Source organism: Streptomyces narbonensis (assembly GCF_014649015.1).
In the GTDB taxonomy this organism is placed as follows: domain Bacteria; phylum Actinomycetota; class Actinomycetes; order Streptomycetales; family Streptomycetaceae; genus Streptomyces; species Streptomyces narbonensis.
This window is the reverse complement of sequence record NZ_BMSF01000011.1, coordinates 225,923-270,905: the sequence shown is the minus strand read 5'-3', so window position 1 is coordinate 270,905 and position 44,983 is coordinate 225,923. Positions and strand designations below refer to the sequence as shown.

Annotated in this window: 41 protein-coding genes (1 of these 41 only partly in view); 13 read left to right on the top strand and 28 right to left on the bottom strand. The window is 73.1% G+C overall.

Translation table 11 applies throughout. The annotated features are described in order from the left end of the window. The first annotated feature begins 72 nt into the window (after positions 1-72). Positions 73-474 carry a VOC family protein gene (locus IE124_RS22695; protein WP_189509718.1) on the top strand — a complete coding sequence of 134 codons (402 nt, stop codon included), beginning with the start codon at positions 73-75 and terminating at the stop codon, positions 472-474. Between the two features lie 4 nt (positions 475-478). Here the strand turns inward: IE124_RS22695 and IE124_RS22690 are convergent, their stop codons facing one another. The 4 genes from IE124_RS22690 to IE124_RS22675 all read right to left on the bottom strand — a co-directional run bounded on the left by IE124_RS22690 (position 479) and on the right by IE124_RS22675 (position 4,469). Continuing rightward, the gene (locus tag IE124_RS22690; protein ID WP_189509717.1) at positions 479-1,660 is read right to left on the bottom strand and encodes a methyltransferase; all 1,182 of its coding nucleotides are present in this window, start codon (positions 1,658-1,660) and stop codon (positions 479-481) included. Between the two features lie 164 nt (positions 1,661-1,824). Further along, positions 1,825-2,400: a histidine phosphatase family protein gene (locus tag IE124_RS22685; protein ID WP_150271983.1), complete on the bottom strand. Its 576-nt coding sequence runs from the start codon at positions 2,398-2,400 to the stop codon at positions 1,825-1,827. Positions 2,401-2,469: 69 nt separating this feature from the next. Then, a complete protein-coding gene (locus IE124_RS22680) occupies positions 2,470-2,931 on the bottom strand; it encodes a GNAT family N-acetyltransferase (RefSeq protein WP_229832699.1) in 462 nt (153 codons plus the stop codon). A gap of 104 nt (positions 2,932-3,035) precedes the next feature. Then, positions 3,036-4,469, bottom strand: coding sequence for an aminotransferase-like domain-containing protein (locus IE124_RS22675; protein ID WP_189509716.1), 1,434 nt, complete (start codon positions 4,467-4,469; stop codon positions 3,036-3,038). On the opposite strand from IE124_RS22675, the gene IE124_RS22670 reads away from it, so the two are divergent. Further along, complete coding sequence (locus IE124_RS22670) at positions 4,468-5,556, top strand: DMT family transporter (protein ID WP_229832697.1); 1,089 nt, start codon at positions 4,468-4,470, stop codon at positions 5,554-5,556. The two genes, IE124_RS22675 and IE124_RS22670, sit on opposite strands and share 2 nt — an antisense overlap. A gap of 83 nt (positions 5,557-5,639) precedes the next feature. After that, entirely contained in the window at positions 5,640-5,843 is a 204-nt protein-coding gene (locus IE124_RS22665; RefSeq protein ID WP_189509715.1) for a DUF1918 domain-containing protein, read from the top strand. Here the strand turns inward: IE124_RS22665 and IE124_RS22660 are convergent. Next, entirely contained in the window at positions 5,819-7,123 is a 1,305-nt protein-coding gene (locus IE124_RS22660; RefSeq protein ID WP_440862313.1) for a glycoside hydrolase family 10-like protein, read from the bottom strand. The genes IE124_RS22665 and IE124_RS22660 overlap by 25 nt on opposite strands. A gap of 170 nt (positions 7,124-7,293) precedes the next feature. Between IE124_RS22660 and IE124_RS22655 the strand changes: the two genes are divergently transcribed. Further along, on the top strand, positions 7,294-8,154 hold the full coding sequence (locus IE124_RS22655; RefSeq protein WP_055644494.1) for a 3-hydroxybutyryl-CoA dehydrogenase: 861 nt from the start codon (positions 7,294-7,296) through the stop codon (positions 8,152-8,154). A gap of 76 nt (positions 8,155-8,230) precedes the next feature. Here the strand turns inward: IE124_RS22655 and IE124_RS22650 are convergent, their stop codons facing one another. The 10 genes from IE124_RS22650 to infC all read right to left on the bottom strand — a co-directional run bounded on the left by IE124_RS22650 (position 8,231) and on the right by infC (position 19,318). Next, positions 8,231-8,761 (bottom strand): NUDIX hydrolase, encoded by a 531-nt coding sequence (locus IE124_RS22650; RefSeq protein ID WP_024760676.1) that lies wholly within the window; start codon positions 8,759-8,761, stop codon positions 8,231-8,233. 62 nt (positions 8,762-8,823) lie between these two features. Further along, positions 8,824-10,167, bottom strand: coding sequence for an NsdA family TPR-like regulatory protein (locus IE124_RS22645; protein WP_189509713.1), 1,344 nt, complete (start codon positions 10,165-10,167; stop codon positions 8,824-8,826). A 290-nt stretch (positions 10,168-10,457) separates the two neighbouring features. Then, the gene (locus IE124_RS22640) at positions 10,458-11,525 is read right to left on the bottom strand and encodes a PP2C family protein-serine/threonine phosphatase (protein ID WP_189509712.1); all 1,068 of its coding nucleotides are present in this window, start codon (positions 11,523-11,525) and stop codon (positions 10,458-10,460) included. A gap of 288 nt (positions 11,526-11,813) precedes the next feature. Then, the gene (gene pheT / locus IE124_RS22635) at positions 11,814-14,342 is read right to left on the bottom strand and encodes a phenylalanine--tRNA ligase subunit beta (protein WP_189509711.1); all 2,529 of its coding nucleotides are present in this window, start codon (positions 14,340-14,342) and stop codon (positions 11,814-11,816) included. Next, the gene (gene pheS / locus IE124_RS22630; RefSeq protein WP_189509710.1) at positions 14,342-15,469 is read right to left on the bottom strand and encodes a phenylalanine--tRNA ligase subunit alpha; all 1,128 of its coding nucleotides are present in this window, start codon (positions 15,467-15,469) and stop codon (positions 14,342-14,344) included. The genes pheT and pheS overlap by 1 nt, the downstream gene beginning before the upstream one ends. Positions 15,470-15,606: 137 nt before the next feature. After that, on the bottom strand, positions 15,607-16,776 hold the full coding sequence (locus IE124_RS22625; protein WP_189509709.1) for a sensor histidine kinase: 1,170 nt from the start codon (positions 16,774-16,776) through the stop codon (positions 15,607-15,609). 81 nt (positions 16,777-16,857) lie between these two features. Continuing rightward, positions 16,858-17,697 carry a TrmH family RNA methyltransferase gene (locus IE124_RS22620; RefSeq protein ID WP_024760683.1) on the bottom strand — a complete coding sequence of 280 codons (840 nt, stop codon included), beginning with the start codon at positions 17,695-17,697 and terminating at the stop codon, positions 16,858-16,860. Between the two features lie 113 nt (positions 17,698-17,810). Further along, positions 17,811-18,197, bottom strand: coding sequence for a 50S ribosomal protein L20 (rplT, locus tag IE124_RS22615; RefSeq protein ID WP_189509708.1), 387 nt, complete (start codon positions 18,195-18,197; stop codon positions 17,811-17,813). Between the two features lie 108 nt (positions 18,198-18,305). Then, complete coding sequence (rpmI, locus tag IE124_RS22610; RefSeq protein ID WP_024760685.1) at positions 18,306-18,500, bottom strand: 50S ribosomal protein L35; 195 nt, start codon at positions 18,498-18,500, stop codon at positions 18,306-18,308. Positions 18,501-18,622: 122 nt separating this feature from the next. Continuing rightward, positions 18,623-19,318, bottom strand: a complete 696-nt coding sequence (gene infC, locus IE124_RS22605; protein WP_229832719.1) for a translation initiation factor IF-3 — start codon at positions 19,316-19,318, stop codon at positions 18,623-18,625. Between the two features lie 355 nt (positions 19,319-19,673). On the opposite strand from infC, the gene IE124_RS22600 reads away from it, so the two are divergent. Continuing rightward, the gene (locus tag IE124_RS22600; RefSeq protein ID WP_055644482.1) at positions 19,674-20,051 is read left to right on the top strand and encodes a DUF1844 domain-containing protein; all 378 of its coding nucleotides are present in this window, start codon (positions 19,674-19,676) and stop codon (positions 20,049-20,051) included. 15 nt (positions 20,052-20,066) lie between these two features. On the opposite strand, the gene IE124_RS22595 is transcribed toward IE124_RS22600, so the two are convergent. The 3 genes from IE124_RS22595 to IE124_RS35010 all read right to left on the bottom strand — a co-directional run bounded on the left by IE124_RS22595 (position 20,067) and on the right by IE124_RS35010 (position 23,952). After that, on the bottom strand, positions 20,067-20,798 hold the full coding sequence (locus tag IE124_RS22595) for an SseB family protein (protein WP_189509706.1): 732 nt from the start codon (positions 20,796-20,798) through the stop codon (positions 20,067-20,069). Positions 20,799-20,974: 176 nt separating this feature from the next. Then, the gene (gene mycP, locus IE124_RS22590) at positions 20,975-22,168 is read right to left on the bottom strand and encodes a type VII secretion-associated serine protease mycosin (protein WP_189509744.1); all 1,194 of its coding nucleotides are present in this window, start codon (positions 22,166-22,168) and stop codon (positions 20,975-20,977) included. A 134-nt stretch (positions 22,169-22,302) separates the two neighbouring features. Continuing rightward, positions 22,303-23,952: a hypothetical protein gene (locus tag IE124_RS35010; RefSeq protein WP_229832695.1), complete on the bottom strand. Its 1,650-nt coding sequence runs from the start codon at positions 23,950-23,952 to the stop codon at positions 22,303-22,305. A 123-nt stretch (positions 23,953-24,075) separates the two neighbouring features. Here IE124_RS35010 and IE124_RS22580 point away from each other — a divergent pair, with 123 nt between their 5' ends. After that, a complete protein-coding gene (locus tag IE124_RS22580; protein ID WP_189509705.1) occupies positions 24,076-25,278 on the top strand; it encodes an amino acid deaminase/aldolase in 1,203 nt (400 codons plus the stop codon). Positions 25,279-25,297: 19 nt separating this feature from the next. Here the strand turns inward: IE124_RS22580 and IE124_RS22575 are convergent, their stop codons facing one another. From IE124_RS22575 to IE124_RS22560, 4 genes are all read right to left on the bottom strand, one after another. Next, on the bottom strand, positions 25,298-26,557 hold the full coding sequence (locus IE124_RS22575; protein WP_189509704.1) for an HAD family hydrolase: 1,260 nt from the start codon (positions 26,555-26,557) through the stop codon (positions 25,298-25,300). Between the two features lie 81 nt (positions 26,558-26,638). Beyond that, entirely contained in the window at positions 26,639-27,427 is a 789-nt protein-coding gene (locus IE124_RS22570) for a 3-oxoacyl-ACP reductase (protein WP_189509703.1), read from the bottom strand. A gap of 6 nt (positions 27,428-27,433) precedes the next feature. After that, complete coding sequence (locus IE124_RS22565) at positions 27,434-28,789, bottom strand: aldehyde dehydrogenase family protein (protein WP_189509702.1); 1,356 nt, start codon at positions 28,787-28,789, stop codon at positions 27,434-27,436. A gap of 99 nt (positions 28,790-28,888) precedes the next feature. Beyond that, positions 28,889-30,253, bottom strand: coding sequence for a glutamine synthetase family protein (locus IE124_RS22560; protein ID WP_189509701.1), 1,365 nt, complete (start codon positions 30,251-30,253; stop codon positions 28,889-28,891). 91 nt (positions 30,254-30,344) lie between these two features. Here IE124_RS22560 and IE124_RS22555 point away from each other — a divergent pair, with 91 nt between their 5' ends. The 3 genes from IE124_RS22555 (at position 30,345) to IE124_RS22545 (ending at position 33,405) form a co-directional block, all read left to right on the top strand. Continuing rightward, positions 30,345-31,073: a FadR/GntR family transcriptional regulator gene (locus tag IE124_RS22555; protein WP_189509700.1), complete on the top strand. Its 729-nt coding sequence runs from the start codon at positions 30,345-30,347 to the stop codon at positions 31,071-31,073. 138 nt (positions 31,074-31,211) lie between these two features. Continuing rightward, positions 31,212-32,666, top strand: a complete 1,455-nt coding sequence (eat, locus tag IE124_RS22550) for an ethanolamine permease (RefSeq protein WP_189509699.1) — start codon at positions 31,212-31,214, stop codon at positions 32,664-32,666. Between the two features lie 46 nt (positions 32,667-32,712). Next, positions 32,713-33,405, top strand: a complete 693-nt coding sequence (locus IE124_RS22545) for a gamma-glutamyl-gamma-aminobutyrate hydrolase family protein (RefSeq protein WP_189509698.1) — start codon at positions 32,713-32,715, stop codon at positions 33,403-33,405. Between the two features lie 22 nt (positions 33,406-33,427). On the opposite strand, the gene IE124_RS22540 is transcribed toward IE124_RS22545, so the two are convergent. Beyond that, the gene (locus IE124_RS22540) at positions 33,428-34,885 is read right to left on the bottom strand and encodes a purine-cytosine permease family protein (protein WP_189509697.1); all 1,458 of its coding nucleotides are present in this window, start codon (positions 34,883-34,885) and stop codon (positions 33,428-33,430) included. Between the two features lie 91 nt (positions 34,886-34,976). On the opposite strand from IE124_RS22540, the gene IE124_RS22535 reads away from it, so the two are divergent. Continuing rightward, complete coding sequence (locus IE124_RS22535; protein WP_189509696.1) at positions 34,977-35,639, top strand: TetR/AcrR family transcriptional regulator; 663 nt, start codon at positions 34,977-34,979, stop codon at positions 35,637-35,639. Between the two features lie 156 nt (positions 35,640-35,795). Next, the gene (locus IE124_RS22530) at positions 35,796-37,430 is read left to right on the top strand and encodes an amidohydrolase (protein ID WP_189509695.1); all 1,635 of its coding nucleotides are present in this window, start codon (positions 35,796-35,798) and stop codon (positions 37,428-37,430) included. A 19-nt stretch (positions 37,431-37,449) separates the two neighbouring features. Here the strand turns inward: IE124_RS22530 and IE124_RS22525 are convergent, their stop codons facing one another. After that, positions 37,450-38,412: a LysR family transcriptional regulator gene (locus IE124_RS22525; RefSeq protein WP_229832693.1), complete on the bottom strand. Its 963-nt coding sequence runs from the start codon at positions 38,410-38,412 to the stop codon at positions 37,450-37,452. A gap of 70 nt (positions 38,413-38,482) precedes the next feature. On the opposite strand from IE124_RS22525, the gene IE124_RS22520 reads away from it, so the two are divergent. Beyond that, positions 38,483-39,739 (top strand): TDT family transporter, encoded by a 1,257-nt coding sequence (locus tag IE124_RS22520; protein WP_189509694.1) that lies wholly within the window; start codon positions 38,483-38,485, stop codon positions 39,737-39,739. Here the strand turns inward: IE124_RS22520 and IE124_RS22515 are convergent. The 4 genes from IE124_RS22515 to IE124_RS22500 all read right to left on the bottom strand — a co-directional run bounded on the left by IE124_RS22515 (position 39,654) and on the right by IE124_RS22500 (position 44,008). Next, complete coding sequence (locus IE124_RS22515; RefSeq protein ID WP_189509693.1) at positions 39,654-40,421, bottom strand: helical backbone metal receptor; 768 nt, start codon at positions 40,419-40,421, stop codon at positions 39,654-39,656. The genes IE124_RS22520 and IE124_RS22515 overlap by 86 nt on opposite strands. Beyond that, a complete protein-coding gene (locus tag IE124_RS22510) occupies positions 40,418-40,969 on the bottom strand; it encodes a helix-turn-helix domain-containing protein (RefSeq protein ID WP_189509692.1) in 552 nt (183 codons plus the stop codon). The genes IE124_RS22515 and IE124_RS22510 overlap by 4 nt, the downstream gene beginning before the upstream one ends. 179 nt (positions 40,970-41,148) lie before the next feature. Further along, entirely contained in the window at positions 41,149-42,963 is a 1,815-nt protein-coding gene (locus tag IE124_RS22505; RefSeq protein WP_189509691.1) for an ABC transporter permease/substrate binding protein, read from the bottom strand. Further along, positions 42,956-44,008 (bottom strand): quaternary amine ABC transporter ATP-binding protein, encoded by a 1,053-nt coding sequence (locus IE124_RS22500; RefSeq protein ID WP_189509690.1) that lies wholly within the window; start codon positions 44,006-44,008, stop codon positions 42,956-42,958. The genes IE124_RS22505 and IE124_RS22500 overlap by 8 nt, the downstream gene beginning before the upstream one ends. Positions 44,009-44,281: 273 nt before the next feature. Here IE124_RS22500 and IE124_RS22495 point away from each other — a divergent pair, with 273 nt between their 5' ends. Then, positions 44,282-44,983 carry the 5' portion of a 5'-3' exonuclease gene (locus IE124_RS22495; protein WP_189509738.1) on the top strand. Its footprint extends 204 nt past the window's final position, so only the first 702 of its 906 coding nucleotides appear in the window; its start codon is at positions 44,282-44,284; its stop codon lies off the right edge, out of view.

Sequence of the window (44,983 nt, the reverse complement as noted above, 5' to 3'; positions counted from 1 at the left end):
GCACCGCAACCGCCGCAGCCCTCACCATCTGGCTCCGAACATGATCGGCCGGACAAGTCCTAGTCTGGCGGCATGATCATCAATGCGCAGACCCACGTACGGATCGCCCGCCCCTCGCGGGACCTCGCCGCCGCGGAGCGGTTCTACGTCGACGGGCTCGGCCTCGACGTGCAGTGGCGCACCCCTGCGCGCGAGCCCGGCAAGCACGACCTGCTCATGGTCGGCCCGGCCGGCGGCGGCTGGCACTTCGAGCTGACGCGCGACCCCGACAACCCGGTGGAGCCCGCGCCGACCGTCGAGGACCTGTTCGTCGTCTACCTCGGCGCGCCCGTCGAGGAGGAGCAGGTCGAGCGGCTCGTCGCGGCGGGCGGTACGCGGATACCCGCGCACAACCCGTACTGGGACGAGTACGGCGTCACCGTCGCCGACCCCGACGGCTACCCGCTCGTCCTCTGTTCCCGCACCTGGGGCTGACGCCTCAGCGGGTGTCTTCCCGGTCGGGCTGACGCACGGCCCGGAGGACCACGAACTTCGCGTCGCTCGCGACGAGTTCGCTGTTCCCGAAGATGCGGCGGAGGGTCACGTGGTAGCCGAGGTGACGGTTGCCGACGATCCACAGTTCGCCGCCGGGTCGCAGCGCGCGCCGCGCGTCGGTGAACATCCGGCGGGCGGTGCGGTCCGTGGTCGCCTGGTGGCTGTGGAACGGCGGGTTGTTGAGGACCAGGTCGACCGAGCCGGCGGGCAGCTCGCCGAGCCCGTCACCGACGAGGAACTCGACCTTGCGGTCGTCGCCCACGTGGGCGCGGAAGTTGTCCCGGGCGGAGGCCACCGCCTGGTACGACTCGTCGGCCAGGACCAGCTCCGCCTCGGGCTCGGCGAGCGCGATGGCGAGGCCGACGACGCCGTTGCCGCAGCCGAGGTCGGCGACCCGGGCCCGGCCGAAACCGCCGGGGAGGTTCGCGAGGAGGAAGCGCGTGCCGATGTCGAGGCGGTCGGCGCAGAACACACCGGCGTGGTTGGTGACGGTGAGCCCGGGGAGGCCGGGCGCGGGGGTGTCGGCCGGGAGGTCGTACCGGTGGGGCCAGGGGTTCCGGCCGGGCGTGAGGGCCGGGTCGGGGGTGGTGTGGATCAGTCGGGCCTTCTTCACCGCGAGTGAGGTGCGGGTGGGGCCGAGGATCCGCTCGAAGAGCTTGAGGGTGGAGGTGTGGATCTCCTTGACCATGCCGGTACCGACGATCACGGTGCCCTCGTGCACGGCGGGCGCGATCCGGTGCAGCTGGTCCTCCAGGAGCGCGAGGCTCTTGGGGACGCGGACGAGGAGCACGTCGATCCGCTCGGGCGGCGCGTCCTGCGTCGTCAGCAGCCGGACGGCCCCGGGGGCGGCGCCGGCGCGCGCGAGGTTGGCGCGGGTGGCCTGGCCGCCGAGGTACGAGTCGGTGATCTGGACGAGTTCGGCGGGACCGGCGGCCTGCAGGGCGGTGGCGAGGGCTCCCCAGCGGTCGCCGAGGACGGCGACGCTGCCGGAGAGGTCGGTGCCGCTCTCGGCCAGGTGGCCCAGGAGGTATTCGTCGGCCGCGTCCCAGGCGCGCAGCTGCTCGCGCGGGTCCTCGGGGAAGCGGGTCAGCGTGAAGGCGCCCCATGACGTGCTCAAACGGTTCATCGTGCTCTCAGGCTAGCCGGTCGTGGCCTGCTTCCCCGCCGGATACCCGCCGTCGTTCCCCGCCGGATGCCCGGGTGATGTCCGCCTGATGCCCGCTGTCACGCCCGCCGACTGCCTGATGGGCACCTCCCGGTGCCCGTCCGTCGCGGAGGTGAGGCCGTCGTTCAGCGGAGGGCCGCGTCGAGCTGGAGGTGCCAGAGGCCGGGGCGGCCGGTGAGGGTGACGGTGGAGAGCGGGCGGACGTCGACGTTCCAGTACGTGGAGGGCGGCGCCTTCAGCGCGTACACGAGGGCGGCCCGGACGACGGAGGGTTCGGCGACGGCGACGATGGAGCAGTCCTCGGCGGGGCGGGTGTCGAGCCAGTTCCCTATCCGGGTGATGAAGGCGAGGAGCGGTTCCCCGCCGTGCGGAGCGGTGCGGGCGTCGGTGAGCCAGGCGTCGACGGCGGACGGTTCGAGGGCGGCGACCTCGGCCAGGGTGAGGCCGCGCCAGCGGCCCATGTCGCACTCACGCAGCGCGGGCTGGGCGAGGGGCGCGTAGCCGAGTGCGGTGCCGGTGGCACGGCTGCGCGGGGTCGGGGAGCAGTAGCGCAGTTCGGCCGCGCCGAGCGGGATGAGCGCGGGCGCGGCGACCTGCACCTCGTACCAGCCGGCCTCGTCGAGCGGCCGGTCGTCGTCGAAGCGTTCGGCGAGCAGGGAGGAGCTGCGTGCCGCCGCGACGAGCGTCACCCGAAGACTCATGGCCGCGATCGTGAGGCCGGTGGCCTCCCAGGTCAAGGGGTCGTTTCCCGGGACCGGAAAGGCGCCGGGTCACTGCTGCCCGAGAGCCATCCACTTGTCCGGATTCTGGAGTGGCGTGAATCCGACCTTCTCGTACACGCCGTGCGCGTCGGCCGTGGCGAGCATGATCCGACGCAGTCCGTACGCCGTGAGGTGGTCGCGGACGGCGGCCACGAGCGCCGTGCCGAGTCCGGTGCCGCGCGCCTGCGGGTCGACGTAGACGTCGCAGAGCCAGGCGAAGGTGGCGTAGTCGGTGACGACGCGCGCGTACGCCGCCATCTCCCCGGTCTCCGCGCGGTAGGCGCCGAAGTTGAGCGATCCCGCGATGGCCGCGTCCTGCTTCTCCCGAGGTCGGCCGAGGGCCCAGTAGGCGTCCGTGGACAGCCAGTGGTGGACGCGGGCCGCGTCGATCCGTGCGGGGTCGGCTGAGATCTCGTACGCCCCGTGCATGACGGTGGCGCCGGAGGGGGCGGGGGCAGGGCCGGAGTTCATGGCCGCAGGGTTCCAGGTGCCCCGGGATCGTGTCAGGTGAATTTGCCCCGCCCGGCCGGCGCGGGCGGCCCCCGGTCCGGGCGCCCGTCCGGACCGGGGGGTGCTCAGGCGGTGAGCTCGTCGGCGGCCGTCCGCAGGCGGCGCACCCCTTCGGCGATCTCGACGGGACCCGCCACACCCGCGAAACTCAGCCGGATGTGGCCCGCGGGGGGTTCGGCGCAGAAGTAGGGGCGGCCGGGGGCCACGGCGACGCCGGTGCGCAGGGCGGTGGCGAGGAGCAGGGCCTCGGGCAGGACGTCGGGGAGGCGCAGCCAGAGGTGGTAGCCGCCGGACGGGACACGGGGCAGGGCGAATTCGGGGAGGTGGAGCCCGACGGCCCCGGTCATCGCCTCCCGGCGGTTCCTGAGCTCCTGGGAGACGGTCCGGAGGTGGCGGTGCCAGGCCGGTGAGCCGACGAGTTCGAGCGCGGCCTCCTGGAGGGGGCGGGGGACGAAGAAGCTGTCGACGACCTGGATGGCGCGCAGGCGTTCCAGGACGGGGCCGCGGGCGGCGAGCGCGCCGACGCGCAGATTGGGCGAGGTGGGTTTGGTCAGCGAGCAGACGTGGACGACGACGCCGTCGGGGTCCTCGGCCGCGAGCGTCGCGGGGAGCGGGCCCGCGTCCTCGTGGACGAGCCGGCGGGCGAAGTCGTCCTCGACGACGAAGGCGCCGGCGGCGCGGGCAATGCGGACGACCTCCCTGCGCCGGTCCGGGGCGAGAGCGGTGCCGGTCGGGTTCTGGAAGAGCGGCTGGCAGACGAAGACCCGGGCCCCGGTGGCGCGGAAGGCGGCTTCGAGGAGGTCGGGGCGGACCCCGTCGGCGTCGCACGGCACGGGGACGGGCCGGAGTCCGGCGGCGCGGGCCACGGCGAGCATGCCCGGGTAGGTGGGCGACTCGACGAGGACGGGAGTTCCGGGCGGGGCGAGGGCGCGCAGGGCGGTGGTGATGGCGGACTGACCGCCCGCGGTGATGAGCACCTCGGCGGCGGTGACGCTGCCGCCGATCTCGCGGGCGAACCACTCGCGCAGCTCGGGCAGGCCGTCCGTGGGCGGGCGGCCCCAGGCGCCGGGGCGGCGTCCGGCGCGGGCGAGGGCGGCGGCAAGGGCCCGCTCGGGCTGGAGGGAGTGGTGGAGGTAGCCGCCGTTGAACTCGATCACGCCGGGCGGCGGCGTGGAGAGGGTGGCGAGGACTCCCGAGGCGTCGACGGCCCGGGGGACGAGTTCGGTGGCGGTGTCGGCGCTGAGCGCGAGCTCCTGCCAGGAGGTGTCCCCGGCGACCGGGGTGGCACGCGGCTCGGCACGGAAGGCGCCGGCGCCGGGGCGGGTGACGACCAGGCCTTCGGCGGCGAGCTGGGCGAGGGCCCGGGTGACGGTGACCGGGGAGACGCGGTAGCGCTCGACGATGGTCCTGCTCGACGGCAGCTTTCCACCTGGTGAGTAGCGGTTGAGCTCCGCTTTCAGGGATTCCGCCAGTTCCGCGACACTGCTACGCTCGTGCATGAGAGCACAGGATAGCGCTACCAAGCCCAGCACGATAGCGGTCAGCACCACCTCGGCCGCGACTGCCACCGCGGGCGCGGGCGTGACCGCCACCGGAGCCACCGTCGCGAACGTCGCCACCACCGGCGCCCCCGCCAGCGACACCAGCGCCCCCGCGACCGCTCGGCCGGCCTCCGGATCGCAGGCTCCCGCCCCCCGGCCCCGTGGCACCCTGCTCGCCCTCCTCGGCGTGGTCTCCTTCTCCCTGACCTTCCCGTCGACCGTCTGGGGTCTGGAGAGCTTCGGACCCTGGTCCCTGGTGGCCTTGCGCTCCACGCTCGCCGCCCTCATCGCGGCCGCCTTCCTCCTGGCGGTGGGGGTCCCCCCGCACGAGCGAGGCCGAGGGTGGGGGAGGTTGCCGCTGCCGGCTCGCCGCCACTGGGCCGGCCTGGCCGTCGTCGCCGGCGGTGTCGTCATCGGCTTCCCGCTCCTGACCACGCTGGCCCTGCAGACCTCCACCACCTCGCACGCCGCCGTCGTCGTGGGACTGCTGCCGCTCACCACGGCCACGCTCGCCGCGATCCGGACCGGGCGCCGCCCGTCCCGTACCTTCTGGTTCGCCGCGGTCTCCGGGGCCGTCGTGGTGCTCGGCTTCACGCTCCAGCAGAGCGGCGGCGCCGTGTCCACGGGCGACGTCTACCTCTTCGGGGCGCTGCTCGTGTGCGCCGCCGGCTACACGGAGGGCGGCCGGCTCGCGTCGCTCATGCCGGGCTGGCAGGTCATCGGCTGGGCCCTGGTCCTCTGCCTGCCGCTGATGGCGGTCGCCTCGGTGGTCACGCTGTCGATCGAGCCGGTCCACCTCAACGCCCACGGCATCATCGGCCTGGCGTGGGTCGCCGCCGGTTCCACCTTCTTCGGCCTGTACGTCTGGTACCGCGGCATGGCGGAGATCGGCATCCCCAAGGCCAGCCAGCTCCAGCTCTCGCAGCCGCTCCTCACCCTGATCTGGTCGGTCTTCCTGCTCGGCGAGTCGCTGCCCCTGGCCGCCCCGCTCGCCGCCGTGGGCGTCCTCGTCTGCATCGCGGTCACCCAGCGGGCGAAGAGCTGACGCGACGAATCGGGGTGGCGCGGGTCACAATGGCAGACAGAGGCCCCGAACAGGACAGGCGCGTTCGCGAGGAGGTCACCCCGATGCAGGCGAGCGTGGGCGACAAGCTGCTGGTACACGGCCACACCGTCGGTCGACACGACCGTACGGCCGAGGTTCTGCAGGTGCTGGGGGAGAACGGCACTCCCCCGTACCGCGTGAAGTTCGACGACGACGGTCACGAGGCCCTGATGTCACCGGGCCCCGACACCGTCGTACGCCATCACCCCGAGGCAGGGACCCGCTGAGCCCTCTCCTTGGGAGGACGGACCCTGGTCGGGTAGTGATCGGCCACCACGGTGGCCATCGCCCCGGCCCGGTCCTCGGCGACCTCCTTCGCCGCGAAGAAGCAGTGCCCGCCGACCGACCCGTGCGTGGCGGCCAGTTCCAGATGGCGTGACAGCTCCTTCGGGTCCTGCCAGGCCGCCGGCTGGGCGGGGTCACCCGCCTTGTAGAGCGCCTCGCCGATGTACAGGCCGACGCCGGTCCCCCGGACGACCGCGTCCCACCATGGCAGCAGCTTCGCGTAGTCGGCGGCGGGGAGCCCGATGTTCCAGTAGAGCTGCGGCACGACGTGGTCGACCCAGCCCTCCCGGACCCACTTGCGGGTGTCGGCGTACAGGTCGTCGTACGTCTGGACTCCGGCGGAGGTGTCGGAGCCCTCCGGGTCGGTGGCGATGTTCCGCCACACGCCGAAGGGGCTCACCCCGAAGGCCACGTGCTTCTTGGCCTCCTTGATCCGCACCGCCATCTCGGAGACCAGCAGGTCGGTGTTGTTCCGCCGCCAGGACGCCTTGTCGGGGAAGCCCCCTCCGTACCTCGCGTACGCCTCGTCGTCGGCGAAGACCTGCCCGGCCACCGGGTACGGGTAGAAGTAGTCGTCCCAGTGCACGGCGTCGATGTCGTAGCGGCGCACCGCGTCCAGCATCGCGTCCTGGACGAAGCGGCGGACCTCGGGCAGACCGGGGTTGTAGTACAGCTTGCCGCCGTAGGGCAGCACCCACTCCGGCCGGAGCCGCGCCGGATGGCCGGCGACGAGCCGGGCGGGATCCGTGTGGTTCGCCACGCGGTACGGGTTGAACCAGGCGTGCAGTTCGATCCCGCGCGCATGGGCCTCCTCGACGGCCGTGCCGAGCGGGTCCCAGCCCGGGTCGCGGCCCTGCGTACCGGTCAGACACTGCGCCCAAGGCTCGTGTGGCGAGGGCCACAGGGCGTCGGCGGTCGGCCGGACCTGGAGGACCACCGCGTTGAGGCGGCGTTCGACCGCCGTGTCGAGGTGGGCGAGGAGTTCGGCGCGCTGCTCCTCGGCGGTGAGGCCGGACCGGGAGGGCCAGTCGCGGTTGGCGACCGTGGCCACCCACACGCCCCGGAACTCACTACGGCGGTGCGGTCCTTTCCCAGCCGGGGACTCGGCGGCGCCGGCGGAAGCCGTCGCGGTCTCGCCCGGCGCCCTGTCGCTCGCTCCCGTCACCGAGAGCGCCGCCCCGGTGGCGCCGGCCACGAACCCTCTTCTGCCGATAGGCCGCACTTGTACCCCTCCGCTGTCGGATACGTCACACCCACCCGGACAGCATGCCCGCCCCGGACGATCGATCATCGGTTAATGAGCGGTAACGTCGTGGGGGTCGAGGCGGACGCACCGGAATCACACGGGGCCCGCCGCCAGAGAAGAGCGAAAGGCACGAGGTGACGGACTCCATGGCCGACATTGAGCGCGTCGGAGTGGTGGGCTGCGGCCAGATGGGCGCGGGCATCGCAGAGGTGTGTGCCCGCAGCGGCCTTGAGGTGAAGGTCGCCGAGACCACCGGCGAGGCGCTGGAGCTCGGCCGCACGCGGCTCTACAACTCGCTGTCGAAGGCCGCCGAACGCGGCAAGATCAGCGAGGAGGAGCGGGACGCGACGCTCGCGCGCCTCAGCTTCACCACCGACCTGGGCGAGTTCGCCGACCGCGACCTCGTGATCGAGGCGGTCGTCGAGAACGAGCAGGTCAAGACCGAGATCTTCCAGGTGCTCGACCAGGTGATGACCCGGCCCGACGCCATCCTGGCCTCGAACACCTCCTCCATCCCGCTCGTGAAGCTGGCCGTGGCGACCTCCCGCCCCGACCAGGTCATCGGCATCCACTTCTTCAACCCGGCCCCGGTGCAGAAGCTGGTGGAGCTGATCCCGGCCCTCACCACCTCCGAGGGCACGATCAGCCGTGCGCAGGCCTTCGCCGAGAAGGCGCTCGGCAAGCACGCGATCCGCGCGCAGGACCGCTCGGGCTTCGTCGTCAACGCCCTGCTCGTGCCGTACCTGCTCTCCGCGATCCGGATGTTCGAGTCGGGCATCGCGAGCCGCGAGGACATCGACAACGGCATGGAGTACGGCTGCGCCCACCCGATGGGCCCGCTGAAGCTCTCCGACCTCATCGGTCTGGACACGATCGCCTCGATCGCCGACTCGATGTACGCCGAGTTCAAGGAGCCGCTGTACGCCGCTCCCCCGCTGCTCCAGCGCATGGTGGACGCGGGCCGGCTCGGCCGGAAGACGGGCTCGGGCTTCTACCCGTACGCCTGACCTCCCGCCTCCCCCCTGAACCCCGGACGGCCCGTACTCACGCACAGGTACGGGCCGTCCGGCATGTCCGCGCTCCTCAGCCGAGGCGCAGATGGTGCAGCATCAGCAGCCCGGCGGCCATGTTGGCCGCCGGGATCTCACCCCGGGCGATCATGTCGGGGACCTGTTTGAGCGGGATCCAGGCCCGCCGTGAGGACTCGAACGCGTCCTCGGGCGGACCGGTGTACGTGGCCCGCTCCGCCCAGTAGAGGTGATGGCGGGCGTCGGTGAGGCCGTTCGACGGCTCGACGGTGAGGAGATGGCGCAGCGGCCCCGGCCGCCAGCCGGTCTCCTCCTCCATCTCGCGGGCGGCGGCGGTCTCGACGTCCTCCCCGTCCTCGACGACGCCTGCGGCCAGCTCCCAGCCCCAGCTGTCGGTGATGAAGCGATGGCGCCAGAGCATCAGGACTTCGTCGGCCTCGTTGACGGCGGTCGCGACGGCGACCGGGCGGAGCCGGATCAGATAGTGGTCGAGGTGGCGGCCGTCCGGGAGTTCGACGTCCGCGAGGTTCACCTGGAACCAGCGATTCTCATAGACAGAGCGTTCGCTCAGTTTCGTCCACTGCACGTTCTTGCCACCTTCCGACTGGTCGGTGCTTGTTTGGTGGCAATATCGCAGCAGTTGACGGTCTACAGGGGAACGCGCAGCGCCCCGTCGATGAGAGCGGCCGCTTCCAGGGCGTCGCCCGCGCCGCTCGCGAGGAGATGCTCCCGCACCTGCCGCAGGCGGTCCCGCAGCCGCCGCGACTCCATGCCCCGGGCCCGCTCGGTCATCTCCACCGCCGTGCGCGCGGCCACGTCGACCTCGCCCTGCCGCAGCTCGATCTGGCACAGCATGGCCAGCCGGTGCACCCGGCCACGGTCGTGCGAGGGCGTCCGGACCGCCAGCGAGGCGTGCTCGTGGGCCGCCGGGAGATCACCCAGACTGAGCAGGGCCTCCGCGACCTGCACATTGACGAGCCCCGGCTGGACGTACCCCGTCTCGGCCGGCTCCGCGCCCGGGCTGATCCGCTCCGCCTCCGCCTCCGCCCGCCGGATGCAGGCCAGCGCTGCCGCCCCGTCGCCCAGATGCGCGTACGCCTTCGCCTGCATCGCCGTCAGGTCGGCGGCGAGCGCCGGAGTGATCTGGCGGCCGGCGGCCCGCAGCGCCGCCTCCGCGAAGGCCACCGCCTGCCGGTACTCCCCCATGAACAGCGACTGGTTGACCAGGAGCGCGATGACATAGGCACCGAGCCCGCGGTCCCCGCTGGCCTTCGCGAGCCGCAGCGCCTGGTGGAAGTAGCGCTGCGCGAGGCCGTGCGCGTCCGCGTCGTACGCGCAGATTCCGGCCACCGCCACCAGGCCGCCGGTGGCCCGGTGCAGTTTCCGGCCGAGCGCGTCGCTGTACGCGCCGCGGAGCAGCGGCGCGGTCTCGGTGGTGAGGAAGCCGACGATCCGGGCGCGGGTCGCGATGCCCCCCGCCTTGCGGTACATCTGCTCGTAGTGGGACCGGGCCGCGCTCAGTACGACGATGTCGGCGGCGGAGACCGTGGTCCCGCGGCCGTCACGGGAGACGTCCACGTCCTCCGGCGGGTTCTCCCACTCCCACACCGGCATCACCGCGGGTGTGCCCGTCAGGGCGTGCGCACCGACTATGTGCGGGCGCTGCTGCTCGTCGGAGCGCCACAGGGCTGCCGCGCGCTCGACGAAGCCGGAGAGCGGCGTACCGAAGGCGGGCGGTGCTCCGCCCGGCACTCCGAGGCCGATGTCGTCCAGGGTCACCTGGCGGTGCAGCCGGGCGGCGAGCACCTCGCAGATCAGGTCGGGCACCTGACCACGCGGCCGCTGGCCCTTCAACCAGCGTGCCACGGCGGTGTGTTCGTAGCGCAGGGGGATCCCCCTGGCCCGGCCGGCCCGGTTCACGCGGGCGGCGAGCCCGGCGTGGGAGACGCCCGCTTCGTCGAGCAGGGCGTCGAGCAGGGTGTTGGGCTGCATGCCCCCTCCGGTCGCTCGGTGGTGTCAGCGTAGGGGTGTCGGAGCCGGCTTGTGGCCGAAACCGTACGGGGGGATTTCGCACGGGGTGTGAACGAAGTACCCGTTCCTCCGGTCCGCGTACTCTGCCCGGCCCGGCCCCGCACCGCTTGACTGTGCTTCTCGCCGCAAGGCGACGACCGGGCCGCCGGCTCCCCCTCGTACAGTGCGGCCGCCCGGTCCGCGTCGCCCGCCCCGCTGATCTGCCCGACACTCCGTGGCGGGGCGGGCGACGCCCGTTCCGGCCCCTCCTCTCAACAGTGGGAGGAGGGGGCGGGCCGGGGTCGGCGCAGCCCGGGTTCGGCGGGCTGCGCCGGCACCCGGACGCGGTCGTTGCGTACGACGAGCAGCGCGATGTCGTCCGCGAGCCGGCCGCCCGTGTGGTCGAGGAGGGCCGCGTGGAGCCGGCGGACCAGCGCCGCGGGCGCCTCACCGCCCAGCCGCACCAGGGCGTCGTCGAGGGCGAAGAAACGGCCGCGGTGGTCCCGGGCCTCCTCCGCCCCGTCCGTGTACAGCACCATCGTCTCGCCGGGAGACAGCCGGGAACCGGAGTACGGCACGAGCACGGCGGGCAGGGGAAGAACGCCGAGCGGCGGCAGCGGGTCGCCGAGCCGCAGCATCTCCACGCGCCGTCCGATGCGGTACGGGCCGGGGTGACCGCAGTTGAGCACGGACAGCCGCCCGTCGGCCGCGACCTCCAGGAGCAGCAGGGTCACGAACTCCTCGGCCGCCGGGTGTTCCGGCTCCACCCCGCTCCGCGCCGGGTGCTCGTCGCGCGCCCGCTCCCTCAGATGCCGTTCGAGGGCCCGCTCCAACCGCCGCAGGACACCGCCCAGTTCGGCCTCGTCGTGGGCGGCCTCGCGAAAACTCCCCAGCACCGCGACCACGGCACCGAGCGCGGCGAGCCCGTGCCCCCGCACGTCCCCGACGATGATCCGCACTCCGTACGGAGTGGCCACCGCCTCGTACAGGTCCCCGCCAACGGTCGCACCCCGCGAGGCCGACAACTGCCCGGCGGCCAGCGCCAGTCCGTCGAGCCGGGCGGGCGGCGGGCGCAGCAGCACCTGCTGCGTGGCGTCGGCGACGGCCCGCACCCGGGCCAGCTCACGGGCAAGCCCCCTGCGCACACCGAGAACGAGCCCGGTGCCGACCGTCAGGAAGACGACGCTGGTGGCGATCCGCATGGGCAGCCCCGGCTGCCGGGCCAGCGGACAGCCGAACTTCCACACCACGGCCACCACGCCCCAGGCGGTGGGAAGAGCGAGCGGAGCCAGCCGGCGGAGCCGGGAGCCAGCGGAGACCAACGACCTGGTACGGATCATGCACGGCCCTTCCCGAGCCACCGACAGCGCCCGAAGGCTCTGCGGCCCACAGGTCCGCCCCTGCGGCCGCGTCGATTCTGCCGACCGTACGGGCCACGGGGGAACACCCCCCGGCGATCTCACCCGAAGGAGTGAGCACCCCCGTCACGCCGCCCTCCGCCAGCCCTTCGCCACGCGTACGCGCGGCCGACTCCCGTCCGTGCGTACGTCACTTCACGCTCCGCGGAACGGCGGAGGGCCGCCCCGGGATGTCCCGGGGCGGCCCTCTGTGATGCCGTGCCGTGTCGCTCAGGCGCCGCGCAGGACGGCACCCGTGCGCTCGGTGGCCAGGGCCACGGCCGCGTCGCGGGCCGTGGTGGCCTCGTCGACCGTGAGGGTGCGGTCCGTGGCGCGGAACTTCAGCGCGTACGCCAGGGACTTGGTGCCCTCGTCCAGCTGGTCGCCGGTGTAGACGTCGAAGAGGCGGACGGACTCGAGGAGTTCGCCCGCGCCCTCGCGGAGCGCGGTCTCGACCTCGGCGGCCGGGACCTCGGCGGCGACGACCAGGGCGACGTCCTGGGTGGCCATCGGGAAGGAGGAGATACGGGGGGCCTTCAGGGGGCCCTCGTTCGCCTTCTCCAGGAGGTCCAGGTCGATCTCCATGGCGCAGCTGCGGGCCGGGAGGCCGAAGGCCTTCACGACGCGCGGGTGGAGCTCGCCGGCGTGACCGACGAGGACCTTCTCGCCGTCCACCTCGACGTGGAACGCGGCGCAGCGGCCCGGGTGCCACGGAGCGTGCTGGTCGGCGCTGATGATCAGCTCGACCCCGGCCTCGGCGGCCACGGTGCGGCCGGCCTCGATCGCGTCCGCCCAGTCGGCCGGACGGCCCTTGCCCCACCAGCCGGCCTGCTCGCGCGCACCGGCGAGGACGACGGCGGCGCGGCGCGGCTGCGTGGGCAGCGCGGCGTTGACCTCGGCGACCTCCTCGTCGGTGGGACGGCGGTCGACGGGCAGCCGGACGGCGACGCCGGGCTGTCCCTCGGGCCGGAAGACGAGACCGGTCTCGAAGAGCGCCAGGTCGTGGCTGCCGCGGCTGTCGTTGCGACGGAGCGCGCCGAGCAGGCCCGGGAGCAGCGTCGTACGGAGCGCGGGCTCCTCGTCCGAGAGCGGGTTGACCAGGGTCACGAGCCGGCGACGGGCGTCGTCCGCGTCGAGACCGAGGTTGTCGAGGGCCTGCGCGCCGATGAACGGGTAGTTCAGCGCCTCGACGTAACCGGCGCCGGCCAGGGCGCGGCCCACGCGGCGGTGGGTGCGCTGGCGCTCGGTGAGACCGCGGCCGGCCGGGGGCTTCGGCAGCGTCGAGGGCAGGTTCTCGTAGCCCTCGAGGCGGATGACCTCTTCGGCGAGGTCGTTCGGCTCGTTGAGGTCGGGGCGCCACGAGGGCACGGTGACGACGAGCTCGTCCTGGCCGTAGACGTCGCAGCCGACCTCCTGGAGGCGGCGGACGACCGTCTCCCGGCCGTAGTCGACGCCCGCGACCTTGTCCGGGTGGTTCGCCGGCATGGCGATCGTGCGCGGCGCGGACGGGGCGCTGATCTCGGTGACGCCGGCCTCGGCCGTGCCGCCCGCGAGCAGCACGAGGAGGTCGACGGTGCGCTGCGCGGCAGCGGCGGCGGCCTGCGGGTCGACACCGCGCTCGAAGCGCTTGGACGCCTCGGAGGACAGCTTGTGCCGGCGGGCCGTGCGGGCGATCGAGATCGCGTCGAAGTGCGCGGCCTCGATGACGACCTCGGAGGTGCCGGTGACGATCCCGGTCTCCGGGTCGGTCACCGGGTCGGCGATCTCCGTGTTGGCACCGCCCATGACGCCGGCGATGCCGATGGGGCCGCGGTTGTCGGTGATGACGAGGTCCGCCGCGTCCAGGACGCGCACGGTGCCGTCGAGGGTGGTGATCTTCTCGCCGGCCTCGGCGCGGCGCACCCCGACGGGGCCGTCGAGCCGGCTCCGGTCGTAGGCGTGCAGCGGCTGGCCGAGCTCGAGCATCACGTAGTTGGTGACGTCCACCGCGAGCGAGATCGGGCGCATGCCGGCCTTCTGGAGGCGGCGCTGCAGCCAGATCGGGGAACGCGCCTCGGGCGCGAGGCCCACGACGGTCCGCGCGGTGAAGCGGTCGCAGCCGATCGGGTCGGAGACCTGGACCGGGTAGCCGTACGCGTTCGGCGCGGGCACGTCGAGGAGCGCCGGGTCGCGCAGCGGCAGGCCGTACGCGGTGGCGGTCTCGCGGGCGACGCCGCGCATCGAGAGGCAGTAGCCGCGGTCCGGGGTGACGGCGATGTCGAGGACCTCGTCGTACAGCTCCAGGAGGACCGTGGCGTCGATGCCGATCTCGTACTCCGGCGGGAGCACGATGATGCCGTGCGTGCCGTCGTCGCCCATGCCCAGCTCGTCGCCGGAGCAGATCATGCCGCGGGACACCCGGCCGTACGTCTTGCGCTCGGCGATCCGGAAGTCACCGGGGAGGACGGCGCCGGGCAGGGCCACGACGACCTTGTCGCCCACGGCGAAGTTCCGGGCGCCGCAGATGATCTCCTGGGGCTCGCCGGTGCCGTTGGCCTGGCCGACGTCGACGGTGCAGAAGCGGATGGGCTTCTTGAACTCCGTCAGTTCCTCGATGGTCAGGACCTTGCCGACCACGAGGGGACCGGTCAGGCCGGTGCCGAGCTGCTCGACGGTCTCGACCTCGAGGCCCGCCGAAATGAGTTTGGCCTGGACGTCGCGGCCGGTCTCCGTCGCCGGCAGGTCGACGTACTCCCGCAGCCAAGAAAGCGGGACCCGCATCAGATCTCCATCCCGAACGGCCGGGTGAAACGGACGTCACCCTCGACCATGTCTCGCATGTCGTCGACGTTGTGGCGGAACATCAGCATCCGCTCGATGCCGAACCCGAAGGCGAATCCGCTGTACTTCTCGGGGTCCACACCGCAGGCGACGAGCACCTTCGGGTTGACCATGCCGCAGCCGCCGAGCTCGATCCAGCCCTCGCTGCCGCAGGTGCGGCAGGGACGGTCCGGGTTGCCGACGGACTCGCCGCGGCAGACGTAGCAGAGCATGTCCATCTCGGCGGACGGCTCGGTGAAGGGGAAGAAGTTCGGGCGGAGCCGGGTCTTCATGTCCGGGCCGAAGAGCGCCTGGACCATGTGGTCCAGGGTGCCCTTGAGATCGGCCATCGTGAGGCCCTCGTCGACGGCGAGCAGCTCGATCTGGTGGAAGACCGGGGTGTGCGTGGCGTCGAGCTCGTCGGTGCGGTAGACGCGGCCGGGGCACACCACGTAGACCGGCGGCTCCCGGTCGATGAGGGTGCGGGCCTGGACCGGCGAGGTGTGCGTGCGCAGGACGACGCCGGACTCGTCGCCCGTGGTTCCCTCGGGGCCCTGGACGAAGAACGTGTCCTGCATCTGGCGCGCCGGGTGGTCCGGGACGAAGTTCAGGGCGTCGAAGTTGAACCACTCCGCCTCGACCTCGGGGCCCTCGGCGACCTCGTACCCCATGGAGACGAAGACGTCCGCGACGCGCTCCATGAGCGTCGTCAGCGGGTGCCGGGCGCCGGCCGGGACACGGTCGTACGGCAGGGTGACGTCGACGGCCTCCTCGACGAGGACGCGGGCGTCCCGCTCGGCCTCCAGCTCGGTCTGCCGGGCGGCGAGCGCCTTGGAGACGATGCCTCGGGCCTGGCCCACGATCTTTCCGGCGGCGGCCTTGGCCTGCGGGGGCAGGGCGCCGATCTCGCGGTTGGCGAGCGCCAGCGGCGAGGTGCCGCCGGTGTGCGCGGTCTTCGCGTGCGCGAGTGCGTCGAGGTCGCCGGCGGCCGCGAAGGCGGCGAGCGCCTCGTCCCGCATGCGCTCGATCTCTTCCGGTTTCAAGGCCTCGACCTCGACCGGGTCGTACGACTTATTCGGTGCCGACATCTCTTCCCGTGCTTCCGTTTGGCTGGCTGGGCGCGGCCCCGCTCGACGACAAGGGCGCAAACGTGCCAAAGGTCGAGTCTAACGGGGCGCTCGGACGGTAATGAGCCCGTGGGCAGGCCGGGCGGCGTCAGATCTCGTCAGATGAGATGAGCCGGGGTGCCGACGGGCAGGGTAAATCGGAACTCGGCGCCGCCGCGGGGGCCCCGTCCGACGGTGATGGTGCCGCCGTGGGCCTCGACGATGCCCTTGACGATGTACAGGCCGAGGCCGGTGCCGCCGCGTTTGCTGCCCCGCCAGAAGCGGGTGAAGACACGGCTCATCGACGCTTCGGGGATGCCGGGGCCCTCGTCGCTCACGGTGACCTCCGTCCCCTCTTCTCCGTCGTCGCCCGCCGTCCCGGGTGCCACCTCGATGGTGACGGTTCCTTCGCCGTGGCGCACCGCGTTTTCCAGGAGGTTGCCGAGGATCTGGTCGATCTTGTCGGGGTCGGCCCACAGCACGGGCAGGTCCGGCCTGATCCGTACGAAGAATCGGTCCGGGGACTGGCCGCCGGTGGTGTGGACCTGGACGTGACGGCCGATGGCGGCGGCGAGGTCGACGGGCTGGCGGCGTACCTCCAGGCGGCCGGAGTCGATCCGGGAGATGTCGAGGAGTTCGGCGATGAGGCGCTTGATGCGGCCCGCGTCGGCGTCGACCGTCTCCAGCATGAGCCGCTTCTGCTCGTCGGTGAACCGCTCCCACTTGTCGAGGAGGGTCGCGGTGAAGCCCTTGACGGAGGTGAGCGGGGAGCGCAGTTCATGGGCGACGGTGGCGATGAGTTCGGCGTGGCTGCGTTCGGTGCGGCGGCGGGCGTCGGTGCCGCGCAGGGAGACCACGACGCGGCGGACCGGGCCGGTGGGGTGCTCGCGCACGTACCGCGCGGAGACGAGGACCTCGCGGCCGCCGGGGAGGAGCAGATTGCGCTCGGGCTGGCCGCGGCGGGTGGCGAGTCCGCCGTACGGGTCGGTCAGCGCCCACCAGCGGCGCCCTTTGAGGTCCTCCAGGGGGAGCGCCTCGTCGAGGGGGCGACCGAGGGCCCGGTCGGCGGGTACGGCGGTGATGCGGCCCGCCGCGGCGTTGAAGCAGACGACGCTGCCGGTCTCGTCGGCGATGACGAGACCGTCGGGCAGGTCGTCGGGGTGGACCCCGGCGAAGGTGACGTCGCCGGGGGCTGTGCCGTCCGCGGGTGTCCGGGGGGTTCCGGGCTGTTCCGGGGCGCGCGGCTCGGCGCTCCGTGCCTGTGCGGGACTGTCCGTGCCGACCGTCATCCCCGTATCCCACCCCTCCGTGTAGCGCAGTGGGCCCCCGAGTGCGTCACTCTACTGGGCACGGACGCCGGAATGGACCCCTCAGGCAGAGGTTCGGGGGCGCTGGGCGCGGGCGGAGGCGTACAGGCAGACGGCGGCCGCGGTGGCGAGGTTGAGGCTCTCGGCCTTGCCGTGGATGGGGACGCGGACGACGGCGTCGGCGAGGGCCCTGGTCTCCTCGGGCAGGCCCCAGGCCTCGTTGCCGAAGATCCAGGCGGTGGGCCCGCCCATGGTGCCGGCGTCCAGCTCGTCGTCGAGGTCGTCCTGGCCCGCTCCGTCGGCGGCGAGGATCCGTACGCCCGCGCTCTTGAGCCCGGCGACGGCCTGCTCCACGGGGACGCCGACGGCGACCGGCAGGTGGAAGAGGGAGCCGACGGAGGCGCGGACGGACTTGGGGTTGTAGAGGTCGACGGAGGCGTCGGTGAGGACGACGGCGTCGGCTCCGGCGGCGTCGGCGCAGCGCAGTACGGTGCCGGCGTTCCCGGGGTCGCGGACGTGCGCGAGGACGGCGACCAGCTTGGGCCGGGCGGCGACGATCTCCTCGAAGGGCGAGTCCAGGAAGCGGCAGACGCCGACGATGCCCTGTGGGGTGACGGTCTGGGAGACCTCGGCGAGGACGGCGTCGGAGGCGTGGTGGACGCGGGCGCCGGAGGCGAGGGCGGCCTCGATGATCGGGGCGTACCGCTCGGCGGCCTCGACGGTGGTGAAGAGCTCGACGAGGGTGGGTTCCCCGCCGGCGCCGCGGTGCTCGACGGCCTCCCGGACGGCCTGCGGGCCCTCGGCGATGAAGAGGCGGTCCTTGCCCCGGAAGTTGCGCTTGGCGAGCCGCCGGGCGGCGACGACGCGCGGGGAACGCGGGGAGATCAGCTCGGGGGTGACCATCAGGTGCGGCGGTTCTCTCTATCGAGGGGGACGGCGACTTCGGGGGCCGACGCACCCGGACCCGCAGGCGCGAGCGCCTGCGGGTCCGGGCAGAGGTACTGCGGCCTGGAAGATCAGGCGGCGGCCTTCGGGGCGTTGACGTCGGCCGGCAGAGCCTTCTGCGCGGCCTCGACCAGCGCGGCGAACGCGTTGGCGTCGTTGACGGCCAGCTCGGCGAGGATCTTGCGGTCCACCTCGATGTTGGCGGCCTTCAGACCCTGGATGAGGCGGTTGTACGTCATGCCGTTCAGACGGGCAGCCGCGTTGATGCGCTGGATCCACAGCTGACGGAAGTCGCCCTTGCGCTTCTTGCGGTCGTTGTAGTTGTAGACCAGCGAGTGGGTGACCTGCTCCTTGGCCTTGCGGTACAGGCGCGAACGCTGACCGCGGTAGCCGGAGGCCGCCTCGAGGATCGCCCGGCGCTTCTTGTGGGCGTTGACTGCCCGCTTGACGCGTGCCACTTGTTAACTCCTTGTAGCGGGGTCGCGGTTGGTCCTCACACGACCCGAAAAAACGAATGGATCCCGGTCTGAGCCGGATGCCCCCGTCGCCGAGGGCGGGAGATCAGATCAGATGCCCAGCATCTTCTTGATCTTGGCGGCGTCACCCGGGGCCATCTCGGCGTTGCCGGTGAGGCGACGCGTCAGCTTGGACGACTTGTGCTCGAGCAGGTGGCGCTTGCCGGCGCGCTCGCGCATGATCTTGCCGGTGCCGGTGACCTTGAAGCGCTTCTTGGCACCGGAGTGCGTCTTGTTCTTCGGCATCGCGCCGTATCTCCTCGTCAGTGGCGCTCCCCCGGTGCGGGCACCGGACTGCCGGGAGCGTCAATTCTTGGTGTGGTGGTTCCGGGCGGGGCCCGGGGCTGCCTGGGTGGCAGCCCGTGGGGTCACGCCTCGGGGTTCTCGACCGGAGCGTCGGCCTCGGCCTCGGCGACCGGAGCGTCGGTGGCCTCGGTCTCCTCGACCTGAGCCTCCTCGACCGGAGCGTCGTCCGCCTCGTCGGCGGCGACACCCTGGCGCTCGGCCTTGCGTGCGGCCTGGGCCTCACGCGCCTCGGCCATGGCCTCGGTCTTCTTCTTGTGCGGGCCGAGAACCATGATCATGTTCCGGCCGTCCTGCTTCGGGTTGGACTCGATGAAGCCAAGCTCCTCGACGTCCGACGCCAGCCGCTGAAGCAGCCGGAAACCAAGCTCGGGGCGGGACTGCTCACGACCACGGAACATGATCGTGATCTTGACCTTGTCGCCCTGCTTGAGGAACCGGACGACGTGACCCTTCTTGGTGTCGTAGTCGTGCGGGTCGATCTTCGGCCGGAGCTTCATCTCCTTGATGACCGTGTGCGCCTGGTTCTTGCGCGCCTCACGGGCCTTCATGGCCGACTCGTACTTGAACTTCCCGTAGTCCATGAGCTTGCACACGGGCGGACGGGCGTTCGCCGCGACCTCGACCAGGTCGAGGTCGTACTCCTGTGCGAGCTCCAGGGCCTTGGCAAGCGGAACAATCCCGACCTGCTCGCCGCTGGGTCCGACAAGTCGCACCTCGGGAACGCGAATCCTGTCGTTGATGCGGGGCTCGGCGCTGATGGATCCTCCTAGGTAGCACCACGCGACCGCCTGGCGGACGGACGCGCAACGTCTGTTCACTGAGACCAACCGAGCCGGCACATGAAAAACGCCCCGGACGGGACACAGGCGGGGCTCCAAGGAAAACCGGAGCACCGCCGCGGTCAACCGCGGGGCGCAAACTCGGGCGGTTCCATCGTCCGTACGGAACGATGGCAACCACCTGACCGGTGACCCGCCACCCGCGAGGGTGGTCAGGTGGGAGTACGGAGCCTCCACTTGTGGGCCGGGCACACAGGTGTCCGGCCGGTCGTTACACAAGGTTAGCAGGACCCGGCGGTCTTCGCTAACCAAGGACCGGCCTATCGTATGAGGCATGAGCGAGACCCCCCAGAACGAGTCCGCGGACTCCCCCGAAAACCCCGACTTCGACGCCATGACCCGCGACATCGCGGAGGTCCCGGCCGTCGAGGTGATCGTGACGGTCGCCGTCAACCTGATGAGCGCCGCCGCGGTGAAGCTCGGGCTCACCGAGGAAGGCGACAAGTACAAGGACCTCGACGAGGCCCGCAAGCTGGTGCACGCCCTCGCGGGCCTGCTGGACGCCGGCGCGACGGAGGTCTCCTCCTTCCACGCCGCTCCCCTGCGGGACGGCCTGAAGTCCCTCCAGCTCGCCTTCCGCGAGGCGTCCCTGATCCCGGACGAGCCGGGTCAGGGACCGGGCGAGAAGTACACGGGTCCCGTGTACGGCTGAGTCGCCCCGTACGTCTTACTTCTTCACGTAGAAGGGCTCGCCCGGAGGCGTGGCCGAGGCCGGCAGGAGTGCCAGGTCGAGGCCCCGCACCAGGCGGGCCCTCAGTGTTTCGTCGGCGGCCAGGGCTCGGGCCACGCGCTGGGCTGCCTCCGCCGGGGCGGCGTCCCCGGCGAGGACCAGGGCGAGGGTGCCGTCGGCGCTGCCGGGGCCCAGGTGGGCCCGGAGCACGGCGGGCTCGGCCGCGACGGCGGCCCGCACGGCCTCGCGTACGGCCGGGTCGTCGAGCGGGTCGGCGCTGGCGCGGCCCTCGGCGAGGGCGAGCAGCGCCGGTCCCGTCAGCTGGTACGGGACGGGGCCGGCGAGGTCCAGGACGACGGTGTCGGCCTTCTCGTGCGCCGCGGCCTGGAGCGCCTGGTGGAGCGGGACGGCCACGGGCCGGGCCTCCGGGTCCCACAGGGCGAGCGAGGCGAGCGAGGTGAAGGCGGGCAGGGCCCGGCGGTCGCCGGCGGTGAGGGTGGGGACCGCCATGTCGCTGGTCTTCTCGCGGCGCAGGCCGTTCTCGTCGGTCTCGACCTCGCCGAGGACGGCGACGACGGGGACGAGGAGCCGGGCGCCCTTGAGCGCTGCGAGGACCGGGCCGTGTGCGGTCCTGTCCTCCGCCCAGGCCGCGAGAGCCGCGGCGAGCCGCGGGTCGGCGGTGCCGTCGTCGTCGGAGAAACCGGGGTCCGGGATGTTCTTGAGCGCCACGCACCGAGCCTAACCGGCGGCGGGAGGCGCGCCGGCCGCCGGGTGGGGCGTGGTGGGCGGCGTGCGGGGCGTGGTGGGCGGTGTGTGGGGCGTGGTGGGCGGTGTGTGGGGCTGTGGTGGGCGGCGTGTGGGGCTGTGGTGGGCGGCGTGTGGGGCGGTGCGTGGGCCCGGGGGTGTCAGCGGGTGCGCTTCGTGCGTCCGATGGCGAAGGCGGTCAGGAGCAGCAGGGCGCCGAGCCCGCCGGCGACCGGGGCCAGCAGGCCGAGGGGGCGGCTCTCCTCGACGGCGGCCGTCGGGCCGGGGCCGAAGTACTGGCCCCGGTAACCGGTGGTGGCGTTCTTGGGGTCGCCGCCCTTGCGCGCGGCCCCGGCCTCGATGGCGGCGGCGGGGTCGACCGTCCCGTACCCCTTGGCGTCGCTGCGGCCGCCCTTGGGGCGGTTGCGGGCGGTGTCGACGAGCAGCTGCTTGACCTGGGCCGGGGTGAGGTCGGGGTGGGCGGACCTGACGAGGGCGACGGCGCCGGAGACGAAGGCGGCGGCGGCGCTGGTGCCCCAGCCCTCGTAGTAACGGCGGTCGGGGTCGGCGATGACGATGTCGACGCCGGGGGCGCTGACCGTCGCGTACCAGCGGCGGGTGGAGAAGGAGGCGCGGGTGCCGTAGCGGTCGACGGCGGTGACGGCGATCACGCCGGGATAGGCGGCGGGGTACGAGATGTGGTCGCCCTTCTCGCCTCCGTTGCCGGCGGAGGCGACGACGGAGACGCCCTTGGCGAGGGCGTACTGGACGGCGGCGTCCTCGCCGGCGTCGGGGTGGGCGGACTTGGAGTCGTCCCCGAGGGAGAGGTTGATGACGTCGGCGCCGTGGTCGGCTGCCCAGCGGATGCCCTCGGCGAGGGCGGTGCCGCGGGTCTTGCGGGCCTTGTCACGGGCCTTGTCGCTGCTCTCCAGGATGACCCGGACGGGCAGGATCTCGGCGTCGGGGGCGACGCCGAGGACGCCGCTCTCGTCGCCGGGACCGTGGCCGTGCCCCGCGATGATGCCGGCCATGGCGGTGCCGTGCCGGGCCCAGGCGCGGTCGCCCTCGGAGGCGCCGAAGCCGATGAGGTCGCGGCCGGGGAGGACGGAGCCGGCCAGGTCGGGGTGGTCGGCGTCGACGCCCGTGTCGAGGACGGCGACCTTGATGCCCTTGCCCTTGGTGGTGCGCCAGGCCTCCGTGGTGTGCATGGCCTCCAGGCCCCACTGGCGGGTCCGGATGGTGTCGGCGTGGGCGGGGGCGGTGGTCGCGGGCAGCACGGAGAAGGCGGCGGCGAGGAGCACGACCGCGGTCGCGCGGGCGGTGGCGCCGGTGGCCGTCCGGGTGGGGAAGGTGATGGCCTTCCGGGTGGGGGTGGTCGGTCCGGTGCGGGAGGTCGCTCGGGTGAGGGAGGTCGTCCGCGTGAGGGAGGTCGTCCGCGTGAGGGAGGGCGTCCGCGTGAGGGAGGGCGTCCGGGTGGGGGTGGTGCGGGTCACCTGGCGTTCTCCTTCTCCTTGACGGTCGCGGCGACGGCCTTGCGCAGCAGCGCTTCGAAGCGTGCGGTGATGCCCTTGGCCTCGTGGCCGAGGCCGGACTGGGCGGTGGCGTCGGTACGGCCCCGTGCCATGGCCCGGTCGGCGGGCTGCGGGCGGTCGAGGGCACGGCCGTCGGCGAAGCCTGAGACGGCCGTGATCACGACGGGGAGGTCGGCGGGGGCGCTCAGCCACCAGCTCGCGCGCTGCCGGGCGCCGAAGCGGGCCGCGACGGTGGAGGGGCCGGAGAGGGCCGGAGGGACGTCCTCGCCAAGGCGGGCGGTGAGGCCGCCGCTGCCCTGGCCGAGGGTGCGCTGCGCTTCGGCGTCGGCGCGGGTGAAGACGAGGCCGACGGTGATCACGCTGCTGGCGGTGGCGTCGGTGTACGTGGCGCGCAGGACCCGCTCGCAGCCGAGCGGCGTGAGGGTGGCGAGCAGGCCCTTGCCGAGGACGGCGGGCGAGCAGGGGGTGTCCGGGGCGACGACGATCCGGGTCCAGGTGCGGGCGGCGGCGCCTGGGCCCGCGCCGGGGCCGGGGAGGGTGCGGGGGAAGAGGGTGTCGACGGGGGCGTTGTGCCAGAGGTCCTTGGCCTCGGTGTACCCGGCGGGTTCGGCGGGCCGTGCGGGTTCGGCCGAGGCCAGCCATATGCCTGCGAGGGCCCCGCCGATGAGCCCGCCGCCGAGGACGACGCAGGCGGTGACGGCGAGCACGCGGCCGGTGCGGCGGGGGCGTACGGGGCGCAGCCGGGTGGTGGTCTCGACGGGCGCCTCGGGCGGCAGGGTGCCGGCGAGACCGTAGCCGTACGTGGGCGGGGACGCGGGCGCGGGCGGGGACGCGGGCGTGCGTGTGCGCGTGGACCGGTCCGCGCCGGAAGTGCCGCGGATCGCCCGGAGCCGGGTGGTCCTCTCGACCTCCGGGAGGTCGTCCGCGTCGCTCGGCGCCGCCCAGGCGCGGGCGGCCACGGGCGCCTGACGGGGCGACAGCGGTGCGGTCTCCTGCGGGAGGGACGCGGAAACCGCCGTCCGGCCGGACGCCCCGGTCGCCGGTCCGGTAGCGGGACGCGAGGCCGGTGCGGGCGGGGCCGCGGGGCACGCCGGCGCGGGCGCGGCCTGCGGCTGCGGGGCACCGGTGGGTTTGGCCGGCCGGGGCGCGGCGGGGGCGGCCGCGGGCAGAGCGGGTGCTCCGGTGGATGCGGGGCGCGGCACGGCCGGTGCGGGCGTCGTGGTGGGGCGCGGGGCGCTGCCGTGGGCGGTCGGCGCGGGGGCGTGCGGTGCCGATGCCGGTGCGTTCGCCTGTGCGGGGCGCTCTGCGGTCTCCTCGGCCGTCGGTGCCGTCACGTGCGGCGCGGGGGCTGGGGCGCTCCTCGGAGCGGGCGGCGCCGCGGGGCGCTCGGCGGCGCCATGGGCGTGCGGTGCGGGGGCGAGCGGCGGTGAGGCGTGCGGTGCTGCCGGTGCCGGTGCGTTCGGCGGCGTGGGGGCCGTGCCGTGCTCGCGGGGCACCTGGGCCGTCGGTGCCGTCACGTGCGGCGCGGGCGCCTGGGCGGCCGGAGGCGATGGCGGGAGGAGTGCGTCGGTGATGCGGGACGTGGGGCGTGGGTGTTCGGCGGTCATCCCCGTCCCCCGGCTCGTGTCGACAATGCCCGTCACTCTACGGGCTGTTCCCGGGTGGAGAGGACCCGGGCGGACCGCGGTCGGGGGCTACCCACCCGTATAGCTGTCTGGCAAGCTCGGGCCATGACTCCCCGAGCCGCCGACCGGGCCCGTTATGACCGTGCCACCGCCGACCTCGACGCGCCCGTGGCGATCGTCGATCTGGAGGCCTTCGACGACAACGCGGCGGACCTCGTCCGCCGGGCCGCCGGCAAGCCGATCCGCGTCGCGAGCAAGTCCGTGCGCTGCCGCGCGCTCCTTGAGCGGGTGCTCGCGCGGGAGGGGTTCGCCGGGATCATGTCGTTCACGCTCGACGAGTCGCTGTGGCTGGCGCGTGCCGGGTTCGACGACGTGCTGCTCGCCTATCCGTCGGCGGACCGCGCCGGCTTCGCCGAGCTCGCGCGGGACCCCAAGCTCGCCGCCGCCGTGTCGGTGATGGTCGACGACGTGGCCCAGCTCGACCTGATCGACGCCTCCCGAACGGGCGGGGCGGAGGAGATCCGGGTCTGTCTGGAGCTGGACACCGCGCTCCACCTCCTCGGCGGACGGGTCCGGATCGGGGCCCGGCGCTCGCCGCTGCGCACCCCCGCCGACCTGGCCGAGGTGGCCCGTTCCGTGGTGCGGCGTCCGGGCTTCCGGCTGGTCGGGATCATGGCGTACGAGGGGCACGTCGCCGGTGTCGGCGACTCGGTCGCCGGCCGGCCGCTGCGCTCGCGGGCGATCCGGCTGATGCAGTCCGCCGCCCGCCGGGAGCTGGCGGAGCGCCGCGCGGCCGTCGTCCGGGCCGTCCGCGCGGTCGCCCCGGACCTGGAGTTCGTGAACGGCGGCGGCACCGGCAGTGTGCAGCACACGGCCGCCGAGGACGCGGTGACGGAGATCGCCGCCGGTTCGGGGCTCTTCGTGCCGCGCCTCTTCGACAACTACACGTCCTTCGACGGACGCCCGGCCGCGCTCTTCGCGCAGCCCGTCGTCCGCCGCCCCGGTGTGGGCGTGGTGACCGTGCTCGGCGGCGGCTATCCCGCGTCCGGGGTGGCGGGCCCGGACCGGCTGCCCGTGCCGTATCTGCCGGAGGGGCTCCGCTACGACCCGCAGGAGGGTCCGGGCGAGGTCCAGACCCCGCTGCTCGGCTCGCCGGCCGACGACCTGCGGATCGGCGACAAGGTGTGGTTCCGGCACGCGAAGGCCGGCGAGCTCTGCGAGCGGTTCGATCGGCTCCGGCTGGTCGAGGGCGACCGGGTCACGGCCACCGTGCCGACGTACCGGGGGGAAGGCCGGACCTTCCTCTGAGGAGGCCGCGGGGGACGGCTCAGAACACGGTGTCCCGCTGGTCCGGGATCACCGTGCCGTCCGGGCGGCGGACCGGTTCCGCCGTGCCGTCGCCCGCCGTGTAGCCCGTCGTGGCGCAGGGGTACGGGGTGGCCTTCTGCCCCTTCGGGCCGATGAACATGGGGTTGACCAGCCAACGGCCGTCGCCGTTCTCGTACGCCCGGCACATGAGCTCGTTCTTGTTGCGGTTGAGGACCAGCCGCAGGGCGGTCGCGTCCCGCAGGAACGAGATGTCCGTGTCGGAGTCCCCGGCGGCGAACACCTGCCGACGCGACGCCGGCTGTACGCGCTCGGCGGCGGGTCCGCGCACGCCGAGGATCTCCTGGTTGATCCAGCAGCGCTTGCCGTCGATGTACGTGATCATCTCGTCCTCGCCGTCCCGGACCGTGCCGCAGCCCTTGAGGTGGGCGGTGAGCCTGCCGTGCTCGGTGGTGTTGCGGATGCCGAGGGCGTGGGAGGGGTCGATGCCGACGCCCTTCGCCCAGACGTCGACGACGGGTTCGGGCGAGGCGGAGACGATCCAGACGTCGAAGCCGGCGCGCCTGAGGGTGCCGATCAGGTCGCGCTGCTGCTCGTAGTAGCGGACCCAGCCGGTGACCCGGGCGGTGCCGACCTGCTGGGTGGCGCCCTGCGGGGCCGTGAGGTTCTCGGTCCGGGCGGCTGCCGCGAAGGACTCGACCTGGCGGGCGGTCCAGCCGCGCAGGAGCTGGGCGAGCCAGGCGTACTGCGGCTCCATGCGGCGGTGGTCGTGGCCGGCGAAGGCGGTCTTCCCGCCGCTGGTGGCGCCCGAGCCGTAGACGGAGAGGAGTTCGTCGGCGCAGCGGGTGTCGGTGGAGGTGGGGAGGGTGCGGACGCCGGTGGGGCAGGCGTCGGCGAGGGCGGTGGCGGCCTCGGGGGTGAGGTACCGGCTGGTGGTGGACCAGTCGCCGGCGCGGGGTGGGCGTATGCGGTCGTTGCGCAGCAGCCAGTAGAAGGTGGCGTCGCCGACGTCGTTCTTGATGACGGTGTTGTCCCAGTCGAAGACCGCGACGGGCTTCTTCTTCCAGGGGGTGACCCGGTCCTGGCAGTGGTCGGCGATCAGGGCGTCGATGCGCGCCTTGTTGTCGCCGTACCAGCCCTCGGAGCTCTTCAGGGTGGGGCAGTCGGCGGGCTGGGCCTCGGCCTGGCCGACGGAGGCCAGGCCGGTCGCGGCGAGGACGAGGGCGGCGGCGGCCGCGGACGTGCGGAGTCGATGGTTCATGATCACTCTCCTGTCTGTACGCGGAACAGCCGGGCGCCTCGCGACGCCCGGCTGTCGGGTGGGGGGACTGGGGGTGAACGGTTAGAGCGGGGTCACGTACGCGCCCGAGATTCCGCCGTCGACGAGGAAGTCGCTGGCGTTGACGAAGGAGGAGTCGTCGCTGGCGAGGAACGCCACGGCGGCGGCGATCTCCTCGGCCTCGGCGAAGCGGCCGACCGGGATGTGCACGAGGCGGCGCGCGGCCCGCTCCGGGTCCTTGGCGAACAGCTCCTGGAGGAGCGGGGTGTTGACCGGCCCCGGGCAGAGGGCGTTGACGCGGATGCCCTCGCGGGCGAACTGGACACCCAGTTCGCGGGACATGGCGAGGACGCCGCCCTTGGAGGCCGTGTACGAGATCTGGCTGGTGGCCGCGCCCATGATCGCGACGAAGGAGGCGGTGTTGATGATGGAGCCCCGGCCCTGGCGGCGCATGTAGGGGAGGGCGGCCTTGCAGCACAGGAAGACGGAGGTGAGGTTGACGTCCTGGACGCGCTTCCAGGCCTCCAGGCCGGTGTCCAGGATGGAGTCGTCGTCGGGCGGGGAGATGCCGGCGTTGTTGAAGGCGATGTCGACGGAGCCGTAGGTCTCGAAGGCGGTGCGGAACAGCGCCTCGACCTCCTCCGGGTCGGTGACGTCGACCTTCACGAAGGTGCCGCCGACGGCCTCGGCGGCGGCCTTGCCGGCCACCTCGTCGATGTCTCCGCAGACGACGTTGGCGCCCTCGGAGGCGAGGCGCCGGGCGGTGGCGAGTCCGATGCCGCTGCCGGCTCCGGTGATGACGGCGGTACGGCCGACCAGGCGGCGGCAGATGATCTCGTCTTGGCTGGTCATGGGTGCTCAGGCCTCCGTGCTGATGAAGACGTTCTTGGTTTCGGTGAAGGCGGTCAGGGCGTCGGGGCCCAGTTCGCGGCCGAGGCCGGACTGCCGGTAGCCGCCGAACGGGGTCCAGTAGCGGACGCTGGAGTGGGAGTTGACGGAGAGGTTGCCGGCCCGGACGGCGCGGGAGGCGCGCAGGGCGCGGCCGACGTCGCGGGTCCAGATCGAGCCGGAGAGGCCGTACTCGGTGGCGTTGGCGAGCCGGATCGCGTCGGCCTCGTCGTCGAAGGGCAGGACGACGGCGACCGGGCCGAAGATCTCCTCGACGGCGCAGGGGGCGTCCTCGGGCACGTCGGTGAGGACGGTCGGGGGGAACCAGAAACCGGGGCCTTCGGGGGCCTTGCCGCGGATCCCCTGGAGGTCCTCGGTGACGTAGGAGCGGACGCGGTCGAGCTGGGCGCGGGAGATGAGCGGGCCCATCTGGGTGCGCTCGTCGAGCGGGTCGCCGACGACGATCTCCTCGATCGCCGGGGTGAGGAGCTCCAGGAAGCGGTCGTACGCGCTCCGCTGCACGAGGATGCGGGTGCGGGCGCAGCAGTCCTGGCCGCTGTTGTCGAGGAAGGCCATCGGCGCCGCCGCGGCGGCCGCCTCGATGTCCGCGTCGGCGAAGACGATGTTGGGGCTCTTGCCGCCGAGTTCGAGGGTGAGCCGCTTCACCTGGCCGGCGCACTTGGCCATGATCGATTTGCCGACCCTGGTGGAGCCGGTGAAGACGATCTTCGCGATGCCGGGGTGCTCGACGAGGGCGTTGCCCGCGACCGGTCCCGTGCCGGGGAGGACCTGGAAGAGGCCTTCGGGCAGGCCCGCCTCCAGGGCGAGCTCGGCGAGGCGGAGCGCGGTGAGGGGGGTGGTCTCGGCGGGCTTGAGGATCACCGCGTTGCCGGCGGCGAGGGCGGGTGCGGTGGCCCAGGCGGCGATCGGCATGGGGAAGTTCCAGGGCGCGATGACGCCGACGACCCCGAGGGGTTCGAGGATCGTGACGTCGAGGCCGCCGGCCACCGGGATCTGGCGGCCGTTGAGGCGCTCGACTCCCCCGGCGGCGAAGTCGAGCAGGTCACGGACGTTGCCGGCCTCCCAGCGGGCGTTGCCGATGGTGTGCCCGGCCTCGGCGACCTCCTGGTGGGCGAGCTCCTCGACGTGCTCGTCGACGACGGCGGCGAAGCGGCGGAGCAGCCGGGCCCGGTCGGCGGGCGCGGCGGCGGCCCAGCCGCGCTGGGCGGCGGCGGCGCGGGCGACGGCGGCATCGACGTCGGCCGGGGTGGCGGCGGGGACGGTGGCGACCAGCTCCTCCGTCGCCGGGTTCAGTACCTGGAGCAACTCGTTCCTTTCTCTGCTCACTTCACTACTCACTGATCGCTTCTTCGGTCACTTCACCGATCGCTTCTCTGCTCACGGATCGCTCCTCCGCTCGCTGACTCAGAGGCGTTCGAAGGAGCGGCGCAGCTCCCAGTCGGTCACCGCGGCGTCGAAGGCGTCGAGCTCGACGCGGGCCATGTTGCGGTAGTGGGCGACGACCTCGGCGCCGAAGGCGGCCTTGGCGATCTCGCTGGTCTCCCAGAGCTCGGCGGCCTCGCGCAGGGTGGTGGGGACGTGCGCGTACTCGGCGGTGTAGGCGTTCCCGGTGCAGGGCGGCGGCAGCTCCAGGCGCTGCTCGATCCCGTACAGGCCGGCGGCGACCAGGCCCGCGACGGCGAGGTAGGGGTTGACGTCACCGCCGGGGAGGCGGTTCTCGAAGCGGGTGGAGCGGCCGTGGCCGACGACCCGGAGCGAGCAGGTGCGGTTGTCGTGACCCCAGGCGACGGCGGTGGGTGCGAAGGAGCCGGGCTGGAACCGCTTGTAGGAGTTGATGTTGGGGGCGTAGAGGAGGGAGAAGTCGCGGAGTGCGGCGAGCTGTCCGGCGAGGAAGTGCCGCATGGTCTCGGACATGTGGTGCTCGTCGTCTCCTGCCATCACGTTCTCCCCGTCGGCGTTCTGGAGGGAGAGGTGGATGTGGCAGGAGTTGCCCTCGCGCTCGTTGTACTTCGCCATGAAGGTGAGGGAGTAGCCCTCCTGGGCGGCGATCTCCTTGGCGCCCGTCTTGTAGACGGCGTGCCGGTCGCAGGTGACGAGGGCCTCGTCGTACTTGAAGGCGATCTCGTGCTGGCCCGGGTTGCACTCGCCCTTGGCGGACTCGACGGTGAGTCCGGCGCCGGTCATCTCGTTGCGGATGCGGCGCAGGAGGGGTTCGATGCGACCGGTGCCGAGGACGGAGTAGTCGATGTTGTACTGGTTGACGGGGGTGAGGCCGCGGTAGTTCGCGTCCCAGGCCTGCTCGTAGCTGTCCTTGAAGACGATGAACTCCAGCTCGGTGCCGACGTGGGCGGTGAAGCCGTGTTCGGCGAGGCGCTCAAGCTGGCGGCGGAGGATCTGGCGGGGGGCCGCGACGACGGGGGTGCCGTCGGCCCAGGCGAGGTCGGCCGTCACCATGGCGGTGGCCTCGTTCCAGGGGAGGCGACGGAGGGTGGTGAGGTCAGGGTGCATCGCGAAGTCGCCGTAGCCGCGGTCCCAGGAGGACATCTCGTAGCCGTCGACGGTGTTCATCTCGGTGTCGACGGCCAGAAGATAGTTGCAGCCCTCGGTGCCGTGACCGAGGACGTCGTCCAGGAAGAACTGCGCGGCGAACCGCTTGCCCTGGAGCCGTCCCTGCATGTCGGGGAAGGCCAGGACGACGGTGTCGATCTCGCCGCTCCCGACGAGGGAGCGCAGCTCCTCGACGGTGAGCGGGGGTGTGCGGTCTGCCACGGGATTGCTCCTCCTTCGGCCTGCCGGGAGCCATAAGGTATTGCGGAAGACCATTGCTTGGGAAGGTCCTTGAGAAAGGGAAACGAGGAACGTGGCCAGTACGAGTGAACCGGCGGACCGGCTGACGCCCGTGCTCCGGCCGGTGCGGGCGGGCAACGGCTTCGAGGAGGCGCTGCAGCAGATCCTCCAGGTGGTGCGGCTCGGCCTGGTGCCCGACGGGGAGCGGCTGCCCGCCGAGCGGGAGCTGGCCGACCGGATGGGGATCAGCCGGGTGACCCTGCGCGAGGTCCTCAAGGTCCTCCAGGAGCAGGGGCTCGTGGAAAGCCGGCGCGGCCGGTACGGCGGGACGTTCGTGCTGCCCCGCGTCCAGACCGCCGACGAGGACGAGCTGCGCCGCCGGATCGCCTCGGTCGACATGGAGGACACCTTGCGCTTCCGGGAGGTCCTGGAGGTGGGGGCCGCCGGGCTCTGCGCGGCCCACGGGCTCGACGCGGCGGGCGCCGCGCGGCTGCGGGCCGCCGTGGCGGCGACCCATGACGCCCCGCTGGCCGAATACCGCCGCCAGGACACCCTGCTCCACCTCACGCTCGCCGAGCTCTCCGGCTCGCCGACGCTGACCGCCCAGTACGCCGCCGTACGGGCGACGGTGAACGACCTGCTGGACTGCATCCCCCTGCTCGTACGCAATCTGGAGCACTCCCAGCACCAGCACACCGCGCTGGTGGAGGCGGTCCTCGACGGGGACGCGGACGCGGCGCGCGAGGTGATGCGGGAGCACTGCGCGGGCACGGCGGCGCTGCTGCGGGGGTTCCTGACATGAGAGGGGCGCCGCCGGGTACGTAACCCGGTCGCCGGGTACGTAACCCGAAAGTAACGCAGGGGGGTTGCGCTCCCCCGTCGGCCACCGCAAAGGTATGGCTCCAATCCATTGGGCCCGTTGCGGGGAGCTGACGCTGCCATGACGCTCGAAGACACCACCGGCACACCCGGGGGCACCACCCCACCGAAGGACGACTATCTGGAGCGGCGCACGCTGCGCCGCGGCAGCGCCGGCTGGCTGCTGCTCACCGGCCTCGGCGTCGCCTACGTCGTCTCCGGGGACTTCTCCGGCTGGAACATCGGCCTCTCGAAGGGCGGGTTCGGCGGACTCGCCGTCGCCATGCTCCTCATGGGCGCGATGTACGCCTGTCTGGTCTTCGCGCTCGCCGAGCTCTCCGCCATCCTGCCCACCGCGGGCGGCGGCTACGGCTTCGCCCGCCGGGCGCTCGGCACCTGGGGCGGGTTCCTCACCGGCACGGCGATCCTCATCGAGTACGTCCTCGCACCCGCCGCCATCTCCATCTTCATCGGCGACTACGTCGAGTCCCTCGGCCTCTTCGGACTGGAGTCCGGCTGGCCCGTCTATCTCGTCTGCTTCGCCCTCTTCATCGGGATCCACCTGTGGGGCGTGGGCGAGGCACTGCGCTTCAGCCTGATCGTGACGGCCATCGCGGTCGCGGCGCTCGTCGTCTTCGCGCTAGGCGCGTTCACCGACTTCCACGTCGACGGCCTGAACGACATCCCGGTCGACGACGAGGCCTTCGGGTCGAACTCCTGGCTGCCCTTCGGCCTGCTCGGGATCTGGGCCGCGTTCCCCTTCGGCATGTGGTTCTTCCTCGGCGTGGAGGGCGTGCCGCTCGCCGCCGAGGAGGCGAAGGACCCGGTGCGGTCGATGCCGAAGGCGCTCGCCATCTCCATGGGGATCCTGGTGCTCCTCGCCGTCGTGACCTTCCTCGCCGCCACCGGCGCGCGCGGCTCGGCCGCCGTCCAGGAGGCAGGCAACCCGCTCGTCGTGGCCCTCCAGGGCAACGGGGAGCCCACGGCCCTCAGCCGCTTCGTGAACTACGCGGGCCTCGCGGGACTCGTCGCCTCCTTCTTCTCGCTCATCTACGCCGGATCTCGCCAGCTGTTCGCCCTCTCCCGGGCCGGCTACCTGCCCCGCTTCCTCTCCCTCACCAGCCGCCGCAAGTCGCCGTACCTGGGGCTGCTCATCCCGGGCGCGATCGGCTTCGCGCTCGCCGCCGGGACCGGCAACGGGGCGCGGATGCTGAACATCGCCGTCTTCGGCGCCACCATCTCGTACGCCCTCATGGCGCTCTCGCACATCGTGCTGCGGCGCCGGGAGCCGGGGCTCCTCCGGCCGTACCGGACGCCCGGCGGGATCGCGACCTCGTCCGTCGCCTTCGTCCTGGCGCTCTCGGCGCTCGTCGCGACCTTCCTGGTGGACCGGACGGCGGCGTTCATGGCGCTCGGGGTGTACGTGATCGCTCTCGCCTACTTCGCGTTCTACAGTCGGCACCACCTGGTGGCCGGCGCGCCGGAGGAGGAGTTCGCGGCGCTCGCCGCGGCGGAGGCCGAACTCGCACGCGACTGAGTCACCGACCGACATCCTTACCGCCACCCGCCCTCGGAGGAAGCCCGTGTCCAAGCCGCTCATCGGCGTGACCACCTACCTGGACCAGGCCCGCTGGGGGGTGTGGGACATGCAGGCCGCGCTGCTGCCCGCGCCCTACCCGCGGCTCGTCCGGGAGAGCGGGGGGCTCGCCGTGATGCTGCCGCCGGACGAGCCGGCCGCCGCGGCGGAGGTCGTGGCCCGGGTCGACGGGCTGGTCGTCGCGGGCGGGGCGGACGTCGAGCCCGTACGGTACGGGGCCGAGCCCGACCCCCGTACGGGCCCGCCGGCGCGCGCCCGGGACTCCTGGGAGCTGGCCCTGATCGACGCGGCCCTGGCCTCCGGCACGCCGCTGCTCGGGATCTGCCGGGGGATGCAGCTGCTGAACGTGGCGCTCGGCGGGACGCTGGTCCAGCACCTCGACGGGCACGTGGAGGCGGTCGGCGTGATCGGCCGGCACGCGGTCAAGCCGGTGCCGGGCACGCGCTACGCCTCCCTCGTGCCCGAGCTGACCGAGGTGCCGACCTACCACCACCAGGCCGTGGACCGGCTGGGCGCGGGACTCACGGCCTCGGCCCACGCCGAGGACGGCACGGTGGAGGCGGTGGAGCTGGCCGCCCCCGCCTGGGCCCTCGGCGTGCAGTGGCATCCGGAGATGGGCGAGGACCTGCGCGTGATGCGGGGGCTTGTCGAGGCGGCGGGGATGGCTCCGCGGGGCTGAGATCCGGAGGAGCGTACGGCCGTCACGCCGAGGCCCGGGCGGCGAGCACGGCGGAGTCGTTCCGCATCAGGAGGGCGTAGAGGCACGCCGCGACGGTCATGCCGACGGGCAGGGAGAGGTCCAGGCCGCCCAGGGCTCCGGCGACCGGGCCCGTGTAGAGGGTGTTGACGCAGAGGGCGGCCGAGGTCACTCCCGCCACGAGAGCGAAGGCGCCCGCGAGATTGACGCCGCGGTTGTACCAGAAGGGGCCGCCGGGGGTCTCGTCCGAGAGCGCGGGGCCGTCGTAGCGGCAGCGGCGGAGCGCGATGTCGGTGGCGTAGACGGCCATCAGCGGGCCGCTCAGGACCACGATCACCTGGAGGGCGTTGCTGACGGTGTCGAGGAAGTTCGAGACGAGCAGCCCGTAGAGGGTCAGGGCCACGGCGACGGCGCCGTCGAAAAGGACGCTGACGGTCCGGCGGATGCGGAGGCCCACGGCCTGGAGGGCGAGGCCGGCGCTGTAGGCCGTCAGGGCGTTGATGGAGATCGTGCCGAGGACCAGTGCGAGCAGGAAGACGGGGGTGAACCAGCCGGGCAGGATCGTCTGGAGCGCGTTCTGCGGGTCGTTCATGTCGACGGCGGTCGCGGCGAACGCGCCCAGCGAACAGACGACGACGCTGGGCAGGAAGGCGCCGAGCGCCGTCCAGGCGACGATCGCCTTCTTCGAGGCCGTGCGGGGCAGATAGCGGGAGAAGTCGGCGCTCGTGGTGTAGGAGAGCGGACCGGAGGCGATCATCGTCGTGCCCGCGACGAGGAGCGTCCAGAGCGGGGCGCCGCTGAGCCGCTCGGCGGGGGCGTACGAGAAGTCGGCGTGGCGCAGGACGGCGAGCGCGACGACGGCGAAGGCCGCGACCAGGGCCAGGGTGATCGGCAGGTACAGCTTGATGATCAGGGCGTGCCCGTAGACGCTGATGGCCAGAGTGAGCGCGGCGATGACCACGATCACGGCCACCTTGACGGGGGTGTTCGCCGTGATGCCGGTCTTCTCGACGAGGGCGAAGGCGGCGGTCGCGGCGGCGGCGAGGTTGAGCGCGAAGTAGCAGACGGAGACGAGCCAGCCGCCGACGGCGTTGTTCACGCGGTTGCCCAGGACGCCGTAGACGGCCCGGGTGATCACCTCGCTGGGCGCGCCCGCGGCGGGTCCCGAAGTGGCGAGCAGGCCGGTGAGCAGCCAGAAGAGGTTGCCGACGACGATCACGGCGACGGCCTGCCAGAGCGTCAGGCCCATGAGGACGAGGGCGCCGCCGATGACCAGGCTGAGGTAGTTCACGTTGGCCGCGGCCCACACGGAGAAGAGCTCGCGGGGGTGCCCGTGGCGCTCGCCGTCGGGGATGTGGTCGATGCCGTGCGCCTCGATGCGGCCGGGCCTGTCGGCGACGGCCGGAGGGGTGACCCGGGTCCCCCGGGAGCGCGGGATCGGGTCGGGGATCGTGGCAGCCATGCGGCCCTCCGGATGCGGGTGATGCCCACCAGGTGACCGTTCGGGGCCTGCCTGGTTGCTTATTGGTCGCACACTCAATAGCATCCGGGGTATGTCGTCAAGCGTCCAGCGCAAGCGAGTTCGGAAATCCCCGGAAGCCCGGCGGGCTGAGATCGTGGAGACCGCGGCCAGGGTCGCCCTGACCGAGGGACTCGAGTGCGTCACCCTGCGGCGGATCGCCGAGGAGCTCGCCGTCCGGCCCGGTCTGATCAGCCACTACTTCCCCTCCGCGGAGGACCTGGTGGCCGAGGCCTTCAGCGTCGCCTCCACCGGCGAGCTCGACGCACTGCTGCCCGCGGACCGGCCGCACGGCACACCCACCCAGTACCTCGCGCGGTACTTCGCGCTCTCGGCCGGCGAGGCGTACGACGACATCAGCCGTCTCTGGATCAACGCCCGGCACCTCAGCCGCTACCGTCCCGTCCTGCGCGACCGAGTCGCCGTGCAGGAGCTCGCCTCCGACGACCGGCTCTCGGAGCTCATCCGCGAGGGCGTGGAGCGGGGCGAGTTCCGCACGGACGACCCGCGGGCGACGGCCATCCAGATCCTCGTGGTCCTCGACGGCCTGGGCGCCCACGCCAACACCGACCGGAGCGACCGGCCGGCAGCCGTGATGCGGATGGCCGTCACGACGGCCGAACGCGAACTCGGCCTGGCACACGGCACCTTGACCGAGGCGGCACCGCTCACCGGCGAGCCGGCGCCTCCCCACTGACGGCCTCCGGCCTCGGTCGCCCGCATCCCACCGCCCTCCCCTCACCCGCCTCCCCCACCCGCCCTCCCCTCACCCGCCCTCCCCTCACCCGCCGTCGCGGCTTCCCCCCTCCCCCGGCCACGTACCGCCTCCCCCTCCCCCTCCTCTGGAGCCCCCGTGCGCACCACCACCCGACTCGTCCTGCTCTCCGCCCGGCTGCTCGACCCCGGCACCGGGGCGTTCCTGTCGCAGACCGCGCTCGCGGTCTCCGGTGAGGGCCGGATCTCCGCTCTGGGCGACGACCGTGAGATCCGCGCCCTCGCGGGGGCGGACACCACCGTCGTCGACCTCAAGGGCGCCGTCGTCACGCCCGGCCTGGTGGACGGCCACGTCCACCCGGTCACCGGCGCCGAGCTGACCGGCGGCCTCGACCTGTCGGGCTGCGCCGGCCTCGACGACGTACGGGAGGCGCTCGCCCGGGAGGTCCGCCGCCTCGGCCGCGGGGAGTGGCTCTTCGCCTGGGGGCTCGACCCGAACGTCTTCGGCGACCGGCCCGTCGGGATCTCCCCCTTCGACTCCGTACTCGACGGGGTGCCCGCCTTCCTGCTGCTCTTCGACGCCCACTCGGCGCTGGCCAGCCGCCGGGCGCTCGAACTCGCCGGGGTCGACGGGCCGCGCACCTTCGCGCAGGCCTCCGCCGAGGTCGTCTGCGACGCCGACGGGCGCCCGACCGGGCTGCTCCAGGAGGACGCGGCCTGCGCGCTGGTGGAGCGGGTCGCCCCGCAGCCGACGCGCGCGGAGCGCCGGGAGGGACTCGCCGCCGCCCTGCGGGCGATGGCGGCGGCCGGTCTGACCGGCGGCCACGTCATGGACGCGAACGGCGACAGCCTCGCGCTGTACGGGGAGCTCGACGAGGCCGGTGAGCTGCCGCTGCGGCTGCGCGTCGCGCCCTGGTGCCAGCCCGGCACCGACCCGGACGGGGTGCGCGCCCTGATCGAGCAGCAGGGCACGGGCGGCGCGCTGTGGCGGGTCGCGGGCGTGAAGCTCTTCATGGACGGGACCATCGACAACGGCACCGCGTGGCTGGAACGGCCCGACCGCAACGGCGAGTCGACGGCGGCGTTCTGGCCGGATCCCGCCGCGTACACGCAGATCATCGGGGAACTGCACCGGGCGGGCGTGGCCACGGCGACGCACGCGATCGGGGACGCGGCCGTACGGCACGCCCTCGACTCCGTCGAGAAGGCCCAGGCCTCCGAAGCGGTCCGGGTACGCCACCGGGTGGAGCACATCGAGACGGTTCCGGACGACACGCTGCGCCGCTTCGCCGAGCTGGGGGTCGTCGCCTCCATGCAGCCCACCCACTGCTGCGACTTCACCCGCGCCGACCACACCGACAACTGGTCGCGCCGCCTCGGCGAGGAGCGGGCCTCGCGGGCCTGGCGCTGCCGTGACCTCCTGGACTCCGGGGCGACCGTCGTCCTCGGCTCCGACTGGCCCATCGCGCCCTTCCCGCCGCTCGGCGTGCTGGCCGGGGCCCGGCACCGGCGCCCGAGCCGCGACCTCGGCCAGGCGCCGCACGGGCCCGAGCAGGCACTGACGGGGCTGGAGGCGCTGCGGGGCATGACGACGGGACCGGCGTACGCGGCGGGCGAGGAGCGGGAGGCGGGCCGGCTCGCACCGGGTCACCGCGCCGACCTCACGGTCTTCGCGGACAGCCCGGCGACCACACCGGCGACCGAGCTCCCGGACCTGCCGGTCCTCCTCACGGTCCTGGACGGCCGGATCACCCACCGCGCCGCGGGGGTCTGAGCGGCTCCCGCCCCGTCCCTCAGCCCGTCGGGTGGGCGCGGGTCAGGGAGAGGAGGTCTCGGGCCGGGCCCGTCGGGCGGTGGCCGGCCGGCCAGACGGCGCGGAGGTCGCGGCGGAGCAGGACGCCCTCGACGGGGATGGCGACCAGGCGGCGGGAGGCCAGCTCCTCGGAGATGGCGAGCTCGCTGAGGACCGCCGGGCCCGCCCCGCTGACGGCCGCGGCCTTCACCGCCGTCGTGGAGGCGAGTTCGAGGAGCGGCTCCGCGAGACCGCCGTGCCCGGCGAGCGCCGCGTCCAGGACCTGCCTGGTGCCCGAGCCGCGCTCCCGCAGGATCAGGGGGGTCGCGGCCAGCTCCGCCGGGTCGAGGAGGCCCGGGCGCCGCGCCCAGGGGTGCGAGGGAGCGGCGACGAGCGCGAGCCGGTCGTGCGCGACGACGACCCCGTCGAGCCCGTCCGGCACGGCGAGACCCTCCACGAAACCGACGTCGGCGTCGCCCGCGAGCAACCGCTGCGCGACGGCCGCCGAGTTCCCGGCCTGGAGCGATACGGCCGTGCCGGGCCGCTCGGCGCGCAGCGCGATCAGCCAGCCCGGCATCAGGTACTCGGCGATCGTCATGGACGCGGCCACCCGCAGCCGCGAGTCGCGCCGCCCGCGCAGCGCCTGGGCTCCCGCGTCGAAGGCCTCCGCGGCCTCGACGATCCGCCGCGCCCAGTCCGTCACGAGCGCGCCCGCGTCGGTGAGCCGCGAGCCGCGCGGCGAGCGGTCGACGAGGGCCACCCCGAGCTGCCGCTCCATGGAGCGGATCCGGCTGCTCGCGGCGGGCTGGGTGATCCCGACCTCGCGGGCCGCCGCGCCGAGGCTGCCGTGCCGGGCGACCGCGATGAGCAGTTCGAGTGCGCCGAGATCCGGCACCCGGTGGGACAGGTGCGGCCGCGGCTCGTCGCCCTGCGGTCCGGACCGCCCTGCCATCTCACTGCTCATAAACCCAGCTTATGACGTCATAGTCACAAGATCCCTGGTGGGTGGGGCGAAAGGGCGCGACGGTGGGGTCATGGCAAGCCTCGCAGCACCCCGCACGGCCCCCGGTCCGGACTCCCGCGCCACCACCCCCGGCGCGCACACCGCCTCCCCGGCCACCTCCCCAGCCGCCACCCCGGTCTCCACCGCGTCCACCTCCACCTCCACCTCCGCCCCTGCCGGCTCCGTCCGTCACCTCGGGCCGAACTGGTACGCCTCCGTCATGGGGACGGCCATCATCGCCAACGCGGGAGCGGCCCTCCCCGTGGACGTCCCCGGGCTCCGTACCGTCTGCGCCGCGGTCTGGGCCCTCTCGCTCGCGATGCTCCTGGTCCTCGTCGCCGCCCGGACGCTGCACTGGATCCACCATCGCGACCAGGCCCGCGCCCATCTCATGGACCCCGCGATGGCCCCGTTCTACGGCTGCCTCTCGATGGCGCTGCTCGCCGTGGGCGGCGGCGCGATGATCGTGGGCAAGGACTGGATCGGGCTCCCCGCGGCCCTGGCGATCGACACCGTCCTGTTCACCGCGGGCACGGTGATCGGGCTGGCGGCGGCCGTGGCCGTCCCGTACCTCATGGTGGTGCACCACCGGATCGAGAGCGCGTCCCCGGTCTGGCTGCTGCCGGTCGTCGCCCCCATGGTCTCCGCCGCGCTCGGCCCGCTGCTCGTACCCCATCTGCCCGCCGGCCAGGCCCAGCAGACGCTGCTCATCGCCTGCTACGCGATGTTCGGGCTCAGCCTGCTCGCCACCCTGGTCATGCTGCCGCTGGTCTTCGGCCGGCTCGTCACCGGTGGCCCGCTGCCCCTGGCCCTCACCCCCACCCTCTTCCTGGTCCTCGGCCCCCTGGGCCAGTCGACGACCGCCGCGAACAAGTTCGCCGACGTGGCCCCGGGCGTGCTGCCCGCCCCGTACGCGCACGGTTTCGCCGCCTTCGCCGTCCTCTACGGCGTGCCCGTGATGGGCTTCGCGCTGCTGTGGCTCGCGCTCGCCGGGGCGATGGTGCTGCGGGCACGGCGGCGGGGCATGGGCTTCGCGATGACCTTCTGGGCGTTCACCTTCCCGGTCGGGACCTGTGTGACCGGCGCCGAGGGACTCGCCGCGCACACCGGTCTGGCCGCCTTCCGGTGGCTCGCCGTCGGTCTGTACGTGTTCCTCGTGGCCGCCTGGCTGGTGGCCGGATTCCACACGGTGCGCGGGCTGCTCAGCGGCGCGCTGCTCGCAGGGCCCGGGTCAGCTCCCACGACAGCGCCCGCGGCGCCTCGGCCAGTGACGGCCCGTACCAAGTGAGCAGACGTCCGTCGACGAGGGCGGCGGCGGTCCCGGGGAAGGCTTCGGGGCCGTCGTTCGCCGTGAAGCGGTAGGGCTCGTCGGGCAGGACGACGAGGTCGGGGGCGGCGGCGCGGAGCTCATCGAGCGGGATCCGCGGATAGCGTTCGAGATGGTCCTCGTAGGCGTTGCGGACGCCGAGGCGGCCGAGCAGGTCGCCGGCGAAGGTGTCGCTGCCGAGGACCATCCAGGGGCGGCGCCAGATCGGCACGACGGCGGTCGGCGGCCGGCCGGCCGGTCCCGGTTCCAGCGGTGTCACGGAGTCCCAGGCGGCCTCGGCCTCGGCCAGCCAGCGCGGCCGGCGCGGGGCGCCGCACGCGGCGAGGACCCGCTGCAGTTCGGTCAGGCCCTGGTCGAGGGTCCGGATCTCGGTGACGAGGACGTCGAGTCCGGCGGCCCGCAGGGCGGCGAGGTCCGGGGCGCGGTTCTCCTCCTCGTTGGCGAGGACGAGGTCGGGCCGGAGCGCGGTGATCGCGGCGACGTCGGGGTTCTTGGTGCCGCCGATCCGTGCGACGTCGAGTCCGGCGGGGTGGGTGCACCACTCCGTCGCGCCGACGAGGACGCCGGGGGCGGAGACGGCGACGGCCTCCGTCAGGGAGGGGACGAGGGAGACGACCCGCGGTCCCGCGCCGACGGTCCTCACTCCTCCTCGACCTCGACGTGGTCGGCGACGGCGACGACGAGGAGGCGGGTGCCGGGCTCGGTGGCGCGCCAGCGGTGCCGGACGCCTCCGGAGAGGTAGAGCGTGTCGCCGCGGCCCAGCCGGTGGGCGCGGCCCTCGGCCTCGACCTCGGCGGCGCCGTCGGCGACGTACAGCAACTCGTCGTTCCGGTGCTGGAACTCGCGGCCCGCGTCCTGCTCGCCGGTGAACTCCAGGGCGTGCAGCTGGTGGCGGCCGCGGACGAGCCCGCGGACGCCGTCGGGCAGCGCGGCGGACCGCTCGTCCGCGCGGACCACGTCGACGGTGCGGGAGGCCTCGGCGGCGGCGAGGAGCTCGCCCGCGCTGGTCTCCAGGGCCTCGGCGACGAGTTCGAGGGAGCGGCGGCTGGGGCGGGCGCGCTCGTTCTCCACCTGGCTGAGGAAGGGGACGGAGAGGCCGCTGCGGGAGGCGACGACGGCCAGGGTGAGCTGGAGCGCTCTGCGGCGTCTCTTGACGGCCGCGCCCACGCGGGGCGCTTCCTTCTCGTCCATGTCGGCTCCCTCCCTCGTCCCTCGTGCGTATCCGTACCGGGCGGTTACCTGAACCTTACGCAGCTTTGGGCCGGGGTTTCGCGTCGTGACGAAAAGGTGTGGTCGCCGAACACGTTCGGCGACCACACCTTTTCGGCCAGTGAGCGAGGGGCCTCCAGCGAGGCCACTGGTAAGAGCCTCTACTGGGGGGCGAGTTTCTCCGCGAGGCCGGGGTTGCGGTCCAGCCAGGTCCGGACGGCCTGCTGCTCCTTGCCCTTGCCGGTCTCCTGGATGACGGCTTCGAGGTCCGTGAGCTGCTTCTCGGTGAGCTCGAAGTCCTTCAGCCAGGCGCCGACCTCGGGGTTGTCCGCGGCGAAGCCCTTGCGGGCGAGGGTGTGGACGCCGTCGCCCTTGCCCCAGGTGCCCTTGGGGTCGGTGAGCTTCTTCAGGTCGTGGGCGGAGTAGGCCCAGTGCGGGGACCAGAGCGTGACGACGACCGGCTCCTTGCGCTCGTACGCACGCTTCAGCTCGGCCAGCATGCCGGGCGTGGAGCCGTCGACGACCTCGTACTCGCCCTCCAGGCCGTACTCCTTGAGGACCTTGTCCTTGAGGATGCCCATCATTCCGGCGCTGGGCTCGATGCCGACGATGCGGCCCTTGAACTGTCCCGCCTTGCCCTTGAGGTCGGCGAGCGAGTCGACGCCCTTCACGTACGAGGGGACGGCGAGCTCCAGGGAGGTGGGGCCGTACCAGGAGCCGAGGTCCTCCAGCTTGTTCCGGTACTTCTCCCAGTACTGGGCGTGGGTGACGGGCAGCCAGGCGTCGGTCTGGAAGTCGAGCTGCCCGCCGGCGAGGCCGGTGTAGAGGGCGCCGGCCTCCAGCTGCTTGGTGTCGACCTCGTAGCCGCGCCGCTCCAGGAGCTCCTTCCAGAGGTACGTGGAGGCGATGCCCTCGTCCCAGGGGATGTAGCCGATGCTGATCTTCTTGCCGTGGCCGCTGTCCTGGCCGGAAGCGGTGGTGGAGGTCGCGCCGCCGGAACGGCCGAGGAAACCCGTACCGCCGGCGACGAGGGCGAGCACGACGACGCCGACGAGGGCGGTGACGGGCTGCGGGCGGTGGGCCCAGAGCTTGGCGCCGGGGCGCTTGGCGCTCAGCGCGGCGCGGGCCTTGGCGGCGGCGCGGCGGCCCAGCGGGGAGACCTGCCGGCCGAGGGCGCCGGTCATCCGGTCCAGGTACATGGCGAGGACGACGATGGAGACGCCGGCCTCGAAGCCGAGGCCGATGTCGACGTTGCCGATGGCGCGGTAGACCGCGCCGCCGAGGCCGCCGCCGCCGACCATGCCGGCGATGACGACCATGGACAGGCCGAGCATGATGACCTGGTTGACGCCCGCCATGATCGTCGGCAGGGCGAGCGGGAGCTGCACGCGCAGGAGGGTGTCGCGCGGGGTGGTGCCGAAGGCCTCGGCGGCCTCGACGAGTTCGCCGTCGACCTGGCGGATGCCGAGCTCGGTCATCCGGACGCCCGGGGGCAGTGCGAAGACAATGGTGGCGATGATGCCGGGGACGACTCCGACGCCGAAGAAGATGATGCCGGGGATGAGGTAGACCATCGCCGGCATGGTCTGCATGAAGTCGAGGACGGGCCGCAGGACGGCGCTGACCGTCTGGGAGCGGGCCGCCCAGATGCCGAGCGGGACGGCGATCACCAGCGTGACGAGGGTGGCGACGAGGACGAGCGAGAGCGTCGCCATCGCCTCGTCCCACAGCTGCACCGAGTCGACGAGCGCGAAGCCCGCGAAGGCGAGGACGCCGGCGGCGAGGCCGCGCAGCCACCAGGCGACGACGGCGAGGATGCCGGCGAAGAGCAGCGGCTGGGGTGCGGAGAGGACGGCGTCGATGCCGTCGTAGAGGCCGGTGACGCCGCTGCTGACGGCGTCGAAGAGCCAGGAGAGGTGGGCCTGGAGCCAGTCGACGGAGCTGTCGGTCCAGTCACCGAGGGGGAGCCTAGGCACGGGCGGTCACCTCCTCGCTCGCGAGCCCGCCCATGACGGCGAGGAGACGCTCCGTCGGTACGACTCCGAGGACGGAGCCGTCGGAGTCCTGGACGGTCACGGGGTGCGGGGCCAGGGCGGCGACGGCGCACAGGTCGGCGACGAGGGTGTCGGGTCCGACGGGCCGGCAGGAGCAGTCCTCGGGACAGTCGGCCGGGACGGCTCCGTCGGTCATGACGGCGGCGGCGGTGAGCACCCGGGAGCGGTCGACGTCCTGGATGAAGGAGGCGACGTAGTCGTCGGCGGGGCGGACGAGGATGTCCTCGGCGGTGCCGAGCTGGACGATCCGGCCGTCGCGCATGACGGCGATGCTGTCGCCGAGGCGCATGGCCTCGTTGAGGTCGTGGGTGATGAAGACGATGGTCTTCTTCAGCCGCTGCTGGAGCACGAGGAGCTGGTCCTGCATGTCGCGGCGGATGAGCGGGTCGAGCGCGCTGAAGGACTCGTCCATGAGGAGCAGGTCGGCGTCGGTGGCGAGGGCGCGGGCGAGGCCGACGCGCTGCTGCATGCCGCCGGAGAGCTCGTCCGGCCAGGACTTCTCCCAGCCGGCGAGCCCGCACAGTTCGAGGGCCTCGGCGGCTCGGGTCTCGCGCTCGGCGCGCGGGACTCCCTGGACCTCCAGGCCGTAGGCGGCGTTCTCGAGAACGTTTCGGTGCGGGAAGAGCGCGAAGTGCTGGAAGACCATGCTGATCTTGGTGGCCCGGACGGCGCGCAGCTCGCGGGGGGAGAGCGCGGTGAGGTCTCGGCCGTCGAAGAGGACCCGTCCCGCGGTGGGTTCGAGCAGGCCGTTGAGCATGCGGAGGAGGGTGGACTTCCCGGATCCGGACAGGCCCATCACGACGAAGATCTGACCGGGTTCGACGACGAAGCCGGCGTCGACGACGGCGGCCGTCGTCCCTTCGCCGCGCAGTTCGTCGCGGTCGGCACCGTCGGCGAGGCGCCGGACGGCTTCGTCGGGTCGTCTGCCGAACACCTTGTACAGGTGGTCGGCCTGGAGCCTGGACACATACACCTCACGGGTAGCAACGAGAACGGCCCGCCACCCCCGCGCGGCCGGGCCGTGGAGCGGGCGGGATCGGCCCGCGGCCCGTCGCGTACGGGGATTCTCGTAGTTGAATTCCGTACCGGGTTCCGCTCCGGGCTCGCGCCTGCCCGGCTTCACAGGGTGCAAACGCAAAGGTGACGGGGGTCACTCCCGTTGCCGGGGATCGGCGGCGCACGGCGCGCCCCTGGCGCTGTCGGAGGGGTGGGGCATGATCGGAGGGTGACGCGACGCCTGATGCTCCTCGACACCGCCAGCCTGTACTTCCGCGCCTACTTCGGTGTGCCGGATTCGGTCCGCGCACCGGACGGCACCCCGGTGAACGCCGTGCGCGGACTCCTCGACTTCATCACCCGGCTCGTCCAGGACCACCGCCCCGACGAACTCGTGGCCTGCTGGGACGAGGACTGGCGGCCGCAGTGGCGGGTGGACCTGATCCCCTCGTACAAGGCGCACCGGGTGGTGACCGAGACGGAGACCGGCCCGGACGTGGAGGAGATCCCCGACACGCTCTCCCCGCAGGTGCCGGTGATCGAGGAGGTCCTCGCGGCGCTCGGGATCGCCCGGGTCGGGTCCGCGGGGTACGAGGCGGACGACGTCATCGGGACCCTGGCGGGGCGCGCCGCCGGGCCGGTGGACATCGTCACGGGCGACCGGGACCTGTTCCAGCTGGTCGACGACGCGCGCGGGGTGCGCGTGCTGTACCCGCGGAAGGGCGTCGGCGACTGCGACCTGGTGGACGACGAGCTGATCCGTACGAAGTACGGCGTGCGCCCCGACCAGTACGCGGACTTCGCGGCCCTGCGCGGGGACGCGAGCGACGGGCTGCCCGGGGTGAAGGGCATCGGCGAGAAGACGGCCGCGCAGCTGATCACGGAGTACGGCGATCTGGCGGGAGTGCGGGCGGCGGCCGAGGACCGGACGTCGAAGCTGACGCCG

Excerpts from the sequence above, each read along its gene's own strand:
- IE124_RS22695 (WP_189509718.1), top strand. The coding sequence starts at position 73 with ATGATCATCAATGCGCAGACCCACGTACGGATCGCCCGCCCCTCGCGG.
- IE124_RS22690 (WP_189509717.1), bottom strand. The coding sequence starts at position 1,660 with ATGAACCGTTTGAGCACGTCATGGGGCGCCTTCACGCTGACCCGCTTC.
- IE124_RS22685 (WP_150271983.1), bottom strand. The coding sequence starts at position 2,400 with ATGAGTCTTCGGGTGACGCTCGTCGCGGCGGCACGCAGCTCCTCCCTG.
- IE124_RS22680 (WP_229832699.1), bottom strand. The coding sequence starts at position 2,931 with ATGAACTCCGGCCCTGCCCCCGCCCCCTCCGGCGCCACCGTCATGCAC.
- IE124_RS22670 (WP_229832697.1), top strand. The coding sequence starts at position 4,468 with ATGAGAGCACAGGATAGCGCTACCAAGCCCAGCACGATAGCGGTCAGC.
- IE124_RS22675 (WP_189509716.1), bottom strand. The coding sequence starts at position 4,469 with ATGCACGAGCGTAGCAGTGTCGCGGAACTGGCGGAATCCCTGAAAGCG.
- IE124_RS22665 (WP_189509715.1), top strand. The coding sequence starts at position 5,640 with ATGCAGGCGAGCGTGGGCGACAAGCTGCTGGTACACGGCCACACCGTC.
- IE124_RS22655 (WP_055644494.1), top strand. The coding sequence starts at position 7,294 with ATGGCCGACATTGAGCGCGTCGGAGTGGTGGGCTGCGGCCAGATGGGC.
- IE124_RS22645 (WP_189509713.1), bottom strand. The coding sequence starts at position 10,167 with ATGCAGCCCAACACCCTGCTCGACGCCCTGCTCGACGAAGCGGGCGTC.
- IE124_RS22640 (WP_189509712.1), bottom strand. The coding sequence starts at position 11,525 with ATGATCCGTACCAGGTCGTTGGTCTCCGCTGGCTCCCGGCTCCGCCGG.
- pheT (WP_189509711.1), bottom strand. The coding sequence starts at position 14,342 with ATGCGGGTCCCGCTTTCTTGGCTGCGGGAGTACGTCGACCTGCCGGCG.
- pheS (WP_189509710.1), bottom strand. The coding sequence starts at position 15,469 with ATGTCGGCACCGAATAAGTCGTACGACCCGGTCGAGGTCGAGGCCTTG.
- IE124_RS22625 (WP_189509709.1), bottom strand. The coding sequence starts at position 16,776 with ATGACGGTCGGCACGGACAGTCCCGCACAGGCACGGAGCGCCGAGCCG.
- IE124_RS22620 (WP_024760683.1), bottom strand. The coding sequence starts at position 17,697 with ATGGTCACCCCCGAGCTGATCTCCCCGCGTTCCCCGCGCGTCGTCGCC.
- rpmI (WP_024760685.1), bottom strand. The coding sequence starts at position 18,500 with ATGCCGAAGAACAAGACGCACTCCGGTGCCAAGAAGCGCTTCAAGGTC.
- IE124_RS22600 (WP_055644482.1), top strand. The coding sequence starts at position 19,674 with ATGAGCGAGACCCCCCAGAACGAGTCCGCGGACTCCCCCGAAAACCCC.
- IE124_RS35010 (WP_229832695.1), bottom strand. The coding sequence starts at position 23,952 with ATGACCGCCGAACACCCACGCCCCACGTCCCGCATCACCGACGCACTC.
- IE124_RS22580 (WP_189509705.1), top strand. The coding sequence starts at position 24,076 with ATGACTCCCCGAGCCGCCGACCGGGCCCGTTATGACCGTGCCACCGCC.
- IE124_RS22575 (WP_189509704.1), bottom strand. The coding sequence starts at position 26,557 with ATGAACCATCGACTCCGCACGTCCGCGGCCGCCGCCGCCCTCGTCCTC.
- IE124_RS22570 (WP_189509703.1), bottom strand. The coding sequence starts at position 27,427 with ATGACCAGCCAAGACGAGATCATCTGCCGCCGCCTGGTCGGCCGTACC.
- eat (WP_189509699.1), top strand. The coding sequence starts at position 31,212 with ATGACGCTCGAAGACACCACCGGCACACCCGGGGGCACCACCCCACCG.
- IE124_RS22540 (WP_189509697.1), bottom strand. The coding sequence starts at position 34,885 with ATGGCTGCCACGATCCCCGACCCGATCCCGCGCTCCCGGGGGACCCGG.
- IE124_RS22535 (WP_189509696.1), top strand. The coding sequence starts at position 34,977 with ATGTCGTCAAGCGTCCAGCGCAAGCGAGTTCGGAAATCCCCGGAAGCC.
- IE124_RS22525 (WP_229832693.1), bottom strand. The coding sequence starts at position 38,412 with ATGAGCAGTGAGATGGCAGGGCGGTCCGGACCGCAGGGCGACGAGCCG.
- IE124_RS22520 (WP_189509694.1), top strand. The coding sequence starts at position 38,483 with ATGGCAAGCCTCGCAGCACCCCGCACGGCCCCCGGTCCGGACTCCCGC.
- IE124_RS22510 (WP_189509692.1), bottom strand. The coding sequence starts at position 40,969 with ATGGACGAGAAGGAAGCGCCCCGCGTGGGCGCGGCCGTCAAGAGACGC.